Source organism: Rhodococcus sp. IEGM 1306, assembly GCF_036541985.1.
GTDB classification, from domain to species: Bacteria; Actinomycetota; Actinomycetes; order Mycobacteriales; family Mycobacteriaceae; genus Rhodococcus_F; species Rhodococcus_F qingshengii.
Genome location: NZ_JAZHFF010000002.1, coordinates 519,045 through 576,715, shown reverse-complemented (window position 1 = coordinate 576,715; position 57,671 = coordinate 519,045). Strand labels below are relative to the sequence as shown.

General features: G+C 64.1%; 44 protein-coding genes (2 of these 44 cut by a window edge). 25 read left to right on the top strand and 19 right to left on the bottom strand.

Annotated elements, in window-relative coordinates; all coding sequences use genetic code 11:
• The 14 genes from V3587_RS09420 to V3587_RS09355 form a co-directional block, all read left to right on the top strand.
• On the top strand, window positions 1-881 hold the 3' portion of the coding sequence (locus V3587_RS09420) for a M56 family metallopeptidase (RefSeq protein ID WP_003944922.1). The gene continues 73 nt to the left of window position 1, outside the view; 881 of the gene's 954 nt are visible here — the last part of the coding sequence; its start codon lies off the left edge, out of view; it ends in the stop codon at window positions 879-881.
• Window positions 882-1,142: 261 nt separating this feature from the next.
• A complete protein-coding gene (locus V3587_RS09415) occupies window positions 1,143-3,110 on the top strand; it encodes a DEAD/DEAH box helicase (protein ID WP_161120773.1) in 1,968 nt (655 codons plus the stop codon).
• A gap of 217 nt (window positions 3,111-3,327) precedes the next feature.
• The gene (gndA, locus tag V3587_RS09410) at window positions 3,328-4,785 is read left to right on the top strand and encodes an NADP-dependent phosphogluconate dehydrogenase (protein WP_007730904.1); all 1,458 of its coding nucleotides are present in this window, start codon (window positions 3,328-3,330) and stop codon (window positions 4,783-4,785) included.
• Window positions 4,786-4,847: 62 nt separating this feature from the next.
• A complete protein-coding gene (locus tag V3587_RS09405; protein WP_283376415.1) occupies window positions 4,848-6,350 on the top strand; it encodes a DEAD/DEAH box helicase in 1,503 nt (500 codons plus the stop codon).
• Between the two features lie 4 nt (window positions 6,351-6,354).
• Complete coding sequence (locus V3587_RS09400) at window positions 6,355-7,236, top strand: DMT family transporter (RefSeq protein ID WP_003944968.1); 882 nt, start codon at window positions 6,355-6,357, stop codon at window positions 7,234-7,236.
• 3 nt (window positions 7,237-7,239) lie between these two features.
• Window positions 7,240-8,676, top strand: coding sequence for a GuaB1 family IMP dehydrogenase-related protein (locus V3587_RS09395; protein WP_020969620.1), 1,437 nt, complete (start codon window positions 7,240-7,242; stop codon window positions 8,674-8,676).
• A gap of 311 nt (window positions 8,677-8,987) precedes the next feature.
• The gene (locus V3587_RS09390; protein ID WP_003944847.1) at window positions 8,988-10,370 is read left to right on the top strand and encodes a hemolysin family protein; all 1,383 of its coding nucleotides are present in this window, start codon (window positions 8,988-8,990) and stop codon (window positions 10,368-10,370) included.
• Window positions 10,363-11,451: a hemolysin family protein gene (locus V3587_RS09385; protein ID WP_003944826.1), complete on the top strand. Its 1,089-nt coding sequence runs from the start codon at window positions 10,363-10,365 to the stop codon at window positions 11,449-11,451. Before V3587_RS09390 ends, V3587_RS09385 begins: the two co-directional genes overlap by 8 nt.
• Window positions 11,452-11,454: 3 nt before the next feature.
• Entirely contained in the window at window positions 11,455-12,333 is an 879-nt protein-coding gene (locus tag V3587_RS09380) for a hypothetical protein (RefSeq protein ID WP_058038788.1), read from the top strand.
• Between the two features lie 18 nt (window positions 12,334-12,351).
• Window positions 12,352-13,665 (top strand): CoA transferase, encoded by a 1,314-nt coding sequence (locus V3587_RS09375; RefSeq protein ID WP_058038787.1) that lies wholly within the window; start codon window positions 12,352-12,354, stop codon window positions 13,663-13,665.
• 31 nt (window positions 13,666-13,696) lie between these two features.
• Window positions 13,697-14,173 (top strand): OsmC family protein, encoded by a 477-nt coding sequence (locus tag V3587_RS09370; RefSeq protein WP_007727816.1) that lies wholly within the window; start codon window positions 13,697-13,699, stop codon window positions 14,171-14,173.
• Window positions 14,166-15,200, top strand: a complete 1,035-nt coding sequence (locus tag V3587_RS09365; protein WP_007727817.1) for a nucleoside hydrolase — start codon at window positions 14,166-14,168, stop codon at window positions 15,198-15,200. Before V3587_RS09370 ends, V3587_RS09365 begins: the two co-directional genes overlap by 8 nt.
• 26 nt (window positions 15,201-15,226) lie before the next feature.
• Entirely contained in the window at window positions 15,227-15,367 is a 141-nt protein-coding gene (locus tag V3587_RS09360; protein WP_156423186.1) for a hypothetical protein, read from the top strand.
• Between the two features lie 63 nt (window positions 15,368-15,430).
• Complete coding sequence (locus V3587_RS09355) at window positions 15,431-16,378, top strand: sulfite exporter TauE/SafE family protein (RefSeq protein WP_007727818.1); 948 nt, start codon at window positions 15,431-15,433, stop codon at window positions 16,376-16,378.
• A 62-nt stretch (window positions 16,379-16,440) separates the two neighbouring features.
• Here V3587_RS09355 and meaB read toward each other — a convergent pair whose 3' ends face one another.
• Genes meaB through mutA form a run of 3 tightly spaced genes read right to left on the bottom strand, consistent with a single transcriptional unit; the run spans window position 16,441 to window position 21,595 of the window.
• Window positions 16,441-17,433, bottom strand: coding sequence for a methylmalonyl Co-A mutase-associated GTPase MeaB (gene meaB, locus V3587_RS09350; protein ID WP_003945003.1), 993 nt, complete (start codon window positions 17,431-17,433; stop codon window positions 16,441-16,443).
• A 17-nt stretch (window positions 17,434-17,450) separates the two neighbouring features.
• Window positions 17,451-19,703: a methylmalonyl-CoA mutase gene (gene scpA, locus V3587_RS09345; RefSeq protein WP_042449118.1), complete on the bottom strand. Its 2,253-nt coding sequence runs from the start codon at window positions 19,701-19,703 to the stop codon at window positions 17,451-17,453.
• Entirely contained in the window at window positions 19,700-21,595 is a 1,896-nt protein-coding gene (gene mutA, locus V3587_RS09340; RefSeq protein ID WP_047270407.1) for a methylmalonyl-CoA mutase small subunit, read from the bottom strand. The genes scpA and mutA overlap by 4 nt, the downstream gene beginning before the upstream one ends.
• A gap of 423 nt (window positions 21,596-22,018) precedes the next feature.
• On the opposite strand from mutA, the gene V3587_RS09335 reads away from it, so the two are divergent.
• From V3587_RS09335 to V3587_RS09325, 3 genes are read left to right on the top strand one after another with little or no spacing between them, the layout of a single operon-like run.
• Complete coding sequence (locus V3587_RS09335; RefSeq protein WP_007727829.1) at window positions 22,019-22,726, top strand: TVP38/TMEM64 family protein; 708 nt, start codon at window positions 22,019-22,021, stop codon at window positions 22,724-22,726.
• A 31-nt stretch (window positions 22,727-22,757) separates the two neighbouring features.
• Window positions 22,758-23,354 carry a hypothetical protein gene (locus V3587_RS09330; protein ID WP_042449124.1) on the top strand — a complete coding sequence of 199 codons (597 nt, stop codon included), beginning with the start codon at window positions 22,758-22,760 and terminating at the stop codon, window positions 23,352-23,354.
• A gap of 55 nt (window positions 23,355-23,409) precedes the next feature.
• Window positions 23,410-23,943, top strand: coding sequence for a hypothetical protein (locus tag V3587_RS09325; protein ID WP_003944797.1), 534 nt, complete (start codon window positions 23,410-23,412; stop codon window positions 23,941-23,943).
• 43 nt (window positions 23,944-23,986) lie between these two features.
• On the opposite strand, the gene V3587_RS09320 is transcribed toward V3587_RS09325, so the two are convergent.
• Genes V3587_RS09320 through V3587_RS09310 form a run of 3 tightly spaced genes read right to left on the bottom strand, consistent with a single transcriptional unit; the run spans window position 23,987 to window position 26,571 of the window.
• A complete protein-coding gene (locus V3587_RS09320) occupies window positions 23,987-25,270 on the bottom strand; it encodes an SPFH domain-containing protein (protein WP_030536387.1) in 1,284 nt (427 codons plus the stop codon).
• Entirely contained in the window at window positions 25,270-25,701 is a 432-nt protein-coding gene (locus V3587_RS09315; protein ID WP_003944877.1) for an NfeD family protein, read from the bottom strand. The genes V3587_RS09320 and V3587_RS09315 overlap by 1 nt, the downstream gene beginning before the upstream one ends.
• Before the next feature lie 42 nt (window positions 25,702-25,743).
• Window positions 25,744-26,571, bottom strand: a complete 828-nt coding sequence (locus tag V3587_RS09310; protein WP_042449128.1) for a DUF3097 domain-containing protein — start codon at window positions 26,569-26,571, stop codon at window positions 25,744-25,746.
• Between the two features lie 67 nt (window positions 26,572-26,638).
• Between V3587_RS09310 and V3587_RS09305 the strand changes: the two genes are divergently transcribed.
• Window positions 26,639-27,430, top strand: a complete 792-nt coding sequence (locus V3587_RS09305; RefSeq protein WP_042449131.1) for a hypothetical protein — start codon at window positions 26,639-26,641, stop codon at window positions 27,428-27,430.
• Here V3587_RS09305 and V3587_RS09300 read toward each other — a convergent pair.
• The gene (locus tag V3587_RS09300; RefSeq protein WP_214924302.1) at window positions 27,420-29,213 is read right to left on the bottom strand and encodes an enoyl-CoA hydratase-related protein; all 1,794 of its coding nucleotides are present in this window, start codon (window positions 29,211-29,213) and stop codon (window positions 27,420-27,422) included. The two genes, V3587_RS09305 and V3587_RS09300, sit on opposite strands and share 11 nt — an antisense overlap.
• Before the next feature lie 154 nt (window positions 29,214-29,367).
• Window positions 29,368-29,859: a hypothetical protein gene (locus V3587_RS09295; RefSeq protein WP_003944993.1), complete on the bottom strand. Its 492-nt coding sequence runs from the start codon at window positions 29,857-29,859 to the stop codon at window positions 29,368-29,370.
• A gap of 77 nt (window positions 29,860-29,936) precedes the next feature.
• Here V3587_RS09295 and V3587_RS09290 point away from each other — a divergent pair, with 77 nt between their 5' ends.
• Both V3587_RS09290 and V3587_RS09285 read left to right on the top strand, forming a co-directional pair.
• Window positions 29,937-30,278, top strand: a complete 342-nt coding sequence (locus V3587_RS09290; protein ID WP_003944783.1) for a metallopeptidase family protein — start codon at window positions 29,937-29,939, stop codon at window positions 30,276-30,278.
• 106 nt (window positions 30,279-30,384) lie between these two features.
• The gene (locus tag V3587_RS09285) at window positions 30,385-30,993 is read left to right on the top strand and encodes a transcriptional regulator (protein ID WP_007727873.1); all 609 of its coding nucleotides are present in this window, start codon (window positions 30,385-30,387) and stop codon (window positions 30,991-30,993) included.
• 11 nt (window positions 30,994-31,004) lie between these two features.
• Here the strand turns inward: V3587_RS09285 and V3587_RS09280 are convergent, their stop codons facing one another.
• The 8 genes from V3587_RS09280 to V3587_RS09245 all read right to left on the bottom strand — a co-directional run bounded on the left by V3587_RS09280 (window position 31,005) and on the right by V3587_RS09245 (window position 39,716).
• Window positions 31,005-32,057 carry a ferrochelatase gene (locus tag V3587_RS09280; protein ID WP_047270404.1) on the bottom strand — a complete coding sequence of 351 codons (1,053 nt, stop codon included), beginning with the start codon at window positions 32,055-32,057 and terminating at the stop codon, window positions 31,005-31,007.
• A gap of 84 nt (window positions 32,058-32,141) precedes the next feature.
• The gene (gene inhA, locus V3587_RS09275) at window positions 32,142-32,939 is read right to left on the bottom strand and encodes an NADH-dependent enoyl-ACP reductase InhA (RefSeq protein ID WP_283376414.1); all 798 of its coding nucleotides are present in this window, start codon (window positions 32,937-32,939) and stop codon (window positions 32,142-32,144) included.
• A 54-nt stretch (window positions 32,940-32,993) separates the two neighbouring features.
• Window positions 32,994-33,743 (bottom strand): 3-oxoacyl-ACP reductase FabG1, encoded by a 750-nt coding sequence (fabG1, locus tag V3587_RS09270; protein WP_007727875.1) that lies wholly within the window; start codon window positions 33,741-33,743, stop codon window positions 32,994-32,996.
• 70 nt (window positions 33,744-33,813) lie between these two features.
• Window positions 33,814-34,794, bottom strand: coding sequence for a VWA domain-containing protein (locus V3587_RS09265; RefSeq protein ID WP_003944878.1), 981 nt, complete (start codon window positions 34,792-34,794; stop codon window positions 33,814-33,816).
• The gene (locus V3587_RS09260; RefSeq protein ID WP_283376413.1) at window positions 34,791-35,783 is read right to left on the bottom strand and encodes a DUF58 domain-containing protein; all 993 of its coding nucleotides are present in this window, start codon (window positions 35,781-35,783) and stop codon (window positions 34,791-34,793) included. Before V3587_RS09260 ends, V3587_RS09265 begins: the two co-directional genes overlap by 4 nt.
• A complete protein-coding gene (locus tag V3587_RS09255; RefSeq protein ID WP_003944917.1) occupies window positions 35,780-36,976 on the bottom strand; it encodes an AAA family ATPase in 1,197 nt (398 codons plus the stop codon). The genes V3587_RS09260 and V3587_RS09255 overlap by 4 nt, the downstream gene beginning before the upstream one ends.
• A 150-nt stretch (window positions 36,977-37,126) precedes the next feature.
• Window positions 37,127-38,674, bottom strand: a complete 1,548-nt coding sequence (locus V3587_RS09250) for an NlpC/P60 family protein (protein WP_003944866.1) — start codon at window positions 38,672-38,674, stop codon at window positions 37,127-37,129.
• 451 nt (window positions 38,675-39,125) lie between these two features.
• Window positions 39,126-39,716, bottom strand: coding sequence for an Rv1476 family membrane protein (locus tag V3587_RS09245; protein ID WP_070162284.1), 591 nt, complete (start codon window positions 39,714-39,716; stop codon window positions 39,126-39,128).
• 456 nt (window positions 39,717-40,172) lie between these two features.
• On the opposite strand from V3587_RS09245, the gene acnA reads away from it, so the two are divergent.
• Complete coding sequence (acnA, locus tag V3587_RS09240) at window positions 40,173-42,974, top strand: aconitate hydratase AcnA (RefSeq protein ID WP_007727883.1); 2,802 nt, start codon at window positions 40,173-40,175, stop codon at window positions 42,972-42,974.
• A 180-nt stretch (window positions 42,975-43,154) separates the two neighbouring features.
• On the top strand, window positions 43,155-43,721 hold the full coding sequence (locus V3587_RS09235) for a TetR/AcrR family transcriptional regulator (RefSeq protein WP_003944970.1): 567 nt from the start codon (window positions 43,155-43,157) through the stop codon (window positions 43,719-43,721).
• Window positions 43,722-43,781: 60 nt separating this feature from the next.
• Here V3587_RS09235 and V3587_RS09230 read toward each other — a convergent pair whose 3' ends face one another.
• Window positions 43,782-45,413 (bottom strand): ABC-F family ATP-binding cassette domain-containing protein, encoded by a 1,632-nt coding sequence (locus V3587_RS09230; protein WP_003944932.1) that lies wholly within the window; start codon window positions 45,411-45,413, stop codon window positions 43,782-43,784.
• Between the two features lie 129 nt (window positions 45,414-45,542).
• On the opposite strand from V3587_RS09230, the gene V3587_RS09225 reads away from it, so the two are divergent.
• Both V3587_RS09225 and V3587_RS09220 read left to right on the top strand, forming a co-directional pair.
• Window positions 45,543-46,328 carry an SDR family oxidoreductase gene (locus tag V3587_RS09225; protein ID WP_007727887.1) on the top strand — a complete coding sequence of 262 codons (786 nt, stop codon included), beginning with the start codon at window positions 45,543-45,545 and terminating at the stop codon, window positions 46,326-46,328.
• Window positions 46,329-46,338: 10 nt separating this feature from the next.
• On the top strand, window positions 46,339-47,469 hold the full coding sequence (locus V3587_RS09220; protein ID WP_283376412.1) for a lycopene cyclase family protein: 1,131 nt from the start codon (window positions 46,339-46,341) through the stop codon (window positions 47,467-47,469).
• A gap of 14 nt (window positions 47,470-47,483) precedes the next feature.
• Here the strand turns inward: V3587_RS09220 and V3587_RS09215 are convergent, their stop codons facing one another.
• Window positions 47,484-48,455 carry an alpha/beta hydrolase gene (locus tag V3587_RS09215; protein WP_283376411.1) on the bottom strand — a complete coding sequence of 324 codons (972 nt, stop codon included), beginning with the start codon at window positions 48,453-48,455 and terminating at the stop codon, window positions 47,484-47,486.
• A 149-nt stretch (window positions 48,456-48,604) separates the two neighbouring features.
• Between V3587_RS09215 and ku the strand changes: the two genes are divergently transcribed.
• Window positions 48,605-49,444 carry a non-homologous end joining protein Ku gene (ku, locus tag V3587_RS09210; protein ID WP_172932851.1) on the top strand — a complete coding sequence of 280 codons (840 nt, stop codon included), beginning with the start codon at window positions 48,605-48,607 and terminating at the stop codon, window positions 49,442-49,444.
• A 1-nt stretch (window position 49,445) separates the two neighbouring features.
• Here the strand turns inward: ku and V3587_RS09205 are convergent, their stop codons facing one another.
• Window positions 49,446-57,671, bottom strand: partial view of a non-ribosomal peptide synthetase gene (locus tag V3587_RS09205; RefSeq protein WP_283376410.1) — the 3' portion only. It continues 6,090 nt past the right edge of the window; only the last 8,226 of its 14,316 coding nucleotides appear in the window; its start codon lies beyond the right edge, outside the window — the gene reads right to left on this strand; the stop codon is at window positions 49,446-49,448.

The window sequence follows — 57,671 nt, the reverse complement described above, 5'->3', positions numbered from 1 at the left end:
GCCGCTCCACGTGGCCGTACCGCGCTCCACGCGCGGCGTTGGTCCTATGGCAAGCCGTCGCAATTGCTGCGGTGTTGTCGGCATTCAGCTCGGGCCTGGCCATTGCCAGCCAGCTGCTCGTTCCCGGCGCTGACGGTAGGCCGACGACGGCCCCGACCGCCGAAATCGATGCACTCGGGCTCCCACTGTGGATTCTGTACGTGGTTGTTTTTGCCCTGACGCTCCTGATCGGCGCGAAGCTGATCTTCTCGATCATCCAGGTCGCTGTGCGAACCCGACGTCGCCGTGCACGTCACCGCGTGTTGGTGGACCTTCTCGACGACTGCGCCATGCCCGCGTCGGTGGAACGCACACCCGATCTGCGGGTACTGGACGTCGACGAACCGATCGCATACTGCCTGCCAGGTCTGCGTCAACGCGTGGTTCTCAGTCAAGGCACTCTGCAGAACCTCGATCATGCCGAGGTCAAAGCCATCCTGACGCACGAGCGTTCCCACCTGCGAGCTCGTCACGATCTGGTCCTCGAGGCTTTCACTGCCGTCAACCACGCGTTCCCCCGTTTCGTTCGTAGCAAGTCGGCCCTGGGATCGGTGCAGCTCTTGGTGGAGTTGCTCGCCGACGATTCAGCCGTGCGGGCTACCGGTCCCACTCCCCTCGCGCGGGCGCTTGTCGCGTGTGCCGGATCGACGGCACCCCGCGGGGCAATGGCAGCGGGCGGGCCGTCGACGCTCATCCGAGTGCAACGCCTCTCGGCCGACGACGCAGATCCCCGCATCGCAGTTTTTGCGTATCTCGGGGCGGTCGCGATTCTCGTTGTTCCCACGGTTGCGGTGGCTGTGCCCTGGCTCACCGAACTTCGACTGCTTTTCAACGCATACTGAGTCTTGACCTGCGTAACCCCGTGTAGTAGTGCAGGTCACAGGCGGGGCTACCTGACTTCGGCGTCCCCGGTGGCGTAGAGTGGATCACGGCCACCATCGTGGTCCGTCAACATATAACGGCACACAGCCCAATTCCCCGCAGTATGCGTTCGGATTGCCAGGTGACATGTGCCCTGGCTCGTCCCTTTGCGAACTGTGTCGTGTATTTCAGCATGGCTTTTTCTGCTCCGCGACGTGCCCGTAGTCCGGAGAGGTTTCCGCGTGACCAACGCTGTCCAAATGTCGTCTTCCGAGAACATCGAAGACCCCACCGTCAACACCCCCGCTGCCGAAGAAGCAGTCGCCACCGAGCCGGGTATCACCTTCGCCGAGATCGGCCTGCCCGAGCAGCTTGTTGCCGCATTGGCGCGCAACTCCATCACCGTCCCGTCCCCCATCCAGGCGCAGTCCATCCCGGACGCGCTCGCCGGAACCAACGTTCTCGGCCGCGCACAGACCGGATCGGGCAAGACCCTCGCCTTCGGCCTGCCGATGCTGACCCGCCTCTCACGCCACGAAGATCGCCCGGCCGCCAAGCGTCCCCGCGCACTCGTGCTCGTCCCCACCCGTGAGCTTGCTTTCCAGGTGGTCGACTCCCTCAACTCCTACGCCGGAGCACTCGGACTCACGGTTCGCCCCGCTGTCGGTGGAACGCCGTTCGCCAAGCAGGTCGATCAGCTTCGCCGCGGCGTAGACGTCCTCGTCGCAACGCCGGGTCGTCTCGGCGACCACCTGCGTCAGGGCACCTGCATCCTCGACTCGGTGGAAATCACCGCACTCGACGAAGCCGATCAGATGGCGGACATGGGCTTCCTGCCCGAGGTTCGCTCGATCCTCGGTGAGACCCCCGCAGACGGACAGCGTCTGCTGTTCTCGGCAACCCTCGACCGTGAGGTCCAGTCGCTGGTTCGTCAATTCCTGGCCAACCACGTCACCCACTCCACCGAAGACGGCCGCGCAAGCGTCGACACGATGGAGCACTACGTCCTCCTCGTCGATCGTGGACAGAAGGATTCAGTCCTCGCCGAGATCGGTGCCCGCGACGGACGCACCATCATGTTCGCCCGCACCAAGCTCGGTTGCGAGGGAATCACCGACCGCCTCCGCGCAGTCGGCATCGCTGCCGAGTCGCTTCACGGCGGCAAGGCACAGAACCAGCGCACCCGCGTCCTCGAGCGTTTCAAGAACGGCCGCACCCCGGTCCTCGTCGCAACGGACGTCGCAGCACGCGGAATCCACGTCGACGGCATCGACCTCGTCGTTCACGTCGATCCCCCGGCCGACCACAAGGACTACCTGCACCGCGCTGGTCGTACCGCTCGCGCCGGCGAGAAGGGCACCGTTGTCGCCATCGTGCTGCCGAACCAGAAGCGTCAGTTCAAGCGTCTGACCGGTATGGCCGGCGTCAATGCCGCAGCCGTTGCCGTCACCCCGGGTTCTGCTGAACTTGCTCGCATCACCGGCGCCAAGAAGCCGACCGGAGAACCGTTGCGCGAGAGCTCTTCTCGTGGCGAGCGTTCCTTCGGTGATCGTGGTGGAAGCCGTGGCGGCTACCAGGGCAACCGCTCGTCCGGTGGATACCAGGGCAACCGCTCTTCGGGTGGCTACCAGGGCAACCGCGACGGCGAGAGCCGCGGCGGATACCAGGGTGATCGCTCCAGTGGTGGTTACCAGGGCAACCGCGACAGCCGCCCCTCGACCGGATACCAAGGAAACCGCTCTTCGGGTGGCTACCAGGGCAACCGCGACGGCGAGAGCCGCGGCGGATACCAGGGCAACCGTTCGTCCGGCGGATACCAGGGTGATCGCTCCAGCGGTGGTTACCAGGGCAACCGTGACAGCCGTCCGTCCTACGGAGACCGCGACAGCCGCCCGTCGACGGGTTACCAGGGCAACCGCTCGTCGGGCGGATACCAGGGAAGCCGCGACGGCGAGAGCCGCGGCGGATACCAGGGCAACCGTTCGTCCGGTGGTGGATACCAGGGCAGCCGTGACAACAACCGCTCGTACGGCGATCGCGACAGCCGCCCCTCGACCGGCTACCAGGGCAACCGCTCCTCCGGTGGATACCAGGGAAACCGCGAAGGCGGCGACAACCGTGCAGCCTCGACCAGCGGTGGCGGCTTCCGCAGCCGCACCGACCGTCGTAGCTATGACGGATTCGACGGCCCGAAGCGCGATCAGCGGTAATACCTGCGCTGAGCTGCGGCTCGACAACTGAACACTGAGAACCTTCCGGCTGTGCCGGAAGCTGTATCGAGACGGATGCAGGTCACTGCAATTAAAGTGATCTGCATCCGTGTTTTGTATGCACGGTCTGATGTTCACGCGCGTCGCGGCCGCACCGTTTTCGGCTGCGCACAGCGCAGGATTTCACAGCCGCGGACCGAGAGGGAAAGCTGTAAGCATGTCAACCACTAGCACCGAATCACCCCGAGCTCAGATCGGCGTCACCGGCCTGGCCGTCATGGGTTCGAATATTGCCCGCAATTTCGCCCGCCACGGTCACACCGTTGCCCTGCACAACCGCAGCATCGCGAAGACCGATGCCCTGATCGCCGAGCATGGTTCCGAGGGCGATTTCGTGCGCACCGAGACCGTCGAGGAGTTTGTTGCCGCACTTCAGAAGCCGCGACGCGTCCTGATCATGGTCAAGGCCGGCGCCCCGACCGATGCTGTCATCGAAGAGCTCGCAAACGCCATGGAGCCCGGCGACATCATCATCGACGGTGGCAACTCGCTCTACACCGACACGATCCGTCGTGAAGCGGCGATCCGCGCCCGCGGTCTGCACTTCGTCGGCGCCGGTATCTCCGGTGGCGAAGAAGGCGCACTCAACGGTCCGTCGATCATGCCGGGCGGCCCGAAGGAGTCCTACGAGGCTCTCGGCCCGCTTCTCGAGTCCATCTCCGCTCACGTCGACGGCACCCCGTGCTGCACGCACATCGGCCCCGACGGCAGCGGTCACTTCGTCAAGATGGTGCACAACGGCATCGAGTACGCCGACATGCAGCTCATCGGCGAGGCGTACAACCTCTTCCGCGACGCTCTGGGCTACGACGCCGGTCAGGTTGCCGACGTCTTCACCGAGTGGAACAAGGGCACCCTCGAGTCCTACCTGATCGAGATCACCGCCGAGGTGCTCCGCCAGGTCGACGCCGAGACCGGCAAGCCTTTGGTCGACGTCATCGTCGACGCTGCCGAGCAGAAGGGCACGGGCCGCTGGACGGTCAAGTCCGCTCTGGATCTGGGCGTGCCGGTCACCGGTATCGCCGAAGCCGTGTTTGCTCGCGCACTGTCCGGTAGCCGCAATCAGCGCGCTGCAGCTCAGGCGCAGGGTCTGGCTGCCGGCTCTCTCGGCGACAAGCCTGCTGACGCCGAGCAGTTCGCCGCCGACATCCAGGCCGCGCTGTACGCGTCGAAGATCGTGGCGTACGCGCAGGGCTTCGATCAGATCGCTGCCGGCAGCGCCGAGTACGACTGGAACCTCAAGCCTGCCGACCTGGCGACGATCTGGCGCGGTGGCTGCATCATCCGTGCGCAGTTCCTCAACCGCATCAAGGACGCGTTCGACGCGGATCCGAGCCTGCCGAGCTTGATTCTGGCGCCGTACTTCCGCGAGGCCATCGAGGCAGGCATCGACAGCTGGCGCCGCGTGGTCGCCACCGCGACGATGCTCGGCATTCCGGTACCTGCGTTCGCGTCCTCGCTGTCGTACTACGACGGTCTCCGCGCGGAGCGTCTGCCGGCCGCCCTGACTCAGGGTCAGCGCGACTTCTTCGGCGCGCACACCTACGAGCGCATCGACAAGCCGGGCAAGTTCCACACACTGTGGAGCGGTGACCGCAGCGAAATCGAGGCCTGATTCACAGCGGGTATCGGTAGATGCGGTCATCTGCGTCTACCGATACCCGGTAGCCTGGACAAATGCAGGAATCGACGATCGACTCGCCCACCTCGACCGAAGGGCGTTCGTTCGTCGACCTCGGAATCCCCGCCGTGATGGTGCACGCGTTGCGCCGAAGCGGCATCGATGCCCCCTTCCCCATTCAGTCGGCAACCATCCCCGATGTTCTTTCCGGTCGGGATGTACTCGGGCGCGGTGCGACGGGTTCCGGAAAGACTCTGGCCTTCGGGCTTCCGATGCTGGTGCGCCTCAAGGGTGGGGCGAGCAAGCGGAATCGTCCGCGCGGTTTGGTGCTCGCTCCCACCCGTGAGCTGGCGATCCAGATCCACAAGGCACTCGACGACGCCGCTACCGAGATCGGTTTGCGTGTGGCAAATGCGGTCGGGGGCGTTCCGATCAAGCGTCAGGCCGACATCCTTGCCCGCGGCGTCGATCTGCTGATTGCGACCCCCGGGCGCCTGCTCGACCTACTCGAGCAGAAGTCGGTGATTCTCGACGACGTCGTGATCACGACCATTGACGAAGCCGACCACATGGCAGACATGGGTTTCATCGACGAGGTTGCGAAGATTCTCGACACGACTCCGAAAGACGGTCAGCGTCTTCTCTTCTCGGCGACACTCGACGGCAAGGTCGACGATCTGGTCGCGGGTTACCTGCGCAATCCGGCGTCGCACTCGACTGCTCCCCCGGTTGCGACCGTCTCGACCATGGAACATCATCTGCTCTTCGTCGACCGCGACGACAAGAGATCCGTTGTCGCACATATCGCTTCGCGTGCGGGGCGGACCATCATGTTCGTCAAGACCAAGCACGGTGTGGATCGTCTTGCGCAGCAACTGCATTTGATCGGCGTCTCGGCCGGGGCTCTGCACGGCGGCAAGACGCAGAACAATCGGACCAAGACCCTCGCGTCGTTCTCCGACGGGACAACACCGGTCCTGGTCGCCACCGATGTCGCCGCGCGCGGAATCCATGTCGACGACGTGACGCTCGTCGTTCACGTCGATCCCCCGGCCGAGGCGAAGGACTACCTGCACCGGGCCGGCCGGACGGCACGCGCCGGCGAATCGGGCGTCGTCGTCACCATCGTCACCGACGAAGAACGTGAATCGGTCGAGAAGTTGACCAGGCAGGCAGGCATCAAGGTTCACGGTGTGCGGGTTCGTCCTGACGATCTTGAGCTCACGCGCATCACCGGTGCAATGGAGCCGACGGGAATTCCGGTCGAGGCTCCCGATACGACGGTTGCCGTCAAGCACACCGCCAAGCGTGGCCGTCAGGAACACGACACTGCAGGCCGGACCGCTGCCGGAGGCCGGATGAAGAAGGACGGCGACAAGCGCGCCGCCTCCTCGCGGCGCGTCACCGATCCGAAGAGTGTGAAGAAGATCCGTGCGGACGGCACTCCGGTCCCGACCCGTTCGGAGCGTCTGGCGTCCAAGGGCTTGACCCCGCGTCGCGGCGCACCCGGCGCAGGAAAGCCGTCTGCCGGAAATCGGGCGGGCAAGCGCGCACACTGAGGGAATGGGTGATCTTCCACTGATCTCGGTTCTCTGCGCACTTCTCGCTGCACTGCTCTTCGCGTGCGCTTCGGTCGCTCAGCAACGGGCGGCGTCCGCGGTTCCCGAGGGCGAGGCGTTGGTGGCGTCGTTGATTCGCAGTCCTCGGTGGTGGGCCGGGCTGATCGGTGACGGCGGCGGGTATGTCATGCAGGCCGTTGCACTGTCGTTGGGTTCGGTGTTGGTGGTGCAGCCGCTGATCGTGACCTCGTTGCTGTTCGCGCTGCCTCTCTCGGCCAAATTCTCGGGAATCCGCATCACCCGTTCCGCGTGGTCACTGGCGATCATGCTCGCGATTTCCTTGGCGATCTTCCTCGTCGTCGGCGATCCCACCGAGGGAGACAGCAACGCACCGTGGTCGGATTGGGCTGTGCCCCTGACGATTACGGTCGCAGTGGCCGTGGCCGCAACTGTCGGCGGCTTGTCCAAACTCGACGGCGGCTGGCGCGCACTGCTTCTCGGCTCTGCGGCAGGAATCTTCTACGGCGTCGCCGTCGCATTCACCAAGTACGTCACCGACCTACTCGGCCACGGCGTCGTCGGGGTGATTTCGGCATGGCAGACGTGGGCGCTGATCGCCTCGGGCGCAATCGGGGTCTACCTGCAACAGCGCGCGTTCCAGGTCGGGCCGCTGTCGGCGTCGCTACCCGCCCTGACGATCGGCGAGCCGATCGCGGCCATCTTCCTGGGGATGACAGTGCTCGACGAACGCCTCCGCGTCGACGGTCCCGGAATTGCTCTCATCGGGTGCGCCGTCGCCGTCATGATCATGACCACGATCGCCCTCTCCCGCTCACAAGCGCGCGATACCGAGGGCGCTACGGCGGAATCGACGGTAGGCTCGTGAAACGTGCAGTTCCTCGAAGGGCAACGCCCCCCATACGACCTGACCTACGACGACGTCTTCCTCGTCCCTAACCGGACCGAGGTCACCTCTCGGTTCGACGTCGATCTCAATTCTTCCGACGGATCCGGAACGACCATTCCCGTCGTGGTCGCCAATATGACCGCAGTCGCCGGCCGCCGCATGGCGGAGACTGTCGCCCGCCGCGGCGGACTGGTCATCATTCCGCAGGACGTCCCCACCGAAGCTGTCGCCGAGACCGTGGCGTTCGTCAAGAGCCGCCACCTCGTCGCCGATACGCCGGTCACGCTGAGTCCGGACGACGCCGTCTCCGATGCGCTGGCGCTGCTTCCCAAGCGCGCTCACGGCGCGGTCGTGGTGGTCGAGGACGGTAAGCCTCTCGGTGTCGTCACCGAGGCTGCCTGCGCGGATGTCGATCGGTTCACTCGCCTCCGTACCGTCGCGATCACCGACTTCGTCACGGCCCCGGTCACCGCCACACCGCGTGAGGTCTTCGAACTGCTCGAAACCAAGCATGATCCGCTGGCGGTCATCGTCAACGAAGACGGGACTCTTGCCGGCGTCCTCACCCGCACCGGCGCGATCCGTGCCGGCATCTACGACCCCGCAGTCGACGAGCGCGGCGCACTCCGGGTCGCTGCGGCGGTCGGTGTGAACGGTGACGTGGGCGCCAAGGCCAAGGCTCTCGTCGACGCCGGTGCAGACGTGATCGTCGTGGACACGGCTCACGGTCACCAGCAGAGAATGATCGATGCGCTCACCACCCTCAAGGCGCTCGATCTCGGCGTCCCGTTGGTTGCAGGCAACGTGGTCTCCGCACAGGGAACCCGTGATCTGATCGCCGCAGGCGCGGACATCGTCAAGGTCGGCGTCGGACCCGGAGCCATGTGCACGACTCGCATGATGACCGGCGTCGGACGCCCGCAGTTCTCGGCCGTCGCGGAATGTGCTGCAGCGGCACGTGAGCTCGGCAAGCACGTCTGGGCCGACGGCGGCGTTCGACACCCCCGCGACGTTGCACTCGCCCTCGCGGCGGGCGCGTCGAACGTCATGATCGGCTCGTGGTTCGCCGGCACATACGAGTCCCCCGGCGATCTCAAAGTCGATCAGGCGGGCAACGCGTACAAGGAGAGCTTCGGTATGGCCTCCAAGCGCGCTGTTGCCGCTCGCACAGCCACCGAAACGGCTTTCGATCGCGCCCGTAAGGGATTGTTCGAGGAAGGCATCTCCAGTTCGCGGATGCGTCTCGATCCCGAGCGCCCCGGAGTCGAGGACCTGATCGATCAGATCTGTTCCGGCGTGCGCAGTACCTGCACGTACGCGGGTGCGCGCTCTCTCGAGGAGCTGCACGAGAAGGCCGTTCTGGGCGTGCAGTCCGCCGCCGGATTTGCCGAAGGACGGCCGCTTCCGTCTGGTTGGTGAACCACGTTCTGTGACTGTCGGCGGGTGCTCGGGTCCCTACTCCCGGGCACCCGCCGGTATCATTGGATCGGTAAACAGAAAACAAAACTCGGTCGGGTGCCCTTCGGCGACCCGACCGAGCCCGCTACAGCCGAGAACTACTCGGCTCTGACGAAAGGAACCCGGTGCCCGAGGCACCCACACACTTACCCGGCGCTACACCCGTCGTTTTATCCGAGGAATCTTCTGATTCCGCCGGTTCGGAGGGCTCCTCTAGCGAGCCGGGAGACAAACCCGGCGGCCCCCGTGCACATCTCAGGTGGCGATGACACATGGACATCGTTTTCACCATTCTCAGCCTGGTCGGCTTCATCGCGCTGACTGCAGGCACCGCCCTCTTCGTGGCGGCCGAATTCTCACTGACCGCGCTCGAACGCAGCACCGTCGACGAAGCTGCTCGTGGCGGCGACCGACGCTCGCGGCAGGTTCAACACGCGCACAAGACTCTTTCGTTCCAGCTCTCCGGCGCTCAGCTGGGCATCACGATCACAACCCTGATCACCGGTTACCTGGCCGAGCCGGTCCTGGCACGGTTCATCACACCGGTCACGAAGGCCGTCGGGCTCAGTGAATCCGCGGCCTCGACAACGTCTTTGATCCTGGCGCTCGTGATCGCGACCTCGTTCTCCATGATCTTCGGTGAGCTCGTACCGAAGAACCTCGCAATCTCCAAGCCGATGCCCACCGCCCGCGCGACTGCGGGCCTGCAAGCAGGGTTCTCGCTGATCTTCCGGTGGGCCATCAACGGCCTCAACGGAACCGCCAACTGGATCGTGCGACGCCTGGGCATCGAACCCGCGGAGGAATTGCGCTCCGCGCGATCACCGCAGGAACTCGGGTCCCTCGTGCGGACGTCCGCGCAGCGCGGGTCCATCGACAAGGGCACGGCGATGCTCGTCGACCGTTCACTGCAGTTCGGTGACCGCACGGCAGAAGAGCTGATGACTCCGCGAGTGAAGATCGAATCGCTGGAACTCTCGGACACCGTCGCAGACCTGATCGTGACGGCGTCGCGGACCGGCTATTCGCGCTTCCCGGTCGTTCGCGGCGATCTCGACGACACGGTCGGCGTCGTACACATCAAGCACGCGTTCACCGTTCCGGCCGAACGTCGGCGCACGACGCGCGTCGACAGTCTGGCTCAACGTGTTCCCGTCGTGCCGTCGAGCCTGGACGGAGACACCGTCATGGAGCGAATCCGCTCCGACGGCATGCAGGTTGCGCTCGTCGTCGACGAGTACGGCGGAACTGCCGGCATCGTCACGATGGAAGACCTCATCGAGGAAATCGTCGGCGATGTGCGCGACGAACACGACGAACCCGAACTCGACGTACAGCGCGTCGGCGACGGATGGTCGTGCTCCGGCCTCCTGCGCATCGACGAGGTCACTTCGGCTACCGGGTACACCGCTCCCGAAGGCGACTACGACACGCTCGGCGGCTTGGTGCTCACCGAACTGGGCCGCATCCCCGACGAGGGTGACGAGGTGGAATTGCCCGACGTCGACTCGTCCGGTGATTCGCGCGGAAAGTGGATTGCACGAGTGACCGGCATGGACGGCCGCCGTATCGACCGGGTGACCATCACGCCGGTCCCCGCTTACGTCGAACCCGAATCCGCAGACGACAGCAAGAAGGAGTCCGACGATGAATAACCTCTTCGGTGTACTCCTCACCGTCGTGCTGCTCGCCGGCAATGCATTCTTCGTCGGTGCGGAGTTCGCACTGATCTCCGCACGACGTGACCGTCTCGAAGCACTGGTCGCGCAAGGCAAGAAGCGGGCGCTCACAGTCATCAAGGCCGGTGAGAACCTCTCGCTCATGCTTGCGGCGGCTCAGCTGGGCATCACGATCTGCTCGATCCTCCTCGGTAAGGTCGCCGAGCCCGCCATTGCGCACCTCCTCGAGGTGCCGATGGAAGCCGTCGGCCTGCCCGACGGATTGCTGCACCCGATCTCGTTTGCCATCGCGCTGTCGCTCGTCGTCGTGCTGCACATCCTGCTCGGCGAGATGGTGCCCAAGAACATCGCGTTGGCCGGCCCCGAGAAGACGGCCATGCTGCTCGTTCCCGTGCATCTGGCGTTCATCAAGATCGCTCGCCCGATCATCGCGTTCTACAACCTGTGCGCGAACGGAGTGCTCAAGCTCCTGCGCGTCGAACCCAAGGACGAACTCGACGTCACGGTCTCGGCGGTGGAGTTGTCCGCGATGATCGGTGAATCGCGATCTGAAGGTCTGATCGACGCCGAAGAACACCGGCGGTTGAAGCAGGCACTCGAATCGACCGATCGGACCGTCTCCGAGGTCCTGATCACTCTCGACAAGGTGCGGACCATTCCCCTCACACCGTCGGGAACAACACTGGGTGAGATCGAGCGTGCGGTCATCGAGACCGGATACTCGCGTTACCCGGTGCGAGCGAGCGACGGATCGCTGGCTGGGTACGTGCACCTCAAGGACGTGCTCGACGAGGTGCTCGACGAGGCCGCTGGACCGGACACCGTCGTTCCGACGTCGGATATCCGGCCGCTGCCCATCGTTCCGCTCAGCACACCGCTGGCCGAAGCGTTGGCCGGCCTTCGTCGGGCCAGCTCGCACCTCGGCGCTGTCACGGACGCTGACGGAGTGGTGATCGGTATCGTCGCGCTCGAGGATCTCCTCGAGGAGTACGTCGGAACGGTCCGCGATGGCACGCATCGCGGCACGGATGCTGTTCCCGGACAAAGAAACAGCTGATCGATGACACGTTCGGTGCATTCACTCGCACTCGCGCAGAGCGAGTGGACGGCTCGGCGGGCACTTCACCTCGAGGAGGTGGAGAAGCTCGTCGAGCCGCACCGAGCGCGTCGTAGCGCCGGTATCTCTCACCCGGTGCACGACTTCCTCTTCACGTACTACAACTTCAAACCCGCTCAACTGCGCCGCTGGCACCCCGGGTACGGAGTCGCGCTCGAGAACGCCGCCGAATACGCAGCCTTCTCCGGCTACCGCGTCGACGAGTCGGGTACCGCGACGGTCGAGGCCTCAGTGCTGGAGCGTCGGCGTCACACAGTCGAATTCGTGTGGAATCTGTTGAATCAGACGTCTGCGCGGCCCGCTGTGCTGGGTTGCTTCGGCCTCCACGAATGGGCGATGGTCTATCGCGGGGGCGAGGACGCAATCCGTCACCAGTCGGTGCCGCTGCGACTCGGGTTCGCCGGTACCGACGCGGTCGTCGAATCCCTGCCACTCAAATGCACGCACTACGACGCGTTCCGGTTCTTCACACCGGACGCGGCCCCCAAGAACTCGCTCCCGCTTGCACGCGAAACTCAGATCGATCACGAACAGCCGGGCTGCCTGCACGCCGGTATGGATCTGTACAAGTGGAGCTTCAAATTGTTGCCACTCGTCGATTCCGACCTGGTGATGCGGTGCTTCGAACACGCGCTCCTGGCCCGTGAACTCGACATGCGCGCGAGCCCATACGACCTCGCCGAGTACGGGTACTCCCCCATTCGTATCGAAACTCCCGCGGGCCGCGCCGAATACGTGCGTGAGCAACAACAGTTGGCGGATCGTGCTGCGCCGCTCCGCGATACGCTGGCAGAGAAGTGCCGGGAGCTTCTCGGCCACTGAACTGCCGAAAGGCGTCGCATGGATCACGGGTACGGGTTCTATCTCGACGAATACCAGCGTGATGTCGGGGTGCACACCGACGACCGCCGCGGGCACATCGAATGCCCGGACTCGGCGGGTTTCCTTGCGGCGCACTTGCCGGTGTTCGACCTCGCTGCGGGCTCGGTAGCGGCGTTCGCCTCGGCGATTCATCGGTCAACCAGCCCGGGCGACGGACACTGGACCCTCGATCCCGAGCGCATCGCCGCGTCCTTCTCGAGCGATCGACTGTTCCGGATCGGCGGCGAGCCGATCAACGGGTTCTCCGAGCACTCGGGGTTCTTTGCCGCCCGCGACGGTTGGGTCCGCACGCACGGCAACTATCCGCACCATCGCGACCGCCTGCTCGCCGTCCTCGAGCTCGATGATGGATCACCCAAAGATGCAGTGGTGCAACGGATATCCGAACTCAGCGCCATCGAGATCGAGCTGCAGGCCGCCGAGATCGGAGCCATCGCGGTCCGTGTTCGTACCGAGACCGAGTGGCGCCTGAGTGAGCAGTGCGCAGCTGCGAGGTCTGCGCCTCTGGTATCCATCCGAGCACGCGACGAGGGAAAACCCCGCACGCATCCGACGCGCCCACGCGTTCTCGACCTGACCCGCGTCATCGCCGGTCCGGTCGCGACGCGTGCCCTGGCGTTGGTCGGCGCTGACGTTCTGCGGATCGATCCCCCGGCGATCCCCGAGATCGGATGGCAGCACCTCGACAGTGGACAGGGCAAGCGGTCGGCGCTTCTCGACCTGAAGTCCTCGGCGGGAGCGACAGCGTTCCGAGAACTCCTCGAAACCGCAGACGTACTGGTCACCGGCTACCGGCCGGGTGCACTCGAAGCGCTCATCGGGCAGGATCTTCCCGCCCACCTGATTCACGGGCGCGTCAGCGCATGGGGATGGGAAGGTCCGTGGGCGAATCGCCGCGGCTTCGACAGCATCGTGCAGGCCGCGTCCGGCATTTCGTTCCTCGCGGGTGGTGAGAACCCTGGTGCGCTTCCGGCGCAGGCACTCGACCACTCGACCGGATACTTCTTGGCAGCGGGGATCCTCGACGCGTTGACGCTGCGCTCGCAGGACGGCCGTGGCCGCGATGTCGACGTGTCGCTGGCAAGCACAGGCGCTCGTCTTCTCGACGCACCCGGCCGAACCGTCCATCCTGGTCTGCCGACGGCTCCCGGCCTGAATGTTGTTGTCAACCATGCCGACGTGACCACCGCACGACCCGCGCTGGCAGAGTTCGAGGACTACCCCGAACCAGCCCATCCGTGGGGATCGGATCGCGCGGAGTGGGCACACTGAGGGACCGGCACATTCAGGGCAAGATGGACCTGTGAAGTCACATACCTACACACTCGACCTTCAGTGGACGGGCGATCTGGGAACCGGAACGTCCAGCACGCAGGGATATTCGCGCAATCATGCAATATCCGCGGTCGGAAAGCCGGAACTTCTCGGCAGCTCCGATCCCTCGTTCCGCGGTGACGCGCAGCGATGGAACCCCGAGGAACTGCTCGTTGCCTCCCTCGCCCAGTGCCACATGCTCTGGTACCTCGGGCTGGCAGCTGCCGCTGGGGTCGTCGTTCTCGACTACAGCGATCAGCCGGTCGGCAGCATGATCGAGGAATCCGATGGCGGCGGCCAGTTCATCGAAGTGACGTTGAATCCGACGGTGTTGGTCGCGGAGGCGTCGATGGTCGAGAAGGCCCAGGAGCTTCACGGCCCCGCACACACGAAGTGCTTCATCGCTCGGTCGGTGAACTTCCCCGTCCTGCATTCCCCGACGATCCTGGTGGCCACCGATGAGTGACATGCACAAGCTCATCGTCGACGTCGACACCGGTATCGACGACTCGTTGGCGCTTCTCTATCTCCTTGCCAGCCCCGAAGCCGAGATACTGGGGATTGCGAGCACCGCCGGCAACGTTCCGGTGGAACAGGTCGCGGCCAACAACTTGAACTGGCTTGCGCTCTGCGGCGCCCCGGACATCGAGGTTGCACTCGGCGCCCGCGAGCCATTGGTCATACCGTTGCGCACCACCGAGGAGACTCACGGTCCGCAAGGAATCGGCCATGCGGTCCTCCCCGATTCGGGTCGCAAGCGCTCGGTCCGAACCGCCACCGACCTCTGGGTGGATCTCGTCCGGGAGTACCCCGGACAACTCACCGGGCTGGTGACGGGGCCGCTCACCAACCTGGCCTTGGCGATCAGACGTGAACCCGATCTGCCGTCTCTGCTGAAGCGACTGGTAGTGATGGGTGGGTCGTTCAACTATCCGGGCAACACGACGCCGACCGCGGAGTGGAACGTCTCGGTGGATCCGCACGCCGCCAAGGAGGTGTTCGACGCGTTCTCCGTCGTACCCGCGCACCGGCGCCCGATCATCTGCGGCCTCAACGTCACCGAATCCATCGAGATGTTCCCCGAACATGTGCGTCGGCTCGCCGAAGCTGCCGGGAGCACCCCGGAAGAGATCATCTCGCCTGACGACGGTCCCGACGTCCGCAGTTCCGCGTCCAACAGCGTGATCAGGCATATGTCCGACGCAATCCGGTTCTACATGGAATTTCATCGTGAATACGACCAGGGATTTCTTGCTCACATGCATGATCCCTTCGCTGCTGCCGTCGCGCTCGATCCGAGCCTGGCGACGCTGAAACCGGCAACGGTAGATGTCGAAACCGAGAGTCCACTGCTGATCGGAACGACGGTTGCGGACTGGGTCGGGCACTGGAAGCGTGAGCCCAACGCGGATATCGCGGTCAGCACCGATCCGGCGGAATTCTTCGATCGACTTGTCCACCGAGTGGGAAATTACGCCCGCGTCGTGGGTTGACCGAGCCGGGCACCGGCTATGCTCGCATGGACAGAACACCAACGTACGAGAACAAAGGACCTGACGTGCAGATTTCCAGCCACGATGCCTCCCCGGCATTTGCGCTCGGATTGATGGCGTTCTGGCCCACTCGTCGTAGCGCATGCTTCGATCAGGCGTGTTGCTGAGCGGCGATTCTCGCTGCCTGCACCCCTGACTTTGTCGCTTCTTCGCTCGGAGTCTGTCTTCTCATGTTCAATCTTCTTTTGTTCACCCTTGTCGGCGTCGGCGCCCAGCTCGTCGACGGCGCCCTCGGTATGGCCTTCGGTGTCACCGCAACCACTCTGTTGATGATCGGTGGCCTCGGTCCGGCTCAGGCCAGCGCCGCTGTTCACCTGGCCGAGGTCGGCACCACCCTCGCTTCGGGTGTGTCGCATTGGAAGTTCAAGAACATCGACTGGAAGCTCGTCGCCAAGCTCGGTGTGCCCGGCGCAGTCGGTGCATTCATCGGCGCAACTGTGCTCTCGGGTCTGTCCACCGAAGCGGCAGTCCCCATCACGGCGACGATCCTGCTGGCCATCGGTATCTATGTGGCACTACGCTTTTCGGTCCGCCCACCGGCCGTCGCGGACGCTCGTACCACCCCGCACACTGCACGTTTCCTGTCCCCACTCGGCCTGTTCGGTGGTTTCATCGATGCATCCGGCGGTGGTGGTTGGGGTCCGATCACCACCAGCACGCTGCTCTCACGAGGAAAGACCGCGCCGCGCACCGTGATCGGCTCGGTCAGCGCCTCGGAGTTTCTGGTCGCGTCAGCCGCGTCGCTGGGATTCCTTGTCGGATTGGGACGTGAGTCGGCGGGAAACCTCCTCGTTGTCGCCGGTCTCGCGCTCGGCGGTGTCATCGCAGCTCCGTTCGCGGCGTGGCTGGTCAGCCGCGTACCTGCAACCTTGCTCGGAACGGCGGTGGGCGGCGTCATCGTGTTGACCAACGCACAGAAGCTGTTCAAATCCTTCGACATCACCGGGGCGGTCACAGTGGCCGGTTACCTGACCATTCTCGGCGCGTGGGCAGCGCTGCTGTTCTACGCGTGGAAGCGGTCCACTCTCACCCCGGCCGAGGCAGAAGGCGATTTCACGGGAGTCGAACTCGCTGTCGAGACCGAACTCACCGAGCCTGCAGTCAAGCGCGAACGATAGCTCGTCACAGAAGAAATCCCGGGTATCCGCGCTCGGATACCCGGGATTTCGTTCTTTCCGCGCTAGTTGCTTCCGTCGAACGCGTCGAGAATTCGCCCCGCCGCCAACGCTGCCGTCAGCGAACCGTCACGCACGCTCTGCTCGACGTCGGCCCGGATCGCACGCACCCGATCGTTGCTCGAGAGCCTGCGTAGCAGCTGATCGTTGACCATCGTCCAGGTCCAATCGACCTGTTGCTTGCGACGCTTCTCCTCGAACTGTCCCGCTTCGGTGAGCACCTCACGGTGTTTGGTGACAGTTCCCCAGAACTCGTCCAGCCCGACACCTTCGAGACCGCTCATCGTGATGACGGGCGGCTTCCAGATGGCGTCGTGCGGGTAGATCAGGCGAAGCGCACCCGCCAATTCACGGGCAGCGCCCTTTGCCTCGCGCTCATGCTTGCCATCGGCCTTGTTGACCGCCACCAGATCTGCGAGCTCGAGGACACCCTTCTTGATGCCCTGGAGCTGATCACCGGTACGAGCGAGGGTCAGGAACGTGAAGCAGTCCACCATGTTGGCAACAGTGACTTCGGACTGGCCGACACCCACCGTTTCCACCAGGATGACGTCGAAACCGGCAGCTTCGAGAAGCACGATGGTCTCGCGGGTTGCCTTGGCAACACCACCGAGCGTGCCGGACGTCGGTGACGGCCGGATGTACGCATTCGGTTCGACGGTGAGCCGAGCCATGCGTGTCTTGTCGCCGAGAATCGAGCCGCCGGTGCGGGTGGACGACGGATCGACCGCCAACACCGCAACCCGATGTCCTTTGCCCAGCAAGTACATTCCGAGCGCGTCGATGAAGGTCGACTTGCCGACGCCGGGAACGCCGGTGATGCCGATCCGGTGCGCTCCCCCGGCCTCCGGCAGCAACTTCAGTAGAAGTTGCTGCGCGAGGGCCCGGTGGTCGTCGCGGGTGGACTCGACGAGGGTGATCGCCCGAGCGAGGCCGGCACGCTGATTTCCGCGCACCGCCTCGGCGAGGGAATCAATGTCGATGGGCTGACGTGCCATCTTCAGTGACCCCCTTCTCAGCTGTTGTCGTGACCCAGTTGGGCGGAGAGCTTCTCCAACAATCCGCTGGCAGCGTCGGCGATGACGGTGCCGGGCGGGAAGATGGCAGCAGCGCCGGCCTCGTAGAGTTCGTCGAAGTCACCGGGCGGAATGACGCCGCCGACGACGATCATGATGTCGGGACGACCGGCCGCAGCCAGAGCCTCCCGCAGCGCCGGCACCAAGGTGAGGTGACCGGCTGCCAACGACGACACACCGACTACGTGGACGTCGTTGTCGGCCGCCTGATTGGCGACCTCTTCGGGGGTCTGGAACAGCGGTCCGACGTCGACGTCGAATCCGATGTCCGCGAAGGCCGTGGAGATGACCTTCTGGCCACGGTCGTGACCGTCCTGGCCCATCTTCGCGACGAGGATGCGGGGACGACGTCCCTCGTCATCGGCGAACTTCTCGACCAGTTCCATCGCCTTGCTGATGTTGCTCACCGTTCCTGCCTCGTCGCGGTACACACCACTGATGGTGCGGATCTCGGCCTGGTGGCGTCCGTACACCTTTTCGAGGGCGTCGGAAATCTCGCCGACGGTAGCCATCGCGCGGGCGGCGACGACAGCGAGGGCGAGGAGGTTGTTCTCCATGCCGCCTTCGGTGGATGCGGCAGCTCGAGTGAGGTTCGCCAGTGCGGCCTCGACGGCTTCCGGATCACGTTCCGCGCGAAGACGAACCAACTTCTCGAGCTGTTCCTTGCGGACCTTGGAGTTCTCGACCTTGAGAACTTCGATGGTGTCGACCTCGTCGGGAACGTACTTGTTGACGCCGACGAGCGGCTGCCGACCGGAGTCGATGCGTGCCTGGGTGCGGGCGGCAGCCTCCTCGATGCGCAGCTTCGGGATGCCTTCGTTGATGGCCTGAGCCATTCCGCCGGCTTCCTCGACCTCTTCGATGTGCTTACGAGCCCGGTTGGCGAGTTCGTTGGTGAGCCACTCGACGTAGTACGAGCCACCCCACGGGTCGATGGGACGCACGGTGCCGGATTCCTGCTGCAGCAGCAACTGGGTGTTACGGGCGATGCGGGCGGAGAAGTCCGTCGGCAATGCGATCGCTTCGTCGAGTGCGTTGGTGTGCAAGGACTGAGTGTGGCCCTGGGTGGCAGCCATGGCTTCGACGCAGGTACGCGGAACGTTGTTGAAGACGTCCTGCGCGGTCAGGGACCAGCCGGAGGTCTGCGAGTGGGTACGCAGCGAGAGCGACTTCGCGCTCTTGGGATCGAACTTGGCGACAAGCTCGGCCCACAGGAGGCGTCCGGCGCGGAGCTTGGCGACCTCCATGAAGAAGTTCATGCCGATTGCCCAGAAGAAGGACAGGCGAGGTGCGAACTTGTCGATGTCCATACCGGCGTCGAGGCCGGCGCGGATGTACTCGACGCCGTCGGCGAGGGTGTACGCCAGTTCCAGATCGGCCGTCGCTCCGGCTTCCTGGATGTGGTAGCCCGAGATCGAGATGGAGTTGTACTTCGGCATTTCCGCGCTGGAGTACGCGAAGATGTCCGAGATGATCCGCATCGAGGGCTTCGGCGGATAGATGTAGGTGTTACGAACCATGAACTCTTTGAGGATGTCGTTCTGGATCGTTCCGGCCAGCTTGTCCGGAGTGACACCTTGCTCGCCTGCCGCAGCGACGTACAGCGCGAGAATCGGCAGCACGGCGCCGTTCATCGTCATCGAGACCGACACCTGCGAGAGGTCGATTCCGTCGAAGAGCTGACGCATGTCGAGGATGGAATCGATTGCGACACCGGCCATTCCGACGTCACCGGCAACGCGAGGATGATCGGAGTCGTAGCCGCGGTGTGTAGCGAGGTCGAAGGCGACCGAGAGGCCCTTCTGACCGGCCGCGAGGTTACGACGGTAGAACGCATTCGACTCCGCGGCAGTGGAGAATCCGGCGTACTGGCGAATGGTCCACGGCTGGTTCACGTACATGGTCGGGTACGGACCACGCAGGAACGGCGCTGCGCCCGGGAAGCTGTCGAGCGGGTAACCCGACTCGGCGGCGGCCGTGCGGTCCGCACCGGTGTACACCGGCTTGACGTCGATGCCTTCCGGGGTGGACCAGACAACCTGCTCGGCGGCGTAGTTGTTGGCGTTGGCGCCCTCTTCGATGAGCGCCTGGGCCTGCTCGACCGACGGCGGTGTGGGTGCCGGAGACTGCGGGTCCTCGAGTGGGACCTCGGCGAAACTGCCGATCACGTGCTTGACCTCTCGTGTCGTCACTTGGAGCTTCCCGTCTCGATGAAGTCGAGCAGTTCGGTCAGAGCCGACACTGCGTCGATGCGGGCGGTGAGGAATCCGTCCGGGCGAGAATCGCCGGTCGCGTCGGCGACTGCCTTCTCCGGTCCTGCGAGCAGCACCTTGGCGATGCCGGCGGCGCGAAGTTCGGCGACGGCCGCTGCGGCGCTCTCGCCGTAGCGCTTGTCCGTGCCGCACAGCACGGCGACGGTGGCACCGGAAGCCTTGACTGCAGCGGAGATGGCTTCGGCGCCCACCTCGAGCGGGCCGGGGTTGACTGCGTCGATACCACCCGAAGCGAGCAGGTTGGACGCAAACGTGGTGCGCACGTTGTGTTCTGCAACCGAGCCCAGCGGCGCGAGAAGCGCAGTGGGACGGGCGCCGCCGGCGGCGAGGAACGCGTCCGAACGGTCACGAAGCGCTTCGAATGCAGCTGCGTAGCGGGCGACGGACTGGCCGGGCTCGACGGCTTCGGCGGACAGCGGCGTTTCGCCGAGGTTCGGGAACTCGTTGACACCGGTGACCGTGGTCTTGCGGTGTGCGATGTCGGAGTCGCGCTTGGCCTTGGTAGCGGCGATGCGACCGGAGACGATTCCCGCTTCGAGTGCCGCCAGATATCCGCCGGCTGCTTCGATTTCCTGGAAGAACTCCCACGCGGTGGCGGCAATCTGCTGTGTCAGGTCCTCGACGTACCAAGACCCGGCCGACGGATCGAGGACACGGCCCAGGTGCGACTCCTCGAGCAGGAGCAGCTGTGTGTTGCGCGCGATGCGCGAGGAGAAGGACTTGCTGACACCGAGGGTGCCGTCGGCCAGGGCGACGTCGAACGGAAGAACAGTCACTGCATCTGCTCCGCCGACGCCGGCGCCGAATGCAGCGAGGGTCGTGCGCAGCATGTTCACCCAGGGATCACGCTGAGCCATCATCGCGGCGGAGGTGACTGCGTGCTGCGGCGCTCCACCAAAATCGGAAGCTCCGCAGACCTGGGCGATGCGTGCCCATACGAGACGTGCGGCGCGGAACTTCGCGATGGTCTGGAACTGATCGTCGGTTGCCGCGTAGCGGAAAGCCAACTGCGACAACGCAGCACCGATGGTCAGGCCGCTCTGGGCGGTGAGTGCACGGAGGTACTCGAGGCCGGCGGCGATTGCGGCTCCGAGTTCTTCGGCGTCGCCGGCACCCGCGTTGTGAAAGGCCGTGCCGTCCACGGTGATCGCGTGCACGGTTTCCGCACGAGCGGCGGCGAGGGCGGCCAACTCGACTGCGCCTGCAAATTCGACGTCGGCTGCGCCGGAGAACGAACTGGTCAGCGGTGCTGCACCGAGGTGAACTCGGATACTGCTGCGATCGCTGACACCGTCGCCGGCTTCGCTGCGTGCATCGAGGAGTGAGATGAGTGCTCGGGCTGCATCGTTTGTCGCTGCGCCTGCATCGAGCGTGAGCGGTGCGAGGTCGAGAAGCACGCCCTCGAGCGCAGCGGCGAGGTCGGTGACCGGAACGCCGTCGGCGCCCACCTTCAACCAGAGTGCGCTGACTCCGTTTTCGAGGGCGTCCAGGATGGCGCGATTGGTCTCGGCCGCCGAGGCGGTTCCGAATGCAGCGGAAACCAACCAACCGGCATTGACATCACGGTGAGCGTCGACGCCACGCACGTACGGAAACGTGCCCGGCAAGCTCTGCTCGGGACGCTCGTCGCGTGGGCTGTAGAGCGGTGCGACAGTGACACCGTCGTAGGTGACGGTTTCGAGCAGTTTCTGTGGCTCGGGGCCCAGTTCTGCCGCATCGACTCTGCGGGACTTGGCGAGCACACCGGCTACGGAGCGCTGCCACTCCGCGTACGCCTGCTCGACAGCCTCGGCTTCTGAAGCTAATGACACTGTGTCCGCTCCCTCTCATTTTTTGCGTGAGCGCTTTACCGATAATCGGATTTGTTCGTTAGTTCTGTGATGCTAACCCGCGGTTGAGCCCAGATATCGTGAGGATCACGTCATGTTCTTCACAGGGCTGTTCGTGGCCACTTTCCGACCGGCCGGGCGACGTGCGGATTCGGTCGTTCGTGCACGTGTAACCGGCCCTTACCTAGCGATTGTTCAGCATGTTTGCGGGTTACCCGCGAGTTCGTTTCACTGGCCGGGACTGCAGGTGAAGGCCACTCCGAAAGCCTAGTGGTTTTCGTCACAGCGCCGTTTCATTGTCGCCTGGAGCACGTCGCTTTCCCGCCCCCGTGGCGATGTTCGACTCACGATTGCGGGTCGGCAGTCGGCCCGGTTCACCGTTCGCAGGTAGCCTTGTGACCTGTGATGGGACGCCTGCTGGACCGAAGATTGATCGCAATAGTCCTGGTAGTGCTCGCTTTGTTCCTCGCAGCCCTCCTCGCCCCACATCCCACGGTGTCCCAGGTGCGAGAGTGGGCGGACTCGGTTGGCCCGGCGTTTCCCCTCGTGTTCTTCCTGGTTCATTCGATAGTCACCGTCGCGCCGTTCCCGCGCACCGTCTTCACGCTCAGCGCGGGGGTTCTTTTCGGCTCGGTGACCGGCATCGCTCTTACCGTGGCGGCAACGACTGTGAGCGCCGTTCTGGCCCTCTACCTGGTCCGCGCCATCGGCCGCGACGTCGTGTGGCAACGGATTTCGAGTCCGACGATCCGGCGGGTGGACGAGCGGATCGAAAAGCGGGGGTGGCTGGCCGTCGGCTCTCTGCGCTTGATCGCGTTTGTCCCCTTCTCGGTGGTGAACTACTGCTGCGGCATTTCGTCGATCCGGATCGTGCCCTACATCCTTGCCACCGTCGTCGGCATCTTGCCCGGCACTGTTGGGATTGTCGTTCTGGGCGATGCGCTCTCCGGCGAAGCCGATCCTCGTCTCCTGATTCTGTCCGGGATCTGCATTGCGATCGGCATCGCCGGTCTGGTGTTCGACGCTCGCCGTCAGCCTTCACCGGGCGAAACCATCGTTGACAACGGTCAACCCCAAGAGGTTGATTTGATTGAGTCAACCCAAAACGATTGACTATTGAAAGTCAACTATCTAGCATTGACTAATGTTTGTACTGACGGTGGATCAGCGAGGTAGCCGACGGGATGTCGACCGCGTCGGGGACATCATCGACGACATGGCCGATTGCAGGCTCCTGCGGCCGTTCGAGCGCACAGCGGGCGACGAGATTCAAGCGGTGACCGACGATCCGGCGCTACTCGTCCTCGTCGCACTCGAGCTGATTCGGCGCGAGCACTGGAGTGTCGGGATCGGGATCGGTCCCGTCGAGCAGCCTCTCCCACGGCAGACCCGGGCCGGACGCGGACCGGCATTCGAAGCTGCTCGGATCGCCGTCGAGCGAGCCAAGCGAGCTCCGGCCAGAATTGCCGTCGAACAGGCGCCGGCGGATAGCTCACGCGACGAACTCGCCGCAGATGTCGATGCCGCGTTCACCTTGCTCGGAACGATCGTCACGAGACAGACGAAGGACGGACGCGAAGCCATCGCCCTGATGGACAGCGGACTCACTCAGGTCAGCGCAGCGGCCCACCTCGGAATCACCAAACAGGCCATGTCCAAGCGACTCCTGACAGCCGGGTGGCACGCAGAACTCGCCGGGCGCAGACTCGCAGAACGACTTTTGGTCAGACTCCAGCCCTAGACTGCTCACGCTCGCACCGGTACAAACTCGTCGACACAGCAGGGGGCTCGAATACATGGTCGTTCTGGCGTTGATCGCGCTCGCCGTCGCCGCCGCGGCACCAGCAGTTGCAGCGGCACTGGGACCGCTCAGTCGTGGTCGACTGGAAGTCCCCGAATGGGCGTCGTCCGTGGTGGCTCTTCCGGCGCTGGGTGTTGCCGCACTGGCATCGACCCGAACGACCCCGGTCACCGGTTTCGCTCTCGGGGCGACGCTTGTCCTGTGCGTACTTGCCGCCGCCACGGCCGGTGCACCGTTGGTACTTGCCACCTTCAAGATCGCTCGTCGCCAACCGGACGGGAGCCCGGCACCGGACGCCGGACCTCTTCGCGGCGGACGTGTGATCGGCATCCTCGAACGGCTCGCGGTGGCGGCATCGATTCTCGCAACCTGGCCGGAAGGCATCGCGATCGTCTTGGCAGTCAAGGGGCTCGCGCGGTACCCGGAACTTCGCGAACCTCATGCGTCCGAGCAGTTCATCATGGGAACCTTCGTCAGTGTCCTCTGGGCGATCGCCGTATGCGGAACGGGACGGGCACTCATCACGTAGGTGATGAGTGCCCGTCCCGATCAACGTTCGCTACGAGAGGCGTCTACTGGCGCTGGCCACCCTCGGGCGGCTGCCCCTGGTACGGGTACTTCTGCTGGAAATCTTCACGCTCGGGCGGCAGCGGCAACTGACCCGGCCAAGGATTTTCGCCCTGCTGTGGCAACGCGGGATCTACGAATCCAGGCTGCTCGGGCGCACTCTCACGGCGGTGCCTGACCGCAGCTGCCGGGTCTTCGACCGGTGTGCGTGCAGCAACTTCAGCAGCGCGCACTGCTTCCGCGATAGCCGGATCGGATTTGGTCTCGAACCACTCCGCCACCTCGGCTGAATCGTCCTCAGGATTGGGAAGATTCTCTTCGGCGGCCGGCGGCTCGTACCGGAAAACGCCATCCTGCCCTTGCGCGCCAAGCGTTTTGGCAAATCCCTTCAGCGCGTCACCGAAGTCGCTGGGTACGAGCCACACCTTGTTCGCATCGCCTTGCGCCATCTGCGGCAACGTCTGAAGATACTGGTATGCAAGCAATTCCGGAGTCGGCTTACCGGACTTGATTGCAGCGAAAACCTTCTCGATGGCCTTGGCCTCGCCTTGAGCCTGCAAGTACTTGGCCGCGCGGTCACCTTGAGCGCGAAGGATCTGGGACTGACGCTCACCCTCGGCGTTCAGGATCGAGGCCTGCTTGTTTCCCTCGGCAGAAAGAATCTGGCTCTGCTTGGCACCCTCGGCGGTCTTGATAGCGGATTCGCGGTGACCTTCAGCCGTCAGAATCATCGCGCGCTTCTCGCGGTCCGCCTTCATCTGCTTTTCCATCGACTCCTGGATCGAGGGCGGCGGATCGATGCTCTTGAGCTCGACGCGGGCCACTCGCAGGCCCCAGCGACCAGTCGCCTCGTCGAGGACACCACGAAGCTGACCGTTGATGGAATCACGCGAGGTAAGCGTCTCTTCGAGGGTCATTCCGCCGACGACGTTTCGCAGCGTGGTGGTTGCCAACTGCTCGACGGCAGCGATGTAGTTGCTGATCTCGTACACCGCAGCTTGCGGATTGGTGACCTGGAAGTACACCACCGTGTCGATGGACAGTGTCAGGTTGTCCTGGGTGATCACCGGCTGCGGTGGGAAGGAGACCACCCGCTCACGAAGATCCACCTTGGCGCGCACACGATCGGCGAACGGGATCAAGAACGTGAGCTGCCCGGACACCGTCTTCGAATACCTACCGAGCCGCTCGATCACCGCGGCTTCTGCCTGCGGTACCAGTGCTACCGACTTCGCGACCACCAAGATCACGAATAGCACCAACACACCGAGCACTATGAGTGCTGCCATTAAGGTCCCCTCCAGACGACTGCTGTTGCGCCGTTGATTTCCATCACCGTCACCTTGGTACCCGGCGGGTACACCTCGGTGGTGTCGTACGGCCTGGCAGTCCACACCTCGCCGTCCAACTTGACCTGCCCGGAATGCTCGCCCACTTCTTCCAGAACCAGAGCGTGCTTACCTTCGAGTGCCTGTATTCCGGTCGGGGTCGGCGGCGGACTACCGAAGCGACGCAACATGATCGGTCGCACGCCCAGGACGAGGGCGGCGGAGAACACTCCGAACATGACGGCGTCGACCCACACCGGGAAGTCGGTGACAGCACTGACACCGGCAGTAGCGAGCGCCCCACCGGCGAGCATCAGCAGGAAGAAATCCCCCACCAGCGCTTCGGCCCCGGCGAGCACCAGTGCTCCGATCAGCCAAATAAGTGCAGCCACAACACCATCTAACCAGAATGTGTGACCCAGGCCGCCGCTACGTCAGTTCGGCTCGGTAACGAAATCGACAAGTTGTTCGACTGCACCGATCAAAGGAGCTTCCAGATCGCGGAAGCTCTCGACCGAGTTGTAGACCCGCCGCCAGCCCTCCTGAGGTGTCCCCCAGCCCAGTTCGCGGCAGATTCCCGTCTTCCAATCCTCGCCGCGTGGAATCTTCGGCCAGGAGGCGATTCCGACAGATTTGGGACGAACGGCCTCCCACACGTCGATGTACGGGTGCCCGGTCACCAACACGTCCGGGCCGAGGCCCTGAGTCAGTTGGGTTTCCTTGGAACCGGTGACCAGGTGGTCGACCAGGACCCCGACGCGGCGGCCGGGACCAGGCCCGAATTCGGCAAGCCGCTCCCCCAGATTGTCGAGTCCTTCGAGATGTTCGACGACAACACCTTCGACGCGAAGATCGTGACCCCACACCCGCTCGACGAGGGCAGCATCGTGTACTCCCTCCACCCAGATCCGGCTGGGCAGTGCCGTGCGGGCGCGTAAGCCTTCGACTCGCGTCGAACCCGAAGCCGACCGTGCGGGTCTGGTGGACACGGGCTTGGGGGCCGGGCGTACGAGGGTGACCGGTGAGCCGTCGATGAGGAAGGCCGCCTCGCGCATCGCGAACAACCGCGTCCGGGAACGACCGTCCTCGAGCCGCACGAAATCGCCGTCGTACGTGCGCTCGAAACCGACTACCGCACCGCAGAATCCCGTCGCCGCATCCTCGACGACAAGATCACGCTCGGCCGCCACTTCAGGCGTCACGCGCTTCTGTTTGCGGGTATGACCCGCAAAAATGTCACCGTATCCGTTGCCACCGCTCACGCCGGATCACGCTAGGTCACAACGCCGGGGCCGCGCATGTCGCCACGCCGAACTAAACTTCACGGTCATGAGTTCTCCCAGCGCAACCCTCACCGTGTGGGCAGCGTCATGGCTCGCCGGCGACGCTGCGCCGGACGACGTCATCGACGCCCTTGCCGCGTGGGCACCGATGCACCTGATCGGCGCCGCCGATGCGGAAACCGCGGTCCGCCACGATCTCGAATGGCCGGGAGTCACGGCTTCCGGTGTGCCCACCCTGCTCAGAATCGCACGCTCGGAGGCTGCCGAGGTCCGCCTGGTCCTTCCTACGGCTGGTGATGTACGTGGTCTGCCCACCGGGACCGAGTTCGCGCGCGCTGCGATCGCAACGGGTGAAGGGATACAGATCGGCGCCGTCGGCAAGCCTGGAGTCGGACTCGTGCCGTCGAAGGAAGGCCCGGACGTCTTGCGATGGACGGTCTTCTCCATTCCCACTGTGGCGGGCAGCGCCGAATCGATCGGACTCCGCGAAGCCGAATACGAACTGCGCCAAGCTGTTCGGGACGCAGCCGAGGTGCTCGGCGGGCTTCCGGCCGTAGCCACCGGAATACCTGGAAACGACGCTCGTACGCTGGTCGCCGAAGCCCTGCAGGCACAGGCCGGACACCGCTGGCCGTCGACACTGTCACCTCGGCATTTGCAGGTGATCGACACCGCCGACAACGTGGCAGCCATTCTCACCGTGGCTGCGTCGGTATCGACCAATCAGGCCCCGAGCGTGTCTACTGCGCAGAGGCGTGACGACCTGCTGCGACGACTGTGGGACGTTGTTCGCACTGCCCGTGTCGCGTCGGCGAACAGCGTGTCGATCAGAGCTTGAGCACGAAGTTCCGGCGTTTCTCGGCAAACCCGTTGCGGTCACCGAACATGTCGATCTTCATCTCTTCGAGCTCACGCTCCTCGTAGGGCTCCACCGGATCACGTTCCAGTCGAAGACGTTTGCGCTCCAGCATCGATTCCAGCCGATCTCCTTCGAGCAAGTCGGTGGCGACCTCGCGCAACCACGCCTCGAACAGATCCGGCCGCCTGGGGCCGATCGCGTCGACAAGTCCGATGTCCAAGGCTCGACGGATGCCGATCGCACTGCACTCGGCCAGCAGACTGCGGGCCTGCTGCTCGCCGACCCGAGCCGGAAGTGTGTACGTGTGCAGTTCCGAGCCGAACAGGCCCATCGTGGCGTAATGAGGATTGAGAACCACACCGTCCCTGGCCACGACTACGTCGGCTCCAAGCGGGAGCATGACCCCGCCGGCACCGGCGTTGCCTGTGAATGCCGCCACCACAACCTGTTCCGTACAGGTGACGATCGCTTTCGCGATCTCGTTGATGGCTTTGATGTTGGCCCACGCTTCTCCGGCTTGATCCGACGCGGCCTCGATGACGTTGAGGTGGATACCGTTGCTGAATCTGTCGTAGTCACCCGTCAGGACAAGGATCTTGGTGTCCTGCGTGATCGCCCAGCGGAGCCTGGAGGTCAGTCGCGCGCATTGCTTCGTACTCATCGCACCGTTGTAGAAGCGGAACGAGAGATATCCGATTTCGCCGTCGCGGTGATAGTCGGTCTCGGGGTAACGACTCTCCCAGACCTGTGGAACGAACACGTCCGGACGTACGACCGCGGTCGACGGAAGTTTGACATTGCCGGCGCCGACGAGCCGCGCATGTCCGATCCATACGGAGCCCGCACCGGTGGCAACACGTATTGCCTGGTGGAAGTACTCGACGATGGTGCCGGGCGCTGCATCGACGTGGGTATCGAGGTGAGCGTCGTAGACGTAGACCCGGTCGAGCCCCAACTGAACGGCGACGCCGGGAAAGCCGTCGGCGGCGTTGACGGCGCGGACGATGCTCGACGCGTCTTGCTCCCAGCTGAAAACGCGATCGGCCTGTTTCATGCTGGGCCTCGATCGGGTCGAAGCCACGGGCCGCGCAACTCGGTCCGATGGGATCGCCTGGAAGTCAGGAGTACGGAAATGTTCGACGACCTCCGTAATGCACTCCATCGCCGCGTCGGTGACTTCCTCGTTGTATACCGAGGATTTGGTTGCCCCGTTCCGGAGTTCGAACGTCCGCCAGGCCCACACCGCTCCGGCATCGAGTTCCTCAGCGGCCTGCAATGCCGTGACACCCCAGATCGGTTCGCCATCCGTTATCGCCCAGTCCAGCGACGACGGCCCGCGATCTCCGGGCGGGCCGGGATGGATGATGATCGTTGTCCACCGCTGCCAAACAGATTCCGGGACATAGGCTTTCAAGAACGGGCAGATGACGAGGTCAAAATCTCCCGAAGAAGTCGCGGCCAGCACTGCGTCCGCGTCGGCGACGACGGCTGTACGGACTTGGTGTCCCGCCTCGCGAAGAACAAGACCGGCCCGCTGCGAGAGACCGTTGTCGGAGGTGACGAGAAGAAGCACGCTCAACGGTGGCGCGAAGGTCGTACGTGGGCGTGAGCGCCGGAACAGCGCCGCCGTCGCCGCTCGCAGACGGCCCCTGCCCGATACACCTTCACGTAGCTTAGCCGTTGCTCCATCGCTGGAAATAGCCACAGAAGTCGTGAGCGCGGCCGATTTGGGCATCGATCGTACTTCGGGGGTCGAAACCATGAATTCCTGCTCGCATGCTCGGGTATCTGCAGCGCAGACCAGACTCCCCCCAGAGCAGGACCGATGCACCGATAGATTGATTGAGGTATTTAGGGACTTTATACCTACCGTCGGTTTGTTTCAATAGCTATTTTCAAGCAAACCTTTTGATCGATCAACCCACAGTCTTGTGATTGATCGCGATATGGCGGTCGATGCGAATATGTTCATCCAGCGTCGGGTAGCGCAAACCGGTGTCCTGGCTGTACCCCTGACGGCGCAACCAATCCAGGACGTCGCCCCAGAACCAGATCCCCCCGGCAACCGAGTTGTACGGAATCGGGAAAGGCGTAGCCGCCTGCCGGACCCCTCGCACCCACTGCCCGACAGCTTGCCGCGTCACCCCCGCACGGTCGGCAATGTCCTGACGTGACACCAGATCGGGATGTGTCCGCTGGGGACGCACGCCTGCAGCCACCAACTGGTCCACCACTGTGATAGCCGTTGTCGCCGCTCGCATACCTTCCGAGGTGAGCGTCAGCAGCTGCAGCCCGCGTCGGTCCTCGACCCTTCCGCCCAAGCTCTCTTCGATCGCCTGCTCTTGCGAGACTGTCAGCATCTGAACGATGAATGTGAATTCGTAACGGTGATAGAGGTCTTCGGCCACGCAATGAACATAGCCGTAAGCTGCACTGTTTCCACATGGACACACCCGGATCCCGCCCCCGCACGCACAATGGGCAAATGATCGACGTGGACGACAGCCAGTTCGAGGACATGGTCAAGCGGGCGCTCGACAGCCTGCCACCGAAATTGGGTGCGGAGATGGCCAATGTCGCAGTGACCGTTCAACTCGAAGGTGGACGACCGGGGCTACTCGGGCTGTATCAGGGCATCCCACTGACCAAGAGAACCACCACGTACGCCGGCGTCCTTCCCGACCGCATCACGATCTACCGCAGGGCCATCTGTGCGATCTGCAGCACCGAAGACGAGGTGATCGAGCAAGTTCGCCGAACAGTGATCCACGAAATCGGCCACCACTTCGGGATCGGAGATCCCCGGTTGCGTGAACTCGGATGGTGACAACCGACTCATCTACAAGTCGGAAATCAGCTAGAGGTTGATAATCGGCGAATTGTCATGTCAGCTGTACCAAACCCGCAACAATTGAACACTTACAGGAGTTCGCATGGTCAATTTGATCCAGATCGCCCCGAAGAATGCCCCGACGTTCGCGATGAGCCGACAGAAGGCCGCAGAACTGCTGGGCATCTCGGTCGACAGCGTCGCGTTTCTCCTCAAGTCTCGCTATCTCCCGGATCTGGACGCCGGTCGGTTGATCAAGATGGCCAACCAGCCCTGGTTGTACTCGGACGGCGACTTTCCCGTCCTTCAGCAGGGCGCATCCGAACTTGCACCCAAGAAGATGCTGCCCGCACGTAAGTACATCGGCGAGAGCGCAATTCACTCCGACGCCGAATGCGTGGAGGCCAACCAGGGGCAGTGGGCGGGATTCAACGTCGACCATGTGCTCGGCGCCCGCTTCCTGCCTGTGACGCTGCGTAAGTTTCCGGTGTCGGTGCTGCAGATCCACGACGTCAACGACGACGACGAAGAACGCGTCTCGTTTGTCGCGACCCTCGCCGGGCGAGTCCGCGAACTGGGCGCGCCCGAACTCAACTACATAGACCCGTCACTGAGCCCCGAGGATCGACAGATCGTCGAGACGCTCCTCACCTCGCGCAGCACGTCCACCGTTCCCGGGCCCTGCGGAAAGCTCAAGCATCCGAACACCTGAGCGCCGGACCGTCAGCGGGGACGCTGAACGGCCGCGCAGCAATTGACCGCACACGAGAGACCGTTGGTGGTCGAGCCGAGCAGCGGCTCGACCCCCAGTCGCAGTGGCTGCTCGGCCTCGGCCAGTTCCCGAACGAGCGTGGGCACCAGCTGCGCAAAACGCTGATCGCGGCCGGGCGTTGCTGCCCGAACGAAATCCATCCCGAGTTCGGCTGCCTTGTCCTTGGCCTCGGTGTCCAGGTCCCACACCACTTCGAGGTGATCGGAGACGAAACCGACGGGGCACACGATCACGGCGCGAACATCCTTGGCGGACAACGTATCCAGGTGATCACAGATGTCGGGGTCCAGCCACGGAACCTGCGGCGGGCCTGATCGCGACTGCCACACCAGATCGAAATCCTCGGCGCCGACGGCCTCAGCAACCAACTTCGCGGCCTCGGCGACCTGTCGACTGTAGAGGTTTCCGCCCTCTGCCGGCGGCCCTGCATTGCGGTCTGCGGCACTCGGTACCGAATGCGCGGTGAACACCAGGCGCGCAGTATCGCGAGTCGCTTCGGGCAACTCTGCGCGGGCCGCGCGCACACCGTCGGCGAACGCGCCGACGACCAGCGGATGGTCGTAGTACTGGCGAAGTTTTGTCAGCGTCGGTGCGCCGTCACCGACCGCCTCACGGGCGCGAGCGATGTCCTCGTGGTACTGCCGACATCCGGAGTAACCACCCCACGCCGACGTGGCGAACACGGCGGCGTTGCGGACACCGTCCTCGCGCATCTTGGCAACGGTGTCTTCGACCATCGGGTGCCAGTTGCGGTTGCCGAAGTACACGGGCAAATCCACGCCGGCTGCTGCCAGCTCACCTTCGACCCGTTCGATCAGGTCTCGGTTGAGCGCGTTGATGGGCGAAACTCCACCGAAATGCATGTAGTGCTCGACGACGGCGTCGAGCCGCTCCGGTGGCACTCCCCTACCGCGGGTGACGTTTTCGAGGAACGGCCGTACGTCTTCGGGTTTCTCGGGACCGCCGAACGACAAAACGAGAAGAGCATCGAACTGCATGTCCATACTTGCGGTCATGAGTTCAATCTTGCGCGATGCCGTTCGGCGGGAGTCACCCGGGTACTCACCTGCGTAGTAGAAGGGGTGCTACTAGCCGACCATCGCGTGGAAGCCGCCGTCGACGTAGATGATCGACGCGGTCGTGCCGGGCAACCAATCCGAGAGAACGGTGCAGACCGTTTTGGCGACCGGCTCGCGATCGTCGACGTCCCAGCCGATGGGCGCAGCACCGTCCCATGCGGTGTTCAGCTTGTCCAACTCCGCGCCCGGACCGGTGCTGTCACCGGCAATGGCCTTGGCGGCCAAGGTCTTGATCGGGCCGGAGGACACCAGGTTCGAGCGGATGCCGCGGACGCCGACCTCTTTGGCCACGTACCGATTGACGGCCTCGAGGGTCGCCTTGGAGACACCCATCCAGTTGTAGAACGGCATCGCGCGCGCCGGATCGAAGTCCATACCGACGATGGACGCGTTGTCGTTGAGCACCGGCAGCAAGGCCTTGGCCAGTGCGCTGTACGAGTAGGCGGACACCTCGAATGCGACCGCCACGTCTTCCCACGGCGCGTCCATGAACGGGCTTCCCAGGCAGGAGCGGGGAGCGAAGCCGATCGAGTGGACGACGCCGTCGATACCCTCGGGAGCCAGCTCGCGCACACGCTCGGCGAGAGATGCGAGATCCTCCGAGCTCTGGACGTTGAGCGAGATTGCCGGCGGCACGGGCTGCGGCAGTCGCTGGGCGATGCGATCGATGAGGCGCAGACGATCGAATCCGGTGATCAGTACCTTCGCGCCCTGCTCCTGCGCGACCTTGGCCACGTGGAACGCGATCGACGAATCGGTGATGATGCCGGTGACAAGAATGGTCTTACCCTCGAGCAAGCCGCCCATGAGATGTCCTCCTGATTTCAGACGTACGAGAAAGGTGTGTGTGCGAAAAGCGGGTCAGTGCCCCATGCCGAGTCCGCCGTCGACGGGGATGACCGCACCCGAGACGTAGGCCGAATCGTCGGAGGCGAGGAAACTGACAACTGCTGCAACATCTTCCGGCTTTCCGGTCCGCTGCAACGGGATGAACTCGGTGGCCTTGTCCTTGACGTCGTCGCCCAGTGCTGCCGTCATGTCGGTCTCGATGAACCCGGGAGCGACGACGTTGGCGGTGATCGAACGTGAGCCGAGTTCCCTTGTCAGGGAACGAGCGATACCGACGATGCCTGCTTTGGACGCGGCGTAGTTGACCTGGCCGGCTTGACCTGCCAGACCCACCACAGAGCCGAGGAAGATGAACCGTCCGAAACGCGCGCGCAGCATCGACCGGGTCGCACGCTTCGAGAGGCGGAACGTACCGGTGAGGTTCGCGTCGACGACGCTCGTGAACTGCTCTTCGCTCATTCGCATGATCAGTGTGTCGTCGGTGACGCCGGCATTGGCGACGATGACCTCGACCGGCCCCTGGTGCGCTTCGACCTCTTTGAATGCACGGTCGATCGACTCGGTGTCGGTGACGTCGCACACGACGCCGAACAACCCTTCGGGGACACCGGAACCGCGGTGCGTGACGGCTACCTTGTGGCCGTCTGCGGCGAGCCGCTGAGCGACGGCCAAGCCGATTCCGCGGTTACCGCCGGTGACGAGCACCGAGCGCGGTGTGGTGACGGTCCGTTCGGAAACCACTGTCGTGGGAGGGGTAGACATGGCGATCAACCTATCAATTCTCTGCGGGCCGCGTACCAGCGGTATTTGGACAATTCGGAACTGCTCTCGATCAGGGCAGACGCTGCCTGCGTACCAGGGCAATCGTCAGACCAGCGGTCGCGAACACGACGCCGAGAACCAACCACGGTCGACTCGCATCGCCTCGTGTCGTCTCGAAACCGATCTGCTCTTCGAGCGTGTCGTACACCTGGCGCAGTTCTTCGAGGCTCGATGCCGTGAAGAAACTTCCGCCGGAAAGGTTGGCGATCTCCTTCAATGACGCGTCGTCGACCGGGACGGGGATTCGGTCTCCTTCGATCTCGACTCGCCCGTATGTCGTTCCGAAGGAAATGGTCGAGATCGGAACGCCCTTGTCCTTGGCCTGACGGGCAGCGGTGAATCCGCCCCGCGGATCGTCCGAGTTTTCGGGAACGGTCTGCTTACCGTCGGACAGCAACACGATGCGCGCCGGTGGCGCCTGATCGCTGCCGCCGAGAACAGCCGACAGCGTGTCGATCGACTGCAACGAGGTGAAGATCGCTTCGCCCGTCGCCGTTCGCTCACTGAGCTTGAGGTTGTCGATGGCGACCTTCGTCGCGTCACGATTCGTGGTGGGCGACACCAGAACCGAAGCCGTTCCGGCAAATGCGACCAACCCGAGGTTGATGCCGGGAGTCAGACCGTCGGCGAACGACTTCGCAGCTTCCTGCGCTGCTGCCAATCGCGTCGGCTCGACGTCGGTGGCCTGCATCGACAGCGACACGTCGATCACGAGGATCACCGTGGCGCGGTTTCGCGGGACCTTCTTGTCTGCCGTCGGACCGGCAAGGGCGACGGTGAAGAACACCAATGCGATGACCATCAGAATCGCCGGAATATGACGCCACCGCCCGGGCCGCGAAGGCGCGACCTTCTCCAACAGTGCGAAGTTCGTGAACCGAAGTGTGTGCTTGGCTCGCTGCTTCTGCACGAGTACGTAACCGACCACCAACGCGGCGATGACAGCGAGGAACAGCAGCCACCACGGTGCGGTGAATTGAGAAAGACTCACGAACGAACGCCCCCAGTTCCGGCGCCGGCACCATAACTGTGTCGGCGTGCCGAGATGAATCTCACGACGTCGGCGATCCAGTCCCGATCGGTGTGCAGGGACATGAGCGGTGCGCCGCAACGACGTAGAGCTTGCCTGACCTCGACGCGGTGCTCGGCGGCGACTCTGGCGAAGTCGGCGCGCAATTGCGGCGTCGTGGTGAATTCTCTGGTCCGGCCGGACTCGGGATCGTGGAGCACCACGTCGCCCACGTCGGGCAGTTCGAGGTCTCGCGGATCGACCACTTCGACACCGAGCATGTCGTGCCGTCCTGAAATGGCGCGCAGCGAGCGTTCCCAGTCGATCGGTCCGAGGAAGTCACTGATGACCACCGCCAGTCCGCGCCGACGCTGTGGGCGTCTGAGCGCTTCGATCGCGCCGACCAGATCACCGCGTACCCCGTCCGGCGCGTGCGGAGTCGTCGCGATCTTGCGGAGCATCGCCTGTGCGTGAATTCGCCCACCGCGGGCCGGAATTCGAGTTGTCTGTGCGCCGGTCGAGATGATGGCGCCGACGCGGTTACCGCCCGAACTGGTCAGGTGAGTGATCGCCGCGGCTGCGGCGACGACCAGGTCGCGCTTCTCGCATCCGGCGGTCCCGAAGTCGAGACTTGCGGACAAGTCGATGACGAGCCACGTCTCGAGCTCACGATCTGCGACCGACTGACGCACGTGTGGGTGCGTCGTCCGTGCGGTGACGGACCAGTCCATCTGCCGCACGTCGTCGCCCGGCTGATACTCGCGGGCATCTCCCGGCTCCGAACCCGGACCGGGAATCAGGCCGAGATGATCGCCGTGCAGCACACCGTCGAGGCGGCGGCGAACCGTCAGCTCGAGGGTGCGCAGCGCAGCGGTGAGTTTGGGGTCGCTGAGCTCGCCGGATCGGAACGACGGCGGAGAACCGGTGGATCCGGCGGGTGTCGCCTGGCCACCGTCGCGGCCTTCGGTCACTGCGGGCGACTCATCGTCTCAGCGGTCGCGATCGGCGCGCCGTTGCCCTGCGGATTAGCTGTGCCCTGCGGATTAGCTGTGCCCGGTGCGTTGAACTGCGGTGCTTGCGGTGCGCCCTGCTGGGGCGGTCCGGGAACGGTAGGAACCGGCCGCGCGGCGATCTGCGGCAGTCCGACGGTCTGCAGCACCCGGGCGATGACGGCGTCGGGAGTCACCTCGTCGGCCATGGCGTCGTAGGAAAGAACGAGGCGGTGGCGCAGCACGTCCGGGATCACCTCGATGACGTCCTGCGGCACTACGTAGTCGCGCCCGCGGACGAGAGCGAGAGCTCGCGACGCGGCGATGATGCCGAGCGTCGCACGGGGTGAGGCACCGTACGCGATCCAGCCCGCGACGTCCTCGAGTCCGACCTCACGCGGCGTACGCGTAGCGGCGATGACCCGGACAACGTAATCGACGAGCGCGTGGTGAACGAAGACGTTGCTGGCGACACGTTGGAGCCTGACCAACTCCTCCGGACCGAGGATCTGGTGCGGCTCCGGGGCCGCGACGCCCATCCGGTAGACGATTTCGCGTTCTTCCTCCACTGTCGGGTAATCGACGAGGATCTTGAACAGGAAGCGGTCGCGCTGCGCTTCGGGGAGCGGGTAGACGCCCTCGTTCTCGATGGGGTTCTGCGTCGCCATCACCAGGAACGGATCGGGCATGTGGTACCGCTTGCCACCGATCGAGACGTGGCGTTCTGCCATCACCTCGAGGAGCGCGGACTGCACCTTGGCCGGGGCACGGTTGATCTCGTCGGCCAACACGAAGTTGGCGACGACGGGGCCGAGTTCGGTGTCGAACTCCTCGCGGCCCTGACGGTAGATGCGCGTGCCGATCAGGTCGGTGGGCACCAAGTCCGGGGTGAACTGGACGCGGGAGAACGAACCGCCGACGACCTTCGCGAAAGTCTCGACAGCCAGCGTCTTGGCGACACCGGGTACGCCTTCGAGGAGGACGTGCCCCTTGGCGAGAAGTCCGACGAGAATGCGCTCGACAAGCCGGTCCTGCCCGACGATGACTCGCTTGACCTCGTAAATCGCTCGTTCCAAGGTCTGAACGTCGGCTGCCAGGGAAGGTGCTGCTCCGTCCGCACTTCCACTCGCCTTGCTTACGTCGACCGTTCCGACCGAATCTTCACGTGAGGTCACCAAGAATCCATCGCTTTCACCTAGAAAAGTACCGACAGTAACGTGTTCCTCGTCAACTATTCCAGGTAGTTGCGCTCGATGCCGTAACACCACGTCGGGAACTTGATACTTCCCTGACAATGCGGGTGTCAGCGGCATTTCCTCTGACGGTCAGGACACCAGTCGGACGGCGTACGGCGTCATTCCGCCCCACCGAACCGGTGAGACCATGACACTCGAACCGGATTGTGGTGCCTCGAGCATCTGACCGTTACCGAGGTAGAGCGCCACGTGTTGGCTGGCGTTGGGGCCGTAGAAGATCATGTCGCCGCGCTTCATCTCCGAAGACGGAACCTGAGTGCCTGCGGTGTACTGATAGCCGGTGTAGTGCGGCAGCGAGATCCCGATGCCGGCAAAGGCATAAATCATCAAGCCGGAGCAGTCGAACCCGACCTTGTTGAAGTCGCCGTAACTGTCAGCGACGCCGCCGTCACGGATGCCTCGCGTCGGACCGTTCTCGTCGCCGCCGCCCCAGGCATACTGCACGCCTAGCTGAGACATTCCGCGGTCGATGACGGATTCGATTGCAGCGCTTCCGGTGACGGAAGGCTTCGGAGTGGTGGGTTTCGGCGTCGTCGGCTTCGGGGTGGTGGGCTTGGGCGTCGTGACCGTTTCCTCGTCGGTGCCGGTCTCTTCGTCCGTGCCTGTTTCCTCGTCGGTCCCTGTTTCTTCGTCAGTCCAGGTGTCGTCGTCGTCGGGGATGACGGTCGGAGTCGGGTCTTCGACCGCGGTGTGCGGACGCTGGGCTGCTGCCAGTGCGGCAGCTCGATCCTTGGCTGCCTGGTCGGCTGCGGCACGGGCGGCGGCCTGAGCGGCCGCTTCCTTGGCAGCGGCTTCGAGAGCCTTCTGATGCGCTTCCTCGGCACGGCGCTGTTCGTCCCAGGTCGCGTATGCCTGGCGTTGACCCTGCAAGCCGGCGACGGCGTTGCGGGCGGCGTCGAGCTGAGCCTGGGCAGAGTTGCGCTCGGCTTCGATCGCGGCCTTCTTGGCTACCTGCTGATCGAGAGCGTTGCGCGCGATCTGAATCGCCTGCTCCGCCAGATCCTTCAGTTGTGCCGCGACCTCGGCGGCGGCATCGGCCTGCTGCTTGGCCTGGCGGGTCGCGGAATCCTTGTTCGCCTGCTCGGTGCGTGCTCGCTGGAGACCGTCGAGCACTGCACTCTGCGTATTGGCGAGAAGCTTGAGGACCTGGGCGCGGTCGAGAACGTCGCCAGGACCCTTGGCGTCGAGGAACGACGAGATCGACGCAGTATTGGTGCCCTTGACGTAGCTCGAGCGTGCGTACTTGTCGAAGTCCGTCTGAGCGACCTCGATCTGCGCCGACGCGTCCTTCAGAGCTTGTTTCGTGACTCCGACGGCCTGCGCTGCGGAGTCTGCGGCGCCGCGAGCGTTCTGCAGATCCACGAGAGTCTTGTTGACGTCTTCACGCTTGATCGCAACTTCGTTGTCGAGTGCCGACAACTGTTCGTTTGCCGATGCGACTTGATTGATGAGCGCGCTGACGGTGCCGACGCTCGACGAGACCTGCGAATCTGCCGCGGCGATATCCGAGTCACTCGGATTCGGCGGCGGTGGCGGTACGGCCGAGGACATGGCCGGCGTCCCGACGATCAGGGATCCGACGACGCCGAATCCGATGACCAGTTGCGCCAGGCGCATCGATTTACGGGAAGGACCACGACGGGACTCGCCGCCACGTGTTACTTGCCTCACAAATAACTCTCCCTCGCGTGTAACGCCACGGCCCGCTGGGTCGCCGATCCGTGCGGGGAGGGAATGCGCAGACCAAGCACCGGTCGCCCACAGCCCGAGAGCTGCTCGTCGACCTGGACGTGCCGTACGAACGCCACCGTCGACACCTCGAGAACGAGGCAACCGACAAGTACGCGTCGAACAACATCAGCCTGTCTGCGACACTTCTTCCCCAAAAAGTGCCAGTTGTACCGTACGACACTCAAGCGCTCTTTGGAAACTTTAGCCACAAATAACACAAACGGTATTTGAGCTGGTCGAATGGCATGCAGGCACCAAAAAGGGCAGGTACTCACCGCAAACAGCGGTGAGTACCTGTTTTCGACGAGTTACTGAAAATCTCGCAAGAGGACCAAGGTCAGACGGAATCGGCCCGGTGGTCGGATGGTGCTGGTGTTTCCGAAGGCGAAGCGATATGTCTGGTTTGCGCGTTTTCTGGCTCTCGCCGCCACTTGACGGCAAAGGTAATTCCGGCAATAACCGCCACCACTGCGATGACAAGGACCGTGTAAAGCGTCCACGGCGGACCTGGCGCCACGATCTCGTGCGAGAAGCGGTCCGCGGTCACGCTTGCGCTTTCGCCGAAAGATCGGTCCTGTGCAGTTTCGAGCTGCACTCGACTGATCGAATCGCTGTAGCTACCCATCCAGTCAGGGCTCAGAACGAGAACCGTTCCGCCTTCTGTTTTGCCGACCGTCGTGGCCAGGTCTCGAAGATCGGACGGCCGGCCCGGATTTGCGTCGACTACTACGACGCTCAAGTCGACACCACGTTCACGAGCGTCGGTCACCACCGCGGTCAGCCCCGCAACATCATCCGCGGGGGCGGAGACGCCGTCCGTCGAAATGTCCGCGAGCACGTCGTCGAGATCGACGTCCGACGGAACAGCGACGTGCAACGGGGACTTCACGTGCACAGGCGCAAAAGCGTGATTTGTAGGAGCAGACATCTCTCATCCGGGTGCTGTTCGGATTCCGTCCACCGCTGAGATGCGGGGAGTTCTTCCGAGGTCGTTTTTCGGCGGCCGACCCGCGACGGGCCTGCATGCACCCTACTTCAGGTCGACTGCCACCAGGCGTCACACACAACCGCCGCGCGTGCCGCCCGAGCGGTAGCTGTGGGTGCGGTCACCCAGCCAAGCCTGCGTTGCGCAGGCCCGCAGTCTGCATGAAGATTGTTTCGGTCAACTTGCCCTGAATTCTCACAGGACAAGCGTACTGTTAGACTTGGACCAAGAGGTACCACCGGTCAGGACAGGTTCTACTGCAGCTCCGATGTTCGGACAGTTCTCACGCGAACTGTGCGATTGGCGTGAGCTACGGAGGATCTTCCCGGCCGAAGTACCTCGCTTCAGCTGCCGACACAGCCCCGTCGGTAGCGACCCTCATAGACGAGTGGAGCAGACGTGAGCACCAGTATCGATTCATTCGGAGCCAAGGGAACCCTCGAGGTCGGTGAGAACTCTTACGAGATCTTCCGCCTCTCGGCCGTCCCCGGCACCGAGAAATTGCCCTATTCCTTGAAGGTTCTCGCCGAGAACCTTCTCCGCACCGAAGACGGCGCCAACATCACCGCGGATCACATCCGCGCAATCGCAAGCTGGGATCCCTCAGCCGAGCCGAGCATCGAAATCCAGTTCACGCCTGCCCGCGTGATCATGCAGGACTTCACCGGCGTTCCTTGCATCGTCGACCTCGCCACCATGCGTGAGGCCGTCACCACCCTCGGCGGCGACCCGAACAAGGTCAACCCGCTCTCCCCCGCCGACATGGTCATCGACCACTCGGTCATCCTCGACGTCTTCGGCCAGGCCGACGCACTCGAGCGCAACGTCGACCTCGAATACGAGCGCAACGGCGAGCGTTACCAGTTCCTCCGTTGGGGCCAGGGCGCATTCGACGACTTCAAGGTCGTCCCCCCGGGAATGGGCATCGTTCACCAGGTCAACATCGAGTACCTGGCACCCACCGTCATGTCGCGTAACGGACAGGCATACCCCGACACCTGTGTCGGCACCGACTCGCACACCACGATGGTCAACGGCCTCGGCGTGCTCGGCTGGGGCGTCGGCGGCATCGAGGCCGAGGCAGCAATGCTCGGCCAGCCCGTCTCCATGCTGATCCCCCGCGTCGTCGGCTTCAAGCTCTCCGGTGAGATCAAGCCCGGCGTCACCGCAACCGACGTCGTGCTCACCGCCACCGAGATGCTCCGTAAGCACGGCGTCGTCGGCAAGTTCGTCGAGTTCTACGGCAACGGTGTTGCCGAGGTTCCGCTCGCGAACCGCGCGACGCTGGGCAACATGAGCCCCGAATTCGGTTCCACCGCAGCGATCTTCCCGATCGACGCCGAGACCATCGAATACCTGCGCCTCACCGGCCGCAGCGACGAGCAGCTCGCTCTCGTCGAGGCGTACGCCAAGGAACAGGGCCTGTGGCACAACCCCGACAAGGAACCCGTCTTCTCGGAGTACATCGAGCTGGATCTGGGAACCGTTGTTCCCTCGATCGCCGGCCCGAAGCGCCCGCAGGACCGAATCCTGTTGTCGGAGTCCAAGACTGCGTTCCGCAAGGACATCCACAACTACGTGGAAGAGAACCACCCGACCGAGCACACCCAGCTCGACGAGGCCGTCGAAGAGTCCTTCCCGGCTTCCGATCCCGCGGTTCTGTCGTTTGCCGACGACGGAGCGGTCGACGTTCTCTCTGCTGCCAACGGTGCAGAAGGCCGTCCGAGCAAGCCGGTCGTCGTCAAGTCCGACGCCGGTGAGTTCGTTCTCGACCACGGCGCCGTCGTCGTTGCAGGTATCACCTCCTGCACCAACACGTCCAACCCGTCGGTCATGCTCGGCGCTGCACTGCTCGCACGCAACGCCGTCGAAAAGGGCCTCGCCACCAAGCCGTGGGTCAAGACCAACATGGCTCCCGGTTCGCAGGTCGTCACCGACTACTACGAGAAGGCCGGCCTGTGGCCGTACCTCGAGAAGCTCGGTTACTACCTCGGTGGTTACGGCTGCACCACGTGCATCGGTAACACCGGACCGCTGCCCGAGGCAGTCTCGAAGGCGATCAACGACAACGACCTCTCGGTCACCGCGGTGCTCTCGGGTAACCGTAACTTCGAGGGACGTATCTCCCCCGACGTCAAGATGAACTACCTGGCTTCCCCGCCGCTCGTGATTGCCTACGGCCTCGCCGGAACCATGGACTTCGACTTCGAGACCGATTCGCTCGGTAACGACACCGACGGAAACCCCGTCTACCTCAAGGACATCTGGCCGTCCACGCAGGAAATCGAAGAGACCATCAAGTCCTCGATCGACCAGGACATGTTCCGCAAGTCGTACGCAACCATCTTTGCGGGCGACAGCCGCTGGCAGAACCTCGAAACCCCGAAGGGTGACACCTTCGAGTGGGACGAGAACTCCACCTACGTGCGGAAGCCACCTTACTTCGACGGCATGACGATGGATCCGGCTCCGGTCAAGGACATCAAGGGCGCTCGCGTCCTCGCACTGCTCGGCGACTCGGTCACCACCGACCACATCAGCCCGGCAGGTCCGATCAAGGTCGGCACCCCCGCTGCGCAGTACCTCGACTCCCATGGCGTCGAGCGTGCGGATTACAACTCGCTCGGCTCGCGTCGCGGTAACCACGAGGTCATGATTCGCGGAACGTTCGCGAACATCCGTCTGCGCAACCAGCTCCTCGACGACGTCTCGGGTGGTTACACCCGCGACTTCACGCAGGAAGGCGCACCGCAGGCATTCATCTACGACGCGTCGCAGAACTACCAGGCAGCCGGCATCCCGCTGGTCGTCCTGGGCGGCAAGGAGTACGGCTCCGGATCCTCGCGTGACTGGGCAGCCAAGGGCACGAGCCTGCTCGGCGTCAAGGCCGTCATCACCGAGTCGTTCGAGCGCATCCACCGCTCCAACCTGATCGGCATGGGCGTTGTCCCGCTGCAGTTCCCGGTCGGCGAGTCCGCAGGTTCGCTCAAGCTCGACGGCACCGAGACCTTCGACATCGAAGGTGTCGAGAAGCTCAACGAGGGCGTCACCCCGAAGACCATGAAGGTCACGGCGACGCGCGAGAACGGCGAGAAGGTCGTGTTCGACGCAGTCGTACGCATCGATACCCCCGGCGAAGCGGATTACTACCGCAACGGCGGCATCCTGCAGTACGTGCTTCGCAACATGATCCGCGGCTAGTAGGCACTACGTGCCTGTGAGCACTTTCGGCCCCTGACGGGTCACAAAGCGCTCACGACCACTTTCGCCGGAAGGCGAACCAGGTTTCATCGGTGGTCGTGAGCGCTTTGTGCACTGAGTCGACATTCAGCGCCTACGGCCGAAAGTGTTCACAGGCAACCCGACAAAGGAGGGATGCCCGTGCCCAAGGTCAGTGAAGACCATCTCGCGGCACGGCGCAGTCAGATCCTTGACGGCGCCCGCCGCTGCTTTGCGGAATACGGCTACGACGGCGCCACAGTTCGCCGTCTCGAAGAAGTCACCGGTTTGTCCCGCGGAGCGATCTTCCATCACTTCAAGGACAAGGACGGCCTGTTCCTCGCTCTCGCAAGCGAGGATGCGAGCCGGATGGCAGATGTCGTCGCCGAAGAGGGCCTCGTCCAGGTCATGCGGGACATGCTCGCGCAGCCCGACCAATTCGATTGGCTGGGAACGCGACTGGAGATAGCGCGTCGACTGCGCAACGACGCCGATTTCCGCGAGAAGTGGTCACAGCGCTCCGTAGAACTGACGGAAGCGACCAGTGCGCGTCTCGCCAGACAGAAATCGGCAGGCAGACTCCGTGACGACGTCCCCACCGAAATTCTGATCGGATACCTGGATCTGGTGATGGACGGCCTGGTCGCGAGAATCGCCTCCGGCCACGGCGTCGACAACCTGTCAGCGGTTCTCGATCTGGTCGAGGAATCGGTGCGGCGGAGAGATTGAGGGGCTTCGCCCCTGTGCGCCTTTTTGGTAGTTCCCACTACCAAAAAGGCGCACAGGGGGTTAGGCGAGCTGGATCAGCTCGAGGTACTCCTGCGACCAGTGGTCCTCGTTGCCGTCGGGCAGGAGGATGACCCGCTCGGGGTTGAGTGCCTCGGCAGCACCCGGATCGTGGGTGACCAGGACGACGGCACCGGTGTAGCTGCGGAGCGCGTCGAGCACCTGCTCGCGTGAGATCGGGTCCAGGTTGTTGGTGGGCTCGTCGAGAAGCAGAACGTTGGCAGCGGACGACACCAGACCGGCCAGAGCCAGACGCGTCTTTTCACCACCCGAGAGCGTTCCGGCCGGCTGTTCGAGCTGCGGGCCGGTGAACATGAAGGCACCGAGCAGCGAACGCAGTTCCTGCTCCCCTGTGTCCGGCGCGGCGTGTCGGATGTTCTCCCACACGGACGCGTCGTCGTCGAGGGTGTCGTGCTCCTGAGCGAAGTAGCCGACCTTGAGTCCGTGACCGGCGATCAGCTCACCAGCGTCCGCTTTCTCCGCGCCCGCGAGGATGCGGAGCAGTGTGGTCTTACCTGCACCGTTGAGTCCGAGGATCACCACACGAGACCCACGATCGATCGCGAGATCGACACCGGTGAAGATCTCGAGCGAGCCGTACACCTTGGTGAGGTTCTTGCCCATCAGAGGAGTCTTGCCACAAGCGGCGGGTTCGGGGAAACGAATCCGCGCAACCTTGTCCGAGACACGTTCGGCATCGAGGTTCGCCATCAATTTGTCGGCTCGCTTGGCCATGTTCTGAGCCGCGACGGCCTTGGTTGCCTTTGCGCCCATCTTGGCGGCCTGAATCCGCAGCGCACCGGCCTTCTTCTCGGCATTGGCGCGCTCGCGGCGACGACGCTGCTCGTCCGTGGCACGAGCGTCGAGGTACTTCTTCCAGTTCATGTTGTAGACGTCGGCCTCACCGCGGACGGCATCGAGGAACCACACGCGGTTGACGACGTCGTTGAGCAGGTCGACGTCGTGGCTGATGACCACCAGTCCACCCTCGTGGTTCTGGAGGAAGCCACGCAGCCAGGTGATGGAGTCGGCGTCGAGGTGGTTGGTGGGCTCGTCGAGCAGCAGAGTCGTGTCCGAGCGGGCACCGCTGCCGTCGGAGGCGGCGAAGAGGATGCGCGCCAATTCGACGCGACGACGCTGACCGCCGGACAGCGTGCTGAGCGGCTGCCCGAGAATGCGGTCTTCGAGACCGAGGCTGCTGGTGATGCGTGCGGCTTCACTCTCGGCTTCGTATCCGCCGAGGGCCGAGAACCGATCCTCGAGCTGACCGTACTTCTTGACCGCGCGGTCCTGCGATTCCTGATCGAGCACCTCGCCCATCAGAATCTGCTGCTTCTCCATCTCGCGGAGCATCGTGTCGAGGCCACGTGCGGAGAGAACCCGGTCCTTGGCGAGGACGCTCAGGTCGCCCTCTTTGGGGTCCTGCGGGAGGTATCCGAGTTCACCGGTACGTACGACGCTTCCCGCATATGCCTCACCTTCGCCGGCGAGGATGCGCAGTGTGGTCGTCTTTCCGGCTCCGTTACGTCCGACGAGTCCGATCCGGTCGCCCGGCTGGATGCGCAACGAAGGCCCGGGAGCCGTGAGAAGGGTGCGGACACCGGCACGAACTTCGAGGTCAGTGGCGGTAATCAAGCAAACTCCTCAGGAAAAACGACGAATACGGGTAAACAATGCCTGACTACAGACACAAGAACTATCGATTTTACCGTGACCTGACGGTCGTTCCGACCAGCAGCGTGTGAGTCCGCTAACGTTCGGGACATGACTAGCGAAAACAGCACTCGTCCTCGCGACCTCGAAGGCCGTGCCGCCATCGTCACCGGCGCAAGTCGCGGAATCGGCAAAGCTGTCGCCGCCGAACTCCTCGCTCGCGGTGCCGACGTCTTGATCACAGCCCGCAAGCCGGAGCCTCTCGAGGCCGCCGCATCCGAGCTGTCCGCTCTGGGGCACGGCGGAAAGGTCGTCGCATTCGCGGGCAACGCAGCCGATGCCGAAGCCCGCTCCGGTGCCGTCGACCGCGCCGTGTCCGAATTCGGTTCACTCGACATTCTGGTCAACAACACCGGAATCAACCCCGTCTTCGGTTCGCTCATGGAAGCGGACCTCGACGCCGTGCGCAAGATCTTCGACGTGAATGTGGTTGCCGCCCTCGGTTACGTCCAGCAAGCACATCGGGCATGGATGGGCGAACACGGTGGAGCCGTCGTGAACCTGGCAAGTGTGGCCGGGATCCGGTCGACGGGCGTCATCGCGGCGTACGGCGCGTCGAAGGCTGCGCTCATCCGCCTGACGGAAGAACTGGCCTGGCAACTGGGACCGAGGATTCGTGTCAACGCCGTAGCTCCCGGGATCGTCAAGACGCAGTTCGCGGCAGCCCTGGTCGCTGCCGGCGAGGACAAGGCGTCGGCGGGCTACCCGATGAAGCGGCTCGGCACCCCCGAGGACGTTGCCGGCTTGGTCGGCTTCCTCGTCTCCGACGCGGCGGCGTGGATCACGGGCGAAACGGTCCGGGTCGACGGCGGTCTGCTCGCAACGGGATCGATGTAGTGCGCCGGTCGTGAGCACAGACAACTCCACCGCCGACGTGGTGATCGTCGGTGGCGGCCCGGCCGGGCGGGCACTCGCCACCCGCTGTATCGCCCGGCAACTCACCGTCGTCGTTGTCGATCCGCATCCCCATCGGGTGTGGACGCCGACCTATTCGGCGTGGGCTGACGAGCTGCCGTCGTGGCTGCCGGTCGATGTGATCGCAAGCCGGATCGAACGCCCGAGCGTGTGGACCCGCAGACAGAAAACGCTTGATCGCACATATTGCGTATTGAATACATCATTACTGCAATTATTTCTCTCAGGCACATCCGTACAGTTCAGAGCCTTGCGCGCTCAAACACTGTCACCTACCGCCGTCCTGTGCGTGGACGGATCGCAGCTGACAGGTTCCGTCGTCATCGACGCCCGGGGTACCGAACTGACGGTGACAACCGCCCAGCAGACCGCCTTCGGAGTGATCGTCGACCACGCTCTGGCCGATCCGATTCTGGGTGGTGGCGAAGCCTGGTTCATGGACTGGAGAACAGACAACGGCGCCTCCGACGCCGACACTCCGTCGTTTCTCTATGCGGTCCCACTCGACGACGAGCGAGTCCTCCTCGAGGAGACCTGCCTCGTCGGCCGGCCGGCGTTGGGGCTCCGCGAACTCGAAGCGCGTCTGCGCACCCGACTTCACAATCGGGGCTGCGAAGTCCCCGACGACGCACCGGTCGAGCGAGTCCGTTTTGCAGTCGAAGGCCCGAAGAAGTCGTTCCCCGACGGTGTCCTCCGGTTCGGCGGGCGAGGCGGTCTGATGCATCCGGGAACCGGATACAGCGTTGCCTCGTCACTCGCCGAGGCAGACGCTGTCGCCAAAGCAATCGCCGACGGTGGAGATCCCAACGCGGCGCTCTGGCCGCGGTCGGCCAAGGCGGTGTCTGCCCTTCGCCGCGTTGGCCTGAACGCACTTCTCACCCTCGGCTCGAGAGAGGTCGCGACATTCTTCGACACGTTCTTCGATCTACCGGTCGAGGCTCAGCGGTCCTACCTGTCCGATCGGCGGGACGCGTCCGCGACGGCGAAGGTGATGGCAACCCTGTTCCGATCGTCACCGTGGCACGTCCGAAAGACGTTGATGCGCGCGCCGTTTCTGAGGTGAGCACTCCGGACCGACTACTGCGCTCCTATCGAGCCGGCGATCATCGGCCAGGAATTGTGTAGGTCGTCCTGCCAGTAGCCCCACGAGTGGGTTCCGGTCGGCTTGAAGTCGAAGGTCGCGGGGATGCCCAGTGCGTTCAGTCGGTCCGCCAAGCCGTGCGTGCACCCGTTGACCGCGGATTCGATGATGCCGCCGACGACGATCTGATTAAGGAGGGCTCCGGGATTTCCGTTCACATCGGGTGCCTGAAGGTTGTCGTGCGGACCTGGCAGCCCGGATCCGGTGGAAACGTACAGTACGGTCCCCCGCAACTTCTCCGCGTTCACAACCGGATCGTTCTCGCGCCATCCCGGACCGTCGAACGGTCCCCACATGTTTGTCGGATCAGCGCCACCCCGCGCGCCGACCACCAACCGCACATAGTCCTGACCCGGCTGGGTGGAAGTCTCCGCGCACCCGCTGTAGGCCCCGACACTCCGATAAAGCCCTGGTGCCGAGATCGCGAGATTGAGTACCGACGTCGCCGTCATCGAAATCGCCGCGATGGAGTTGACCCCGTTGGTACCGAACTGCGCATCGATGACGGGCGGCAGTTCGCGAGTGAGGAACGTCTGCCACTTGTTGCGCCCGAGTACGGGATCGTCTTTTTGCCAGTCGGTGTAGTAGCTGAACGCTCCTTCCAGCGGCGTCACGACGTTGACGTTCTTGTCGGCGAAGAAGTCCAGGACATCGGTCCGTCCTTCCCACGTTGCACTGTCCTCGCCACCACCGGCGCCGTTGAGCAGATACAACGTAGGCCGTGGGGCGCTCGTGTCGGCGGGGAGGACCACCTCGAGTGGAATGTCGCGGCCCATCGCATCGGAGTGGACGCTGATGGTTACGGTGCGTGCCGGATCTGCGTTCGCGGGCCAAGGCGCAAACAGCAGTGGAACCAGTGAAATCGCCAGCGCCGCGGTGACGCGTCGACGGTAGGTTCGGATTCTCATCGGAGCGTCTCCCCAGGTGTGCGAGTCGGGTTCTCGAAGCGGATACCCGCTCGATACGCCCCGAACCGACCCATCCACACGCAACGGTTCGGGATCAACCGTGATCGTTTGCCTCGCGCAAACGGCCGGCGGCGACCATCATGGGAGGCATGCGCTCGATTTGGAAAGGCTCGATAGCCTTCGGTCTGGTCAACGTCCCGGTCAAGGTGTACTCGGCGACCGAGGACCACGACATCCGATTTCACCAGGTCCATGCAAAAGACGGTGGCCGCATCAAGTACAACCGTGTGTGTTCCGAGTGCGGAAACACGGTTCAGTTCGCGGACATCGACAAGGCGTACGACTCGGAAGACGGATCGCGCGTCATCTTGAGCGACGAGGACTTCAACAAACTCCCGGCTGCGGAGAAGCACGAGATTCCGGTGCTGGAATTCGTGCCGAACGATCAGATCGATCCGATCTTGTTCGAGAAGAGTTACTTCCTCGAGCCCGATTCGGCGTCGCCGAAGGCGTACGTCCTGCTTTCGACTGTGCTCACCGAGAGTGATCGAACGGCACTGGTGCATTTCACGCTGCGACAGAAGACGCGCCTGGCCGCGATGCGCGCTCGCGATGGTGTTCTGGTGATCCAGACCTTGCTGTGGCCCGACGAAGTTCGTGCAGCAGAGTTCCCTTCCCTCGACGACGTGGAGAAGCCGAAGGCGAAGGAACTGAAGATGGCGCAGACGCTCGTCGAGAGCATGGCGGGCGATTTCGATCCGACCGAGTTCACCGACGACTATCAGCTCCAACTGAGGCAGTTGCTCGACGAGATGATCGAGAACGGCGGCAAGAAGGTCATCCCGGCCGCCGAGGTCGACCAAGAGGGCACCGACGCAGAGGTGGTGGACCTGGTTGCCGCACTGCAGCGCAGTGTGGACGAAGCGAAGTCGAACGCCTCCAAGGCCGGCTCGTCGAAGTCGACCACACCGAGGAAGAAACGAGCCTGAGTCAGCCGCGCACGTCTTGGATCTCGATCAGAGCGTCCAACTCTGCGTCGACGTCCGGAGCCGCGTGACGACCCGTTCCGACCGCAAGGTTGATCACGGGTCCGATCGCCTCCAGACCTGCCTCGGTGAACATTTCGGCGTGTGACGTGGGCACCGGACGGTCGATGATCACCCCGGAGACGAACGGTCGCCACGCCGACGCGGTTCGCAGCGGGTCGAAGGTGTCGGCGTGTGCCGAGAAGAACAGCAGATCGCCCACGAACTTGCCCGGGCGGTATCGGTGAGCCAGTTCGGCGCCGGCGGAGTATTCCTCGAACAGTCGCTCGATCCGATCGCTCGAGACCAAGGGGTGATCGCCGATGGCTTCGCGCAAGAGCGCTTCGGCGTCCTCGGGTGTCAGATCACGCTCGCCGGTGTCCGGGACCGAGATCCCCAACCCGCCGATCAGTTCGGCGAGAGAAGGCTGCGCGCCCGCCATCGTCGGGTCTTCGAGAACGAAGCTGTCGAGCAGAATCAGGTCGGCGACGCTCTCACCCGCGGCTTGCAACTGCACCGCCGCCGCGTGAGCGATCAATCCGCCGATCGACCACCCCAGCAGGTGATACGGACCGTGCGGCTGAACTCCGCGAATTTCCTCGACGTACCGCGCCGCGAAGTCCTCGATCAGCTCCGCCCGAAATTCGGAGTCCGTCAGGACCGGCGACTGCAGGCCGTAGAGCGGCCGGCTGGAGTCGACGTAGCGATCGAGCGCTCCGTAGCACCAGGCCAATCCGATGGCCGGATGGATGCAGAACAGTGGCTCGGCGCGGCCTTCCCGACGTAGTGGCAGGACTACCGCAAGTGCGGAGGTATCCGCGTCACTTGTCACAACTGTTGCCTCGAGTTCGAAGAGTCTGCGCGCCAATGCCTCCGGAGTCGGGTCGGAGAATATCCACGCGACGGGGACGGTCATGCTGGTGCGTTCTTTGATGGCAGCGACCAAACGCGTTGCCATGAGTGAGTTGCCGCCGAGTTCGAAGAAACTCGAATCGGCGTACGTGTCTACGTCGGCCAGATCGAGTACCTCTGCGAAAGCAGCGCAGATCGCGATCTCGTCGCTGCCTTCCGGACTGCGTCCACTCGGCGACTCCCAGTTGGGAGCAGGCAGAGCGCTGCGATCGAGCTTGCCCGCCGGTGTGGTCGGGACTGCGCCGATCACGACAACAGCGGACGGGATCATGTGCGCAGGCAGCGATATACCTGCGTGACGGCGTAGCGCGGCGGCGTCGAAGTCCGCATGTGCCGGGACGACGTACGCGACGATCCGAGCGTCGACGCCCTCCCCGACGACGACGCTGACAGCCGAATGCACGGACGCTTCCGCTGCCAGCACCGCGTCGATTTCTCCGAGTTCGATTCGGAACCCTCGGATCTTGACCTGGTGGTCTGCGCGTCCGAGGTAGATCAGTGCCCCTGAGCGATCTTCGCGCACAAGATCCCCGGTGCGGTACATCCGAGCGCCTTCGGGTCCATGCGGGTCGGCGACGAAGCGCGCGGCTGTGAGTGCGGGGTTGCCGAGGTACCCGCGGGCGAGACCGTCGCCGCTGACGTAGAGCTCACCGACGACCTGGCCGGGAACCGAGTGCAGTCGGGAATCGAGAATCATCGCGTCCACGCCGCGGATCGGGCCGCCGATCGTCACGGGCTCCCCCGCGACCAGCGAATCACTGATGGTGACTGCGACGGTGGCCTCGGTCGGGCCGTACGCGTTGAACATTCGGCGCCCCGGTGCCCACCGAGATACGAGGTCGGCGGAACAGGCGTCGCCGCCGACGACGACGGCTTCGAGATGGTCGAGCCCGGCGGGATCGGCAGTCGCCAAGGCGGCTGGAGTCACGAAAGCATGGGTGATCGTCTGCTCGTCGAGCAGTTCGTGCAATTCGACACCGCCGAGAACTGTCGGCGGCGCTATCACCATCGTTGCGCCGGCGCCGAAAGCCAGAAGGAGCTCGAGAACCGACGCGTCGAAGCTCGTCGAGGCGAAGCTCAGAGCGCGAGAGTGCGCGGTGACGCCGAAACGCTCCCGCTGTTCGTCGGCAAACGCTGCCAGTCCCGCGTGAGTGACCAACACGCCCTTGGGTTTTCCTGTCGAGCCCGAGGTGTAGATCAAGTAGGCCGGGTTGTCGAACTCGAGTGGCGCGTCCGGCAGTGTCTCGGAATGGACTGCCTCGATTTCGGTGGTGAATTCGATCGCATCCAACTCGATCCACGATGTGACGCCCGGAAGGTCGGCCGCATACTCGCCCCTGGTGATACCGAGTACCGCTCCACTGTCGGTGAGCATGTGCTCGATCCGCTCGGCGGGGTACGCCGGATCCACGGGAAGAAACACTCCGCCGACTTTCGCTACGGCCCAGAGCGCGATCACATAGTCGGCCGACCTCGGAAGCGCCAGTGCCACAATCATTTCCGGCGCTATTCCGCGAGCGATCAACGCAAACGCCATAGCGTCGGAGCGTCGGTCGAGTTCGCCGTACGTGAGCGTGACGGATGTGGCGACGTCGACGATTGCCGGGGCGTGCGGATCGGCAGCGCCGCGAAGCAGCAACTCCGGCAGGGTCAAAGCATCGCCGGCCGGACGTCCGGGCAACGCACGCAGGCGACGTCCCGCAAGATCCACGTCACCGACGACGGCGGAGGGCTGGGCAGTCAGTGTCTCGACGATCGTTTCCAGCATCACTGCAAACGACTCCGCCGTATCGGTGTCGAAGAGATCCTTCGCGTAGGTGAGGGAGGCCTCGTAGCCGCCGCCTTCCTCCGCGGTCTGTTCGACAACGGTGAACTGCAGGTCGTACTTGGCGATGTCCGGTGTGATCTCGTGGGCACGAACGGCAAGTCCAGGCAGGTCCCACGTCGTCGGGTGGGCGCCGTGGAACGAGATCATCGTCTGGAACACCGGATGACGGTCGGTGGTCCGGGTCGGCGCCACCACGTCCACGACCTGCTCGAACGGAATGTCCGCGTGGGCGAAGGCGTCGAGATCGACGGAGCGGACAGTACGCAGAACGTCGACGAACGTCGACCCGGGGTCGACCGTCGTGCGCAGTCCGACCGTGCCCACGAACATTCCCACGAGGTCGTCGAGAACGCGGTGTCCTCGCCCGGCGACCGGAGATCCGATCACGATGTCGGTGCTTCGACTCAGCCTGGACAGCAGGACGGCATAGGCAGCGTGCAGCACCATGAACGGCGTCGCCGCATTGGCTCCGGCAACCGCCTCGACCGCGATCCGGGTGTGCGCCGGAAGCGAGACCGCCGTGTGGGCACCGCTTAACGACTGGGTGCGCGGGCGCGCTCGATCGCTCGGAAGGTCGATCAATTCAGGTGCTCCCCGCAACGTCTCCCGCCAGTACGACGCCTGTGCCCCGAGCACGCTCTCGGATTCGTTCACCGAGCCCAGCGCTTCCCGTTGCCAGATGGCGAAGTCCGCGTAGTGCACTTCGAGCGGGGTGAACTCGGGAGCGTGTCCCGAACTTCTCGCGACGTAGGCGGTGAGCACGTCCTTCATCAACGGCGCGATCGACCATCCGTCCGCCGCGATGTGGTGGATCACGATGACAAGTGTGTGGTGCTGCGGCGTCGATTCGAGCAGGAGCGCGCGAACGGGAGCTTGGGTCGTGATGTCGAATCCACGCGACGCGAATTCTCTGGCGAGCTCTGCCGGTTCACGAGTGTCCGCATTTCCGTACTCGAGCGAGGTGAATGCATCCTGGATCACCTGGTGCGGGCCGGAGTCGGAGTCGGGGAACACCGTGCGCAGGATTTCGTGTCTTTCGATCACGTCGAGGACAGCAGCTTCGAGGGCCGGGACGTCGAGTGCACCGTCGAGGGAGATCGCAGCAGGGACGTTGTACGCGGGTGAGCCGGGATCCATCTGGTTGAGGAACCACATGCGTGCTTGCGCGTAGGACAGCGGAATTCGCTCGGGGCGGTCTACGGCGGTGATCGGTGGTAGCGCCTTCGCCCCGGCGGATGTGTCGAGCGCGGTGGCAAGTTCCCGAATTTCGGGGTGCTCGAACAGCATTCGGACAGGTACCTGCCTGCCCAACGACTCGCCGAGTCGCTGGACAAGTCTGGTGGCGAGCAGTGAGTTGCCACCGAGTTCGAAGAAACTGTCCGACGCACCGATCTGTTCGATACCCAGCAGTTCCGCCACGACGCCGGCAACCTGGAGTTCGGTCGCGGTCGTCAGCGGCTCGACACTTCGCTCGGACGAACGCAGTGTCGGCGCCGGCAGCGCCGATCGGTCAAGTTTCCCGACGGGGGTCAGCGGTACGTGATCGATCGGGGTGATCGCCGACGGCACCATGAAGGCGGGCAGTGAGCGGCGCGCATGGTTCAGCAACTCGTCCATCTCGACCGCATCGGCACCGAGCACTACGTACGACGCCAACATCGTCTCACCGGAAGCTGCGTCGACGCCCACGGTGACCGCGAACTCGACGCCGGGGTAAGTGCTGAGGACGGAGTCGATCTCGCCCAGTTCGATGCGGAATCCGCGCACTTTCACCTGGTGATCGGAGCGTCCGACGTATTCGATCGTCTCGAGCGGCGTCCACCGAACCAAGTCACCGGTCCGGTACATGCGGGTGCCGGCCGGGCCGAACGGCGCTGCCACGAATCGCGTCGCCGTCAAGGCGGGTTTGTCGAGGTAGCCGCGGGCAAGTCCCAGGCCGGCGATGTAGAGCTCACCGGTGACCCCGACGGGTACCGGCTGAGCCGAGCCGTCGAGAATTACCGCGGACACGCCGCGGACGGGCCCGCCGATGGTCACGGTCTCCCCCACGCTCAAGGCATCACTGATGCAGACCATGACGGTGGTTTCCGTCGGCCCGTAGCCGTTGAACAATCGGCGACCCGGTGCCCACTTACGGACCAGTTCGGGTGGGCATGCCTCGCCACCGACAACGATCGACTGCAAGACGTCCAGCCCGGTGGGATCGACCGAGGTCAGCGCTGCCGGTGTGATGAACGCGTGGGTCACCTGGTGATCGGTGACCAATTCGGCGAGGTCCTGGCCGCCGTAGACGTCGGGAGAGGCGATCACCATCGTCGCGCCTTCACCGACTGCGAGCAGCAGTTCGAGGATGGATGCGTCGAAGCTCGGTGAGGAGAAGTGCAGCGTCCGCGACTGCGCCGAGATGCCGTAACGCGCCGTCTGCTCGGCCGCCAACGCGCTCAGGCCACGATGAGTGATGCTGACGCCCTTGGGCTTTCCCGTCGATCCGGAGGTGTAGATGATGTAGGCGAGGTTGTCGATTCGGATCGGCGCGGCCGGAACCGGCTGCCCGACACCGTCGCCGTGGATGTCGTCCATTGTCATCCACGGAACCGGGCGGGGCAGTGATTCGATCACCGCTTCCGTCGTCACTCCGCGAGTGGCTCCGGAGTCGGTGAGCATGTGCAGAATGCGATCGGCGGGGTATCGCGGATCGACCGGAACAAACGCGGCGCCGGTCAAGGAAACGCCCCACAAGGCGACGATCGAGTCGATCGAGCGCGGAATCGCGATCGCCACAATGTCTTCGGCACCGATCCCTTCCGTGGTCAGACGGCGGGCAAGCGCCGATGCACGGGCGAAGAGATCTCGGTAGAGCACGGTGGTGTCACCGGATCGAAGGGCCACCGAATCGCCTGAACGGGTGGCGGTCCGCGTCAATATTTCGGCCAAGGTGCGCGAACTGGTCCACGCCGGACCTCGTACCGGCATCAGCGACGCCCGCTCGAGGGTGCTGAGGAAATCTAGGTCGTCGATCGCGGCGTCCGGATCTGCGGCGACGGCGCGGGCCACCGACTGCACACGCGCGGCGATCGTTTCCGCGGTGGCAATGTCGAAGAGCGCCTCGGCAAACCTGAGCGACCCGGTGATCTCCGCCTTCTCGGAATCGCCTGCCAGCAGGGTGAACTCGAGGTCGAACTTCGCGACGGACGGTTCGAGTGCTTGCGCTTCGAGATGCGCGTCGTGGACCGTGACCTGCGGCGAGACCACATTCTGGTGGTACGACAGCATGACCTGAAACAGGGGGTGTCGCGTAGTGGACCGGTCGAGATCGAGGGCGTCGACCAGCACCTCGAAGGGCAGCTCGGGGTGCGCGAAGGCGGCAAGGTCGCGTTCACGGACGACCTCGAGCAGGGAGGTGAACGACGCTCGGTGATCGACCGGCGTCCGAAGCGGTACCGAATTGACGAACATCCCGATCAGGGAATCCAGCTCGGGTCGCCCGCGGCCTGCCACCGGGGTGCCGACCACCACGTCGTCGGTTGCACCGAGACGCGCGAGAACAACCGCCAGGATCGCGTGTACGACCATGAACTGCGTCGAGCCACTGCGCCTCGCCAAGGCGGCGAGACGCTCCCCGGTCGCCGCGTCGATCACGATCGGCACCGATCCGACGGCGGTCGTGGAGACAGATCCGCGTGGGCGATCGACCGGTAGCAGTACCTCGTCCGGGGCACCAGCCATGGCAGTGGTCCAGAAGGTCAGTTCGCGGGCAGCCAGAGACTCCTGGTCGCCGACCTGTCCGAGCGAGTCTTGCTGCCACACCGCGTAGTCGGCGTACTGCACGTCGAGCGGTGTGAAAACCGGGGCGTCTCCGACGACGCGTGCGGAGTACGCCGCGACGAAATCTGCCGCAAAGGGAGTCAGGGACCAGCCGTCGAAGGCGATGTGATGGATGACGACGACCAGTACGTGAGCGCCGGCGTCCTCGCGCACCAGCATGGCCCGAATCGGCAGATCCGAACCGAGATCGAACCCACGCGCCGCGAACTCCGTCGTCGCCACGTCGACACCTTCGGATCCGCAGTAGCGCTCGACGGAGAACTGCACGTCGGAGAGCGCTCGGATGACCTGGCTCGGGCCGTCGGCGCTGTCGACGTAGATCGTTCGAAGCACCTCATGGCGTGCAATGACGTCCGTAAGCGCCTCCTCGAGTGCATCGCCGTGGATGTCTCCGGTGATGCGGATCGCGAACGGAATGTTGTAGACCGCGGACTGGGGGTCGAAGCGATTGACGAACCACAGGCGCTGTTGCGCGGCGGAGAGCGGTAGGCGGTCCGGCCGAGCACCGGCGCTCAGGGCAGGTCGATCGTCTGATGCTTCGGCGCTCGCCGCCAGACGTGCAGCGAGCGCTTCGACGGTCGGTGCTTCGAAGATCGAGCGCACGTCCACGGTGAGTCCCGTCGCTGCGCTCAACCGCGCGGACACCTGCGTCGCGACGAGCGAGTTGCCCCCGAGATCGAAGAAGCTGTCTCCAGCTCGGACCTCGGGTACGTCGAGCAGTGAAGCAAAAACGTCGGCAACGGTTCGTTCGAGTCCGGCCTCGGGTTCACGGCCCGTTCCGAGGATTTCGCGCGGTATCGGCGTCGGCAACGCTCTGCGATCGAGTTTGCCGACCGGAGTCAACGGAATGGCGTCGATCGGGGTGATCGACGACGGAATCATGTAGCGCGGCAGCGTGTCGGCGAGTCCCACGAACAGCGACTCGATATCAGCGTCGCCGCTCAGCAACACGTACGACGCCAGAGTGGTACCCGCGGCGGATTCGACGGGAATCGTCGTGGCGAACTGGACGAGGGGGGAATCCATCAGAGCAGCGTCGATCTCGCCGAGTTCGATGCGGAACCCGCGGATCTTGAGCTGATGATCGCTGCGGCCCACGTAGCGAAGGGTCAGGTCCTTGGTCCAGCGGACCAGGTCACCGGTTCTGTACATCCGGGCACCGGGCGTCGAGTACGGATGCGCGACAAACCGATCCGACGTCAGCGCGGGACGAAGGTGGTAACCACGTGCAAGGCCCGGCCCACCGATGTACAGCTCGCCGACGCCGCCGATCGGGACCGGTTGCAGCCGAGAGTCGAGCACCACGGCGTCGATTCCGCGGATGGGACCGCCGATGGTGATCGGCTCCCCCGGTGAGAGTGGGTCACTGATGGCAACCATGACAGTGGTTTCGGTCGGACCGTATCCGTTGTGCAGTCTGCGCCCGTTGCCCCAGCTCGAGACCAATTCCGGCGTGCACACGTCGCCGCCGACGACTACGCATTCCAGTGCCGTCACGCCCGCCGGATCGACGGTCGCCAGCGCAGCCGGAGTGATGAAGGCATGAGTGACCTCGTGGCTTCGGAGGAACTCGCTCAACGCCTCCCCTCCGTAGATGTCGGGAGGGGCGATCACCATCGTCGCGCC

Excerpts from the sequence above, each read along its gene's own strand:
- gndA (WP_007730904.1), top strand. The coding sequence starts at position 3,328 with ATGTCAACCACTAGCACCGAATCACCCCGAGCTCAGATCGGCGTCACC.
- V3587_RS09405 (WP_283376415.1), top strand. The coding sequence starts at position 4,848 with ATGCAGGAATCGACGATCGACTCGCCCACCTCGACCGAAGGGCGTTCG.
- V3587_RS09400 (WP_003944968.1), top strand. The coding sequence starts at position 6,355 with ATGGGTGATCTTCCACTGATCTCGGTTCTCTGCGCACTTCTCGCTGCA.
- V3587_RS09390 (WP_003944847.1), top strand. The coding sequence starts at position 8,988 with ATGGACATCGTTTTCACCATTCTCAGCCTGGTCGGCTTCATCGCGCTG.
- V3587_RS09385 (WP_003944826.1), top strand. The coding sequence starts at position 10,363 with ATGAATAACCTCTTCGGTGTACTCCTCACCGTCGTGCTGCTCGCCGGC.
- V3587_RS09380 (WP_058038788.1), top strand. The coding sequence starts at position 11,455 with ATGACACGTTCGGTGCATTCACTCGCACTCGCGCAGAGCGAGTGGACG.
- V3587_RS09375 (WP_058038787.1), top strand. The coding sequence starts at position 12,352 with ATGGATCACGGGTACGGGTTCTATCTCGACGAATACCAGCGTGATGTC.
- V3587_RS09365 (WP_007727817.1), top strand. The coding sequence starts at position 14,166 with ATGAGTGACATGCACAAGCTCATCGTCGACGTCGACACCGGTATCGAC.
- V3587_RS09360 (WP_156423186.1), top strand. The coding sequence starts at position 15,227 with ATGGACAGAACACCAACGTACGAGAACAAAGGACCTGACGTGCAGATT.
- V3587_RS09355 (WP_007727818.1), top strand. The coding sequence starts at position 15,431 with ATGTTCAATCTTCTTTTGTTCACCCTTGTCGGCGTCGGCGCCCAGCTC.
- meaB (WP_003945003.1), bottom strand. The coding sequence starts at position 17,433 with ATGGCACGTCAGCCCATCGACATTGATTCCCTCGCCGAGGCGGTGCGC.
- V3587_RS09335 (WP_007727829.1), top strand. The coding sequence starts at position 22,019 with ATGGGACGCCTGCTGGACCGAAGATTGATCGCAATAGTCCTGGTAGTG.
- V3587_RS09330 (WP_042449124.1), top strand. The coding sequence starts at position 22,758 with ATGTTTGTACTGACGGTGGATCAGCGAGGTAGCCGACGGGATGTCGAC.
- V3587_RS09325 (WP_003944797.1), top strand. The coding sequence starts at position 23,410 with ATGGTCGTTCTGGCGTTGATCGCGCTCGCCGTCGCCGCCGCGGCACCA.
- V3587_RS09320 (WP_030536387.1), bottom strand. The coding sequence starts at position 25,270 with ATGGCAGCACTCATAGTGCTCGGTGTGTTGGTGCTATTCGTGATCTTG.
- V3587_RS09305 (WP_042449131.1), top strand. The coding sequence starts at position 26,639 with ATGAGTTCTCCCAGCGCAACCCTCACCGTGTGGGCAGCGTCATGGCTC.
- V3587_RS09300 (WP_214924302.1), bottom strand. The coding sequence starts at position 29,213 with ATGGTTTCGACCCCCGAAGTACGATCGATGCCCAAATCGGCCGCGCTC.
- V3587_RS09290 (WP_003944783.1), top strand. The coding sequence starts at position 29,937 with ATGATCGACGTGGACGACAGCCAGTTCGAGGACATGGTCAAGCGGGCG.
- V3587_RS09285 (WP_007727873.1), top strand. The coding sequence starts at position 30,385 with ATGGTCAATTTGATCCAGATCGCCCCGAAGAATGCCCCGACGTTCGCG.
- V3587_RS09280 (WP_047270404.1), bottom strand. The coding sequence starts at position 32,057 with ATGGACATGCAGTTCGATGCTCTTCTCGTTTTGTCGTTCGGCGGTCCC.
- inhA (WP_283376414.1), bottom strand. The coding sequence starts at position 32,939 with ATGGGCGGCTTGCTCGAGGGTAAGACCATTCTTGTCACCGGCATCATC.
- fabG1 (WP_007727875.1), bottom strand. The coding sequence starts at position 33,743 with ATGTCTACCCCTCCCACGACAGTGGTTTCCGAACGGACCGTCACCACA.
- V3587_RS09250 (WP_003944866.1), bottom strand. The coding sequence starts at position 38,674 with ATGCGCCTGGCGCAACTGGTCATCGGATTCGGCGTCGTCGGATCCCTG.
- V3587_RS09245 (WP_070162284.1), bottom strand. The coding sequence starts at position 39,716 with ATGTCTGCTCCTACAAATCACGCTTTTGCGCCTGTGCACGTGAAGTCC.
- V3587_RS09225 (WP_007727887.1), top strand. The coding sequence starts at position 45,543 with ATGACTAGCGAAAACAGCACTCGTCCTCGCGACCTCGAAGGCCGTGCC.
- V3587_RS09215 (WP_283376411.1), bottom strand. The coding sequence starts at position 48,455 with ATGAGAATCCGAACCTACCGTCGACGCGTCACCGCGGCGCTGGCGATT.
- ku (WP_172932851.1), top strand. The coding sequence starts at position 48,605 with ATGCGCTCGATTTGGAAAGGCTCGATAGCCTTCGGTCTGGTCAACGTC.